Genomic DNA, 57,671 nt, shown 5'->3' on the forward strand with positions numbered 1-57,671 from the left:
CAGAAGTGAAACGCCGTAGCGCCGATGGTAGTGTGGGGTCTCCCCATGCGAGAGTAGGACACTGCCAGGCATCAAATAAACAAAAGAGGCTACCCTAACGGGTGGCCTTTTTTGTTTGTCTCGTTTGGGTGGTGTGCGACTCGAGCATGCATGCGACAAACTGCGCCTGCGCTGGCCCCAGCGGGGTGAGTCTCATCCAGAAGATGAGACGAATACAGTGGACACTGCAGGCATCAAATCAAGCCAAGACCCCATGCCAAAAGCGTGGGGTTTTTGCTATGGAAAAAAGACAGACGCGAGGCGGATAAAAGTCATTGCCGCCCTCGAACCGAGCCTCCTGCGATTGCGGGGGGCTTTTTGCGTTTAAGGGCATGGGAACCCCCGGGAATGCCGGGCGTTGAAGGCGTATATGGCGATTTTCATTCCATAAGGGGCGGCTTATCCGGTAAATTGCGCCGCCGTTGACGTTTTCAGGCAGTAAATTCGCAGCATTTTCAGGCAGATACAGTCACTCACCGGGCTTATATTAGGTGGGGAATCAACTACCGTCCCAGTAACATTGATTTTTCCATCAACGCTGGCACCGAAGGATATTATTTAGAGAGATAGCACTGACCAGTAACGTTTTATTGAATATAGAAATATCCTTTAATAGTTTAAGGATGAGCATTCCGTAACGTTGAGTTTAATTCGCTGCCTGATAAACACCGTATCCGGCCATGGCACCAGCTACATCCCAGACGAAGTCTTTCCAGCTCCACCCTGTACCGCCCTGACGGCTATCGTAGAACTCTTTCCCCGCACCTATACCTATAGAGAACAATAAACCAAAGCTGCGACTGCGGGCGTCTGACCAATTCTGGTGCTCGCCATATGCCGTGCCTGCCGCGGCAAAAGCAGCGGAGGCGAAGAAGTGCTGAGCTTTGTCTTTCCCCGTCCAGCTATCGTTGGCCATGTGGGTGCAGGCAGTGCTCAGAAAGAATAGGGGGGCGATGACGGCCGAACGGAGATATGAACATCGCTCCATGGAGTATTCCTTTTGTAGATGAAATAAAAACCTGTCTTTAGATAAAGTAGCATGTCAATTCCATTACCGAAACCGATCAGAAACTGAATGAAGGGCAATAAGTTAGCTACTTTAGCCGCCAGATATAATCAGCCGCCTTTTGGAGACCATATTTACGGGTAAACTCCGAGCCTTAAAAATCAGCGTCTCTTTAGTATGTAAGATTTAAATCCGATGAAGCCAAAATATGTTGATGGCAAAGTCGTTAGCCATAACTTTAATTTGGCCAATAAAAAACCCGGCTATTAACCGGGTTGCGATCTGACCATCGAAATCTACAGGATGCGGCTGATTAGACGGTCGATACGAATTCGCCGTAAGCGACGAATCAGTTTCCTGACCTTCACCGGATATTGCTGAATATTTTCCAGCTCAAGGTAGTGGGAAACAACTTTGGTATGCGTACGGATGCATTCTAGCTCTTTCGCCCGCTGTTCGTGCATTTCATGCTTGGGATCGTGGATCAAAATGGCGTTTTCCAGATCCAGGCGCCAGGCGCGCGGGTTTAGGTTATTACCCGTAATCAGCTGCCAGGTATCGTCTACCCACATGCCTTTCAGATGATAAGTGTTATCGCCGTCTTTCCATAGTCGAACCACAAGCTGGCCGTTATCCACAAAGCGCTGTAAGCGACTGAGGAAGCGGCGCAGATTTATTTCATACAGATAAGGTAAAGCTCCGATGATCTTGAAAGGCTGATCTTCCGGAATATAGAAATCGTTTGCCGTTTTGTCCCCGACAATAATCTCAACCTGTTTTCCTTCGCGCAGCAAATAAATGATATTGCGTACCAGCAGTGCAGGCAGGTTGAAATAAGGAGTGCAGATAGTGAGCTTTTCGTCGGCAGAACACATCAGATGATGTATTGCTTTATTTAAAGGACTTTTCTTTCCCAGGCCAACCAACGGGGTCACGGCTAGTTCATCATTACTGCTTCGATCCGTAAATTCATAACCGACATCACGCAGGGATAAGCGGAATTGGCGGGTCTCGTTTTTTATTTCAGGGTTTTTTGGACGATCGCTACGATCTAAGCGCTGAACCGCACCGGCTCCCAGGATCTGTTGCTTGATGTATTCCGCCATTGCATTCGCCATAGCCGGATTTTTAATTAACTGGTAGCGATCGTAACGGTATTTATCGTGCTGATGCAGATAAACATCATTAATACTGGCACCGCTGTAAATGACTCTGTCATCAATAATAAAACCTTTCAGATGCAGAACACCCAAGGCTTCGCGAGTATTTACCGGTACGCCATACACTGGAACGGCAACGCCCGGATGCTTTGCCGCCATATCACAATACCAATCGGCGTTGGTATTAACTGCAGCAGCACCAATACGCCCGCGTTGGGCACGATGCCAGTCAACTAATACGCAAATTTCCAGCTCAGGCCGCTGTTGTTTCGCCTGATAAAGTGCCTGCATGACGTCCCGACCAGCATCATCTTGTTCCAGATACAGTGCGACCAAATAAATACGTTGGGTTGCCTGAGCAATTAATTCCAGCAGAGTTGCGCGGAAAACCTTCGGGCAGTAAAGCGTTTGGACATCATCAACTGACTGGGGGAGTTTGGGCAGTTGTGCAAGGTGTTGTTGATGTTTGCTACGTTTGAATTTTGACAACATCACAGTGCGCTTCTTCTCTCGTTATTTGATGGCAAAACCGCCATAGCTTAAGAATACTAATCCATAGAATCTGGCGATAATACCACTAGTTACCCGTGTTGTGCGTAAGTTTTGCCTGCGGGTTAGCTAATCGACCAGCTCTGTGGCCTCGGTCACCCTTATGTTCGTCATCTTTCACGCTGGCTGCTTGCTTCCAATCCAATGACTTCGCGGGTTAAGCTTCGGCAAATTTGTGCCGTTGCCGTTTGGCCACGGCGTGAAATTTATCGGGCATAAATGAGTCAATAAATCACAGTGTTAATTCGAGATTAACGATTCCGTCTTCCAACTGTACGTCAACGTTGAACCCCAACTTTTGTGCCAGTCCGATCATCCCGCGATTGTGCGGCATGGTAATGGCGGTTAAACGGGTTAAACCGTGGCCTCGGGTATAGTGAATCATTTTCTCCAATAGCCGACTGCCTAGCCCCAAACCTTTCAGGTCGGATCGAACCAGTACTGCGAACTCGGCGTCAATATTGTCTGGATCGCTTAAGGCGCGAGTGACACCAATGATTTCGCTGTTTCCATGTTGCTGACGCACAGCGACAAAAGCCATTTCTCGATCGTAGTCGATTTGCGTCATATTCGCCAAATCATCGTGATTGAACTCGTTTATCTCACTAAAATAGCGGTAATAAAGATCTTCTTTTGTCACCTTATCAATGAAGTCTTTCAGCAAAGGCTCGTCTTCTGGCAGGATTGGGCGGAACAGGCAGGAGGAACCGTCTTTTAGGTGCACCAGTTCTTCCAGTTCTTGCGGATAGGGGCGAATGGCCAGGCGAGTTTGCGGATCGCCGCTAATTGGCGCCAACTGCATAGAAACATCCAATAGCGTGAATTCACTGCCGGAGGCCAGCACCGGGTGAATATCCAGACGGGTTATCTCTGGGCAATCGAGTATCAGATTGGAAACCTGCACCAGCAGGTGGCTAAGGCCAGGAATATCCAAAGGTTGTAGCGCGCCCCGCCGGCGAATTTTTCCACCTTTTACCGCCTGTAAAATCAGATAGCGGGCCAGCGCCATATTCAGCGGCGGCAGAGCAACCGCCGCCTGTGTTTCCTGATGCCACTCCACGCCACCTTCTCCCAGCATAATCAGCGGGCCGAAAATGGCATCTTGCTCCACCACAATCCGCAGTTCCTGTGCACCAGCGCGGTGAGCCATGCTTTGTACCAGCAGGCCATGAATACGTGCCTGGGGATAAGTGCGCTTAACCCGATCGAGAATATCATCAGCGGCGCGCTGCACTTCTAGCGCGGTGCGCAGATAGAGCATTACCCCCTGAACCTCCGATTTGTGGGGAATATCCGGTGAGCGCAGTTTGATTGCTACCGGATAGCCAATTTGTTCAGCGATATGTACCGCTTCCACGCTGTCACTGGCAATCCAGGTTGGCAGGATGCTAAGACCGTAGGCTTGCAGAATTGGCTGCACTTCATGGGTATCCAATTGCGTAGTGCCTTCCGCCAGCGCCTGACGAATTAACTGATGCACGTGAGTGGTATTGGCTGTTAGTCCTACCGGTAGAGCGGGTGTTTCCTTTAATTGTTTCTGGTTACGGCGGTATTCCACCATATGCATAAAAGCGGTAATAGCACCCTCTGGGGTGCGATAAGTCGGTATTCCCGCTTCGGTAAACATTCGGCGTGCGTCCTGAGATGAATATTCGCCACACCAATTAGTTAGCAAGGTAATTCGTTTTCCGCGCGGGTGTTGCTGGATGGCCGAAATCAGCAGTTCGGCCGTTTTATTACCGGGAGCCGCCGCGCTAGGGGAGTGAATTAATAGCAGCGCATCATAATCTGTACTGTCTAATAACGGCCTGACCGCCGCCAGGTAGCGTTCAGCGCTGGCATCGTCCCGTAGGTCTATTGGGTTGCGGATGGTGACAAAAGGCGGTAGTGCCTCGCTTAGCACGCGATGAGTTTGTTCCGATAAGGTCGCCAGCTTGCCGTTACGGCTAATCAATTCGTCCAGTGCCATCGCCGCTGGCGCAGAGCCGTTGCTGACAATCAGTAGCTTTTCACCGCGTAGCGGGCGCATATGACTGAGCGTTTCGACCGCAGAGAATAATTCGTGCGTGTCTTGCACTCGCAATAAACCCGCTCGTTGGATTGCTGCGTCGTAGGCGGCGTCCAGCCCTTGCTGGCCATCGAGTAACTGCTGAGCGCGCTGAGTTCGACCACTTTTTACTACTAAAATGGGTTTATTACGCGAGGCGCTGCGAGAGGCGGATAAAAAGCGGCGGGCGTCGCTGATATGCTCGATATACAGCATGATGGCGCTGGTTTTGGCATCGCGAGACAGGAAATCGAGCAGATCATCCAAATCGATATCCAAACTGTCGCCCAGCGCAATAAAGTAGGAAAAACCGACTTCTCGCTGCTGCGCCCAGTCCAGCACCGTGTTGGCCACCGCCGCCGACTGGGAGATGAATGCCAGCTTGCCTTTTTGAATCGGAACTGGAGAAAAACTGGCGTTCAGTCCTTGCCACGGAGCCAGTAGCCCAAGGCTATTTGGCCCAAGTAACCGCATGTTATAGCGATGGGCACAGGCTTTTAACTCGGGGAATTGATCCGGCGGCGCGGACAGAATAATAACGGTTTTACAGCCGCGGGTGCCTAAGGCATCCAAAAGTGACAGATTACGGCTGGCATTGGTGCAGAGAATGGCTAAATCCGGCGTTAGCGGCAGGGACGCGATATCCGGATAGGCCAATACGCCGCTGACCGCTTTATAGCTTGGCGTGACCGGTAAAATTGGCCCATTAAACCCGCCGTCCAGCAGATTACGCATCATCAGGAAGCCCGCCCGCTCCGGTTTTTCAGAGGCACCGATAACCGCAATCGACTTGGGGCGTAACAGTGCTTCTAATCCTCGTTGGCTCATGGCGTCTCCTGTTAGTTAACCTGCTAAAGGTTGCCAGGAGACTTTAGTCGTTTTTTGGCAGAATTGCTGTGACCCGTGGCACTGGATGGTGAGGTTTGCCTGCTAAGTATTGCTGCCTGAAATAGTTAAAGTGTGCGCTCAGTCCTTCCGCCGCTTGCAAATCGCCAGCCTGCTCCAGCAAAGCGGCAGCAACTTCAACGGTGCAATGCTGTTCCGGTCGCTGGGCTTCGCGTAGCTGATAGTTTGAAGTCATGTTGACGTTAAGAGAAAGCATCGGTAATCCCGCAAGATATGGGCTTTTGCGAAACATTTTCTTTGCTTCTGTCCAAGTGCCGTCGAGCAGAATAAACAGCGGTGGCTTGCCGCCTGCAGGGATCTTATTAAGAACCTGTCGATCCGGTTCGGCGTAGGCTTCGGGAAACACGACATAAGGCTGGCGGGAAGGATCGGCAATGGCTGCTAGTAGCGCCGGGTCTACTTCAGTTCTGGCCCACAGGAAGGCCTGTGTGTTCGGCAGAATATCGGCGATTAAACGGCCGGTATTGCTGGGTTTAAGCGGCTCGGTGTCGAACATCACCAAACAAAAACGGCTGGTGGCCTGTAATGGTCTAATGGTGTCGCACAGACACAGACGCTCGGCCAGCAGGCAATTTTGACAGCGAATGGCGCGACAACCGCGGGCGCGGTAAGGGCGAGTCGAAGCGTCGAGGCGTTGTTTACGCAGGCGCAGAACGGCATTTTCAGTCATAACGGCGGCGGCAGATGGTGTATCAGTCACGACTGACTCCTGAGAAAAAGCGCTATTCTAATCAACCCTTGGGGACAGGGATAGAACAAACGCTCCGGCGGAGAAATTCTCGGCCGGAGCGGGGGAGTTAACCGCGATGATTCACTCGAAATGGGTTAAACTAACGCTAGGGTAAACTGATTACTGCGCCAATTGCTCATCCAGCCAGCCTTCAAAAGGGGCTTTAGGCAGCGCGCCGCTGAGCATATCGACCATTTTGCCTTTTTTATACAGCATAATGGTGGGAATGCTGCGAATGCGAAAACGCGTACTGAGAGCAGGTTCCGCTTCGGTATTGACTTTGACGAAGCGAATCTTGCCTGCGCGGTCATTCGCCACATCTTCAAAGATTGGCGCAAAGCTGCGACACGGCCCACACCAGGGCGCCCAAAAGTCGATAACAATCGGCAGGTCGTCCTGTAGCAGTTTATCCAGCGTTTCTGCGGTGGCGTTGCTCACTTCGCCGTCAAACAGCGAATGACCACAGCGGCCGCATTTAGCGCCATCATCAATACGTTCTTCCGGCAGGCGGTTGGTCGCCATACATGCTGTGCATACCGTATTCATAAATTAGCCTTAATTCTTGGGTAAAGAGAGCTGGAAACAACAGTATTAAGTGGTTTTAGCGTGGGAGAGCGCGACTCTGACCACGGTGTTGTTTCGTTTATGTTATCTATTATGATGACAAATGCTGTCATCGCCAAAAAGGTTTATTCGATGAATACGATAGTTGCCGGCTTTTAGCGCTCGCTTATGGCTTACCGGGCGGACATCAGGTAATCTTCGCGCCCTGCGCGTTGGTGGAGAAGACAATGAACGATTCATTTAGTGGCAAAAACGGCAAAGTTAAAGTGATGTACGTCCGTAGTGACGAGAGCAGCAGCGACGACCGTAACAAAAACAAGCGTCCGGCAGGCAAAGGCCGTCCGGATAACGCACGTCAGGGCGGTTCGCATCAGGGCAATCCACGTCAGGATGGCTCACGTCAGGACAATTCACGTCGTGGTGACTCTCGTCGTAGTGATTCAGGCCGTAATGAAAGCGATCGTCCTCGCCGTCCGGCCCGTTCTGAAGATCGCGGCCCGTACGACTCACCGTGGAAGACCGTTTCCCGTGCGCCGTCCGAAGAGCCAGAGTTTGACCACGGCGGCATCGGCGGTAAGAGCCATATCGATCCGGCACAGCTGCGTCGTCAGCGTGCGGAAGAAACCCGTGTGTATGGCGAAAATGCCTGTCAGGCGCTGTTTAACAGCCGTCCTGATGCCATTGTTCGCGCCTGGTTTGTGCAGTCCGTCACGCCGCGATTCCGCGAAGCGTTGAAATGGATGGCGGCAAACCGTAAGGCTTATCACGTGGTTGATGAAGAAGAACTGGCGAAGGCCTCCGGCACCGAGCATCACGGTGGCGTATGCTTCCTGATTAAGAAACGTCAGGGTCTGGACGCGGAAACTTATCTGCAACAGGCTCCGCAACAAGATTGCGTATTGGCGCTGGAAGAAGTGGGTAACCCGCACAATCTGGGCGCAATTATGCGTACTTGTGCGCATTTCGGTATTAACGGCGTATTGCTGCAAGATCCGGCAATGTTGGAATCCGGTGCGGCAGTACGTACCGCAGAAGGCGGCGCGGAACACATCAAAGCGATTAACGCCGATGATTTCCTCTCCGTATTGGATACCTTCCGTAACGCGGGCTACACCATTGTGACCACTTCCAGCCATAAAGGGACGACTCTGGCGAAAGCCGAGCTGCCTGCCAAAATGGTATTGGTGTTAGGTCAGGAAAGTGATGGTCTGACGGACAGCGCGTGGCAGCAGGGCGATCTCAGCGTTTCTATCGGCGGGACTGGCCGGGTAGAAAGCCTGAATGTTTCCGTTGCGACCGGTATTTTACTGGCGGAATGGTGGCGTCAGAACAGCGGCGAATAAGCCATTGAGCTTTGCGTAGCACGCACAGCCAGTGATTTTGTCGCGTTGATTCAGCGGGTTTAACCCGGTAATCCAGTCAGGCTCAAACTATGTTTGGGCCTGATTTGTTTGTAACGTAATATGTTAAATATTTGATTTTTTCAGTATCAGTATCATCCTGTTTTCATTTATTTCCCCGTAAAATCCAACGGACTCTGTTTTTATTCACATGACTATTAATTGATAAATAAGCGAGATGGTTAATTTGTTTTGTTGTTAATCCTATTACCTATATTAAAAGCACGATAAATATTTTGTGTGATAATTTAATGATTAATTTGCTAATAATTAATTAATCCGCATTTAATTAAAATCAATAAAATAAATTAATTCGATAAAAACAGCTAAATTAGAAATAATAGCTATAATTATTTTTTATGATATAAATCGCTGCTTATGTAATTAGATTGATTAATATATGTAATTTCATGCGAGAATTTAAATTAAATACTTTTAAAAACAAGGCGCTATTGTTTCTATAGTGTTGGCGCAATGATGTCGAAACTCGCTATCAGCGCACTCTATATCACCAAAATAATGTATTTCCCGATTTGAATCATCCCAATTTAATTTATTTGAATGTGAGGAAGAGCTTCATGGAAAGGCGTGCATTTCTGAAAGGAGCGGCAGCTCTGGGTTTAACGGCCGGAGCTGCGTCGGTCAATGCGGTAGAAAATGCGTCATTACCGCTGACGGATGATGTTGAAGGGGCATTAGCCCGTTTCCGTAAAACGGTTCCAGCCAATTTTAATTCCGATTATGTTGAGAATGCGGTTATACCTTTCTTTCTGAGTCGTTTCTATGACGGTGAAAAACCGATGTTGCCGATGATTGGCCTGAGTCTCAGCAAGAAAAATGCGCTGCCCTATGATCTGTGGGGATTGCTGTATAAGGATTGGAAACCGACGCCATCCGAAGGAGAAACCGTATTTTTGCAAGGGCTGGATGAGCGCGGAGAACATAATATGCGTAAGCGCATATATTATTCCGCGGTGACGCCCGATTTATATCAGCCAATGTATCAGGAAAAAATCGCGGCATTTTTCGATCTGTTAATGGAACCGCAATTTGCGGATAAACCTTTTATGCGTCACTACGCGGATCATTATGTCGACGTATATTGGGATCTGCATTTAGGCGTTAAAGGGCAGGCGGTACCGCAAAAGGTTCGTGAAGTCGGTGAATCTTTTAATGCTGTGCTGGCCTATCGCGATCCTCTTCAACCCATTGTCTACGAACATTATATGAGGGTTCGCAGCAATATTGATTATCTTAAACAATGGATTGATGAGCGCGTGGATGATATTCGAACCGGACGCGTTGCCGAACCGCAAAAAACGCTGGCCTGGTATTGGCTAAAAAACTCCGAAAATAACGATAATTTCAGCAAGAAAGATATCGTTTTTGAGTGTTTCCATAACTTTGTTGCTTTCAATCAATGGGGCAAAACGCTGTATGGCATCATGATGAATCTCAGCGAAAATAATGGCGATCCGGCGGTAAAAGCCGCCTTCAAGAAAACCATGAGCGGAGATTATCAGAATGCCAAAGACGCGGCCTACACGCCGTTGGATCTATTGGTTATGGAGTTATTCCGCACTATTTCGCCAAACGCCCGCAGTGTTTCCGTTGCAGAGGATGTGCAGCATAAAGTGTATGGCGAGCGTTTTGGCCTGCCGTTGAAGCGCCATAGCTATATCAACACGCCTCATACCAGCAGTAACTTCAATCCGGTTCACTGGGCGCAGCCGGAGAAATTTGATCCTGAACGTTATCTCAAGGTGCCGACCAGCGCGGAAATCACCGAAGAAGAATGCAAGCGTATCGGTTTGGCTCGCTGCCCGTTCGATATTACCTCAATGCCGGTAAACGATGGCCGCAATATGGCAGTGACCAACAGCGGATTTGGGACGGTATTTAGCGTCATTGATGATAAAAAACAACCGGTATGTGATTACGCCGGTTTTGCTCCCTTTGGTTTCAGCTATCGCCGTTGTCCGGGAGAGCAGTTTACTATTCAGGTTATGGGCGAATTTTTGACCAAAGTCTGGCGGGATAAAATTACCTTCCATAAACTGGCGTTGGTTAAGCCCGAGAGAGTGCCGATCAGTCCGCGAACGGTGATCGATGACAATATCAGTTTCAGAAGATAGCTATAGATACTCGTGATGTTACTGGCAAAAAAATGCCGCTCGTTGATAAACGAGCGGCATGAGAATCCTGAATCAGCCTGATTTAGTGGGCACCACCGCCACCGCCACCGGAGGTAAACGGAGGACGGGCAAACCACACTAACACCAGTAATAGCAGGAACACCCCAGCCGACAGCCAGAAAATCTCATTAGCCGAAATTATCAGCCCCTGATTGGTAATTTCCCGTGCCAGATAGGCCGAGGCCTGCTGGTGGTTCATGCCTAACTTCTCCAATTCCTGATAGGTCTGCACCGAATTCGGGTTATACGGATTCACAAACTCCGTTAACTGGGAATGGTGCAGAGACTCGCGCTGACTCCAGAGCGTGGTGGTGATTGAGGTACCAATCGATCCCGCCAGCGTTCGTAAAAAGTTAGACAAACTGGACGCGGCCGCCATTCTTTCCGGCGCTAAACCGGACAGGGTAATCGTGGTCAGTGGCATAAAGAAGCAGGCAATAGCGAAACCTTGCACAAACTGCGGCCACGCTGACGCGCCAAAATCCATTCCCGGCTCGAATGTATATGCCCGCCAGTAGAAACAAACTGCATACATAATGAAGCTGAATGTCACTAGCTGGCGCATATCGATACGATGAGAAAAACGCCCGATAATCGGCGACAGTATCACTGGCAAAATCCCGACCGGAGCCGATGCTAATCCAGCCCAGGTAGCGGTATAGCCATAGACTTCTTGCAGTAACTGTGGCAGCAGTACAATAGCGCCGAAGTACAACATATAGGCCAGGCTGATACACAGACAGCCAATAGTAAAGTTACGCGATTTAAACAGCGAGAGGTCGATAACCGGATGATCGTCGGTCAACTCCCAGACAATTAAGAAGGAAATCGCCACCACCGCGACGGCTGCCAAGACAATAATTTCGGTGGAGTTAAACCAATCCAGCTCTTTGCCCTGATCCAGCATGATCTGCAAGGCTCCGATCCCGACCACCAATAGCACCAATCCGATAGTATCGATCGGTTTGATTTCGGTTTTGGTTTCCCGCCCTTTCAGGGTTTGCATCGCGACCAGAATCACCACGATCCCAATTGGGATGTTGATGAAGAAGATCCAGCCCCAGTGATAGTTATCGCTGATATAACCGCCCAGAATCGGGCCAAATATCGGGGCGACCACGATGGTCATCGACCATAGTGCCAGAGCCATTCCTCGCTTGGCGGGGGGATAGTTATTCAGTAGCAAACTCTGCGACAGCGGGATCAACGGGCCGGCAACCAGCCCCTGAATCACGCGGAAGAAGATCAGCATACCTAAACTATTGGAAACGCCGCATAGCCAGGAGGCTAGCGCGAATAGCGCGGTTGACCACAGAAATAAGCGAACCTCACCAATTCGTTTCGCCAGCCAGCCGGTGATGGGGATCGAGATCGCGTTCGCCACACCAAACGAGGTGATAACCCAGGTGCCCTGTGAGTTCGAGGATCCCAGATCGCCTGCTATGGTCGGTATTGCCACGTTAGCAATGGTGGAATCCAGCACCTGCATGAAGGTCGCCAGCGAGAGCGCGACCGTCATCCAGGCGAGTCTGGAGCCCTCTAGGGGTTTTTGAGCCACATTAGCCTCCGGCGGGCTTAACTGGCATTCGCCTGGATCACATCGGCAATCATTTGATTAACCGGTGCCAGATCCAGAGAAAGCGCATTACTTTCGAAGGCGGGTTTTTTACGTACGCTTTCGGCCAGAACCAATCCATCCTGATTAGCCGTATCGACCCGAACGACGGAAGACAAACCGATACGCAACGGGTGCTCTGCTAGCTGTTTGGCATCCAGCTCGATACGCACCGGCAGGCGCTGTACCACTTTGATCCAGTTACCGGTGGCGTTTTGCGCTGGCAGTAAAGAGAAGGCGCTGCCTGTCCCCATATCCAGACCGACCACTTTGCCCTGATAAACCACATCGTCGCCGTAGAAATCAGTGACTACGGTAGCCGGTTGGCCGATACGCATATTAGCCAATTGGGTTTCTTTGAAGTTGGCGTCGATCCACAGCTCATTGGCGGGAACCACGGCCATCAGCGGCGTACCGCTGGCGATCTCAGCGCCAACTTGCACGCTGCGACGGGAAACGTAACCGGTGATCGGGCTGACAATTTTGGTGCGCTGCAACGCTAACCAAGCGTCACGCATTTGCGCGGCGGCCTGCTCGATAGCCGGTTGTTTCTCCAGCGGCGTATTTAAAACCATGGCCTGATTGGCGTTAAATTGCTGTACCGCTACGTCGAGCGTCGCTTTGGCCGCTTCTACCGCATCGCGGGCGTGTTGCAATTCTTCTCGACCAATCGCATCTGCCGCGCCCAGCACTTCACGACGTTTAAGATCGCTTTGAGCTTTTTTCAGTTCGGTTTTTCTTAACTCGATATTGGCCTGATACTGCTTGCCGTTAATCACGAGCTGGTGGGTTTGACGCACGCTGTTCGCCAGCGCGGTTTGTGCTCTGGCAAAAGCCTGCTCAGCATCGGTGGTATCAAGAGTGACCAGTACATCGCCGCTTTTTACCAAATCGGTATTTTCGAAGTTAACGCTAACAACGCTGCCGGGCACCTGGGACATAATCTGTACCTGATTACCGGAAATATAGGCATTATCCGTTTCCTGATGGTGACGCAGCACCAGGAACCAGTAAACCAGATAAGCTACCCCAATAATGATAAAAATAACCGTCAAGAGAATCAGTATATTCTTGCGCTGCTTCTTTTTATTTTGCGGTTGTGGCGGGGTTTGAATTTCCTCGCTTGCGCTCATGGTGTTCTCCACGCTTTATATTATTTTGTTGTATGAGCCATCGCTGTCGGAGCTTGATAGCCGCCGCCCAGTGAACGGATCAGTCCGATCTTCGCCTGCAATAAGTTATTGCTGGCGCTAAGTTCTGCCTGTTGTTGTTGCAAGAATTGTGACTGGCTGGTCAATAGTTCGCCGCGTCCGATAATCCCGGCTTGATAGCGAGCATTGGCAACGCGATACACCTGTTCCATCGCGGCGGAGGCTGAAGCGGCTTGTTGTAACTGCTGCTGGCTGCTCTGCTGGATGGTAATGGCGTCCGCCGTTTCCTGTACCGCATTTAAAATAGTTTGGTTATAGGCTTCGACAGCTTCGTCGTATAAAGCCGATTCTTCACCGAGTTTGCTGCGTAGCGCGCCTGCGTGGAATATCGGTAGGGAAATTGCCGGAGCAAAGTTCCATGCCTGACTGGCGGCTTCGAGCAGATTCGGGTTAGTCCCCTGGAAATTGGTGGTGGAGAAACCGGCAAAGCCGGTGATTGATAAGCTTGGATAAAACTCTTTTTTCGCCGCCTGTACTCGCTGATCGTAAGATTCGACCAACAAACGTTGAGCGGTGATATCCGGCCGTTGACCCAGTAAATCGGTAGTCAGCTCTGCGGGAGGAGATAAGCGATTAATATCCGGAAGGTTCACCTGACGTAGGTTTTGCGTTGCGCTCGGTCCTTGCCCGGTCAGGGCGGCCAATTGATGTTTTAATTGCTCGCTCTGCGCGGTTAGCTGGATTATTTGCTGTTTTACGCCGTCAGACTGCGCCTGAGTCTGCTGCGGAACTTCAACGCCGTAGATACCCGCCTGATATTGTTTCTGATGTAACGCCACCCGACGCTGATTGTTTTCCACTTCCTGCTGCAATAGCTTTTGCAGCGCCAGATGGCTTTGGAGCTGGTAATAAACCGAAGCTACTGAGCTGGTTAGCGTTAGCGTGGCCTGTTGCTGCTCTGCCCGGGCAGCATCGACCTGTGCTTTAGCCGCGTTGACCCGATTGCGGAATTTCCCCCACCAGTCAAACTCGTAGCTCATGTTTAGCCCCAGCGTATTCGCTGTTTCATACAGAGGCTTGTTTGGATAAGCCTGCAAAAATGGCTGAAGCGTATTTTGCGATATTTTTTGTCGGTTGCTGCTGCCGTACAGGTCCAGATTTGGCCCGTTGGCAGCATCTGCCTGCCCCATCACGCTTTGTGCCTCACGTACCCGCGCCGCCGCCTGTTTCAGCGACGGTGAGGTTTGCAGGCTTTGTGTCATTAATGCATCAAGCTGGGGATCGTCCAGAACCCGCCACCACTGAGAGCTTATCGCCAGCGAACTGGTTTTCGGTTGCGCCAATTGCAGTTGCTGGTTATCCATCATACGAGACTGAGGCGCAATATTATCGCTTGAGGCACAGCCCGCCAGTAGTAAAACGGCGAACAAAGGCGTGACCCTCCAGCTATGTGGGGATGGCATAGTTATGTTACCTGGACAGAGATGTAAGGATTACAATTCTGGCACTTCCATTTGATCCAGACGGGTTAATAGCTTACGAGTCAGCTTTTCAAGCTGTTGCTGCTCGTCAGCATCCAGTGTTGACCAGAGGAAATGCAGACATTTATGTTGCGGCGGCAGGAGTTGGTTTAGAAACTCTTCACCGGCCTTGGTTAAATGCAGATGAAGGCAACGGCGATCGTTATGGCTTTCGCGCCGTTCGATCCAACCTTTTTTCTCCAGCTCATCAGCAATGCGGGTCGCGTTGGTACGAGACGATCCTAATGCTGCGCTCAGTTCTGAAGGCTGAATGCTGTGGCTTTCCTGAGCATCCAAAGTAATTAATGCCATGAACAGGGTTTCGTTAATCCCTTGAGCTTTCAACATCTTATTGCGATTTTCGAGCAACTTGCTATGCATATGCATGCACAGGCGGGTCAGCAGAATTTCCTGGTAAGGGAAGTCCTTCTGACGTTTAGCACGAAAATTAAGCATTTGTTCAATGGGAGTAAACGAGCTTTCCATGATAAAGAGCCTCATTAATTTCAGATGATACAGTAACGATAGTTACTAATAATGTAAACGCTATAATACGGTAAAACTTTAGCAATTAGTGTTATTTCACCGAGGTATAGCGTTGATTAATGCCAAGGATAGTAGGGATATCGCGGAATTGCCCACGTTTTGAATGCGTTATCCCATCATTAGCAATTTGAAGGTTATTCCGTAGCTCAGAGCGCCAAATAAAGTAGCGAAAATGATGCTCTTGGTTTTATAGAAATAGGCGCAGATCACGATAAATCCGACCAAAGTAGGGATGAGTTTGTGCGCGTCACGCACAATTTCCGGCACGCTGGAAACCACCAGTAGGGCGCAAATCGAAGCAATTCCGATACTATCCAGCAGGAGCGAAATTTTCCCGCGTTGCAGACCGGCCTGCTTGCGCGCTGGGCCCAGCCGTAGCGGGAGATAACGGAATAAATAGTTCACCAGCCCGACCACCACGCCGATTACGATGACATCCGTATTCATAGCTGTTGCTCCTTAGCCTGTTTTTCTGCCGCATTTGAATCTGTTAAAGACGCAGCGGGAGGCTGAATTAACGCCGCCAGGCAGCCACCGCAGATACCAGCCAGAATCGCCACCGGAATAGAGAATACGAGTGCTCCCAGCAATGCGCCGCCTAGCGAAGCCACCACCGTCAGGCTGTATTGGCGTTTAAAGGAGGCGAGCAGAAAACTCAAAAATAGCGCTGGCAGCATAAAGGACAGTGAGGCTTCAACTGCCGGATAGTTATCTAACGGTCCGTTGCCAAATACGGCACCTACCGCTGTGCCCACCACCCAGGACAGCCAGGAGGTGAATGAGATGCCCAGCATCCAGTTTTCACTCCAGCGGCGCTGATCTTTCATCAGTTTAGCGGTAGCGGCAGCGAAGACTTCATCGGTTAATCCGAAGGCCCACAGGGCGGTTTTCTTACCGGATAGACGCGCCACAATGCGGTGTTTTAACGCGGGGCCATACAGAATATGGCGGACATCCATTGCCATTACCGTTAGGGCGGAAACCCATAGGGACATTCCCGCGCTCAATAATGCGGTAATCACGAATTGGCTGGCACCGGCATAAATAATGCAGGAAAAGAAAATGCTTTCCAGAGGAGTAAACCCCAGCTTAACTGCGCTTAATCCAAAGGCAAAAGCTACGGGGAGATAACCGATCACGATAGGAAGGCTATCGGTCACACCTTCACGAAAACGGGCGATGGGTTGATCGGGGGAAAGGGAGTGAGTTATTGGCTTTGGCATGATGGTAGCTACGGGTCGGCTCGGTTAAAGGGTAGAAAGCAAATTTAAACATTTGGTAACATTACCAGAGTGTTAATACTCTTTGTACCCCATATCCAAAATTTATATCTCAATTTACTATTTGCAAGCTAATCATTTAATTTTTTTAAATTAGCTCACTGGATGATCGGCCGCAGGGTCAAATTTCTTACCCATTAACCACACCACAATATTGAGCAGACACAATCCGCAGCCGGCAATGGCAACGCCGTACCAGCCCGCATGTTGATAGGCAGCGGCAGAAACCAGCGAGCCCAATGCGCCGCCGATAAAGTAAATGGTCATATAACCTGCGGTTAAGCGGTTCCGCGCTTCAGGCATCATACGGTAAATCACGCTTTGGTTAGTGACATGCACCGCCTGCACCGCCAGATCCAAAATGACGACGCCAATGATTAGCGCGATTAACGAATATTGCCCCAAAGCGATGGGGATCCATGACAGCAGCAGCAGGCCCAGACCGGCGCTGGTGGTTAGTCGCGCTTTACCTTTATCCGCCAAACGACCCGCTTTGTTTGCCATCAGAGCGCCAGCGGCGCCCACCAGACCGAATAGACCGATGGTACCTTCGGAATAACCGAAAGGAGGTGAGGCCAACAAAAAGGCCATTGAAGTCCATAACACGCTGAAATTAGCGAAAGACAAGGCTCCCAGCATAGCGCGAGTGCGTAATACCGGCGTACCGAAATACAGCGCAAAAATAGAACTTAGCAATTGCCCGTAGTTCAGACCGGCCTTTTGTTTATAACGCGGTAGGTAGCGCCACAGCACCAGCGCCATCACCGCCATTAGCACGCTGGCAACCCAGAAAATAGTTCGCCAGCCACCGAGGGAAGCCAGTGCGCCAGCCACGGTTCGCGCCAGTAGAATACCCAGCAATAGGCCACTCATGATGGTGCCGACGACCTGACCGCGCTTCTCCGGTTTGGCCAGGGTTGCAGCCAGGGGAACCAGTAACTGCGCGACCACCGAGAACAAACCGGTCAGCGCGGTGCCCACGATCATCATGGTCAGGTTTTGCGACATCGCCGTAATCAGCATGCCGCCAGCGGCTAACAGCGTCATGCCGACGATCAGACCGCGGCGCTCAAACATATCTCCCAACGGCACTAAAAACATCAGCCCAACGGCATAGCCCAATTGAGCTGCGGTAACGATAAATCCAGCCTGATTGACCGAAAGATTAAATGCCTGAGCAATGGTTTCCAGCAACGGTTGAGCGTAATAGTTACTGGCGACCGCCAGACCGGTAGCGATAGACATCAGTACGATCAACGCAGGGCTTAGCCCGGCATGTTCAGTTGTTTGGTTCATGAATAATTCTGCTTAAGATGATGAGGGCGACAGTATTGGATAAATTTAAACGATAAACCAATGTATAATTTTCATCTGATTAATCTCATTTCGAGATAGATAAATGAACCTGAAGCAGATTCGTTATGCACTGGCGGTGGCAGAAACCCAAAGTTTTACTCAGGCGGCGCAACGTTGTCATACGGTGCAATCGGCGCTGAGCCACCAGATTGCTCGTCTGGAGCAAGAGTTGGGTTGCCAGCTGTTTGAACGTACTTCGCGGCGGGTCAGCTTAACCGACGCCGGACAGGCTTTTATTCTGCCCGCTCAACGCTTGTTGGCGGAGCAGCAAAGCCTGATCAATGAAGTTAATGCCGCCAGCGGTAACGTGACCGGTACTTTGACTCTCGGCACTATTTCAACGCTAAATGCCTTTGATCTGACGGAAAAGATTGGAGAATTTAATCGCTGTTATCCGGCGGTGAATATTCGGCTGTATGTTGGAATGAGTGAAACTTTGCTTGAAGACACCCGACAGCAGAAAACCGATGTGTCTTTTGTCGGCATCTGGCCGGGGGATAAAAATACGTTGCCGCTTTCTCATTGTAAGCTAACGGATGAGCCTCTGGTGGCGCTGGTGGCACCGGATCATGTTTTAGCCGGTAAGGCCAGCGTAGACCTGCAAACATTGGCTGCTGTCCCGCTGGTGGATTTCTACAGCGGTACGGGGGCGAGACGTCAAACCGATCGCGCTTTTCAGACCGCGGGTATCAAGCGCCACGTCAATTTCGAGATTGATCATATTGAATGGCTGGAAAATCTGGTGCGACGTGGGCTGGCGGCGGGGATCGTTCCTGTCTCGACCGCTCAGCGGCTAATTTCTCTGGTGTCTATCCCGATCGACGATGGGCCGCGGCGTCAGGTTTATTGCATCTGGCATACGCCGCTTAGCGCTGCCGCCGAACGTTTCCTGCATTTTAGCGGGTTTACCGGACAGGGTATCGCCAGCGCTGAGTAAATCTGGAAAGTCCGTAAGATGAGCGGTTAGATTGCCAGATAAAAAAACAGGCATCGAAAGGCGCCTGTCTGGTTTACGTCAGCGGAGGAGGTTTATTGCGCGGTTTTGTTATTGGCAGCTTCAGCGGCGGTTTTTACCCAGCCGTCAAAGGTTGCCTGATGCGCGGCTATCCAGCCATTCACATGGCGCTCAATATTCGCATCCGATGATTCACCGGCGTGCATTCTCATATTCTGCGCATTCACGTCACTAATCGGTAGTTTCATGATAGAGAACAGTTTGGCGGCAGCCGGATTCGCTTCCGCCCATTTCTTATTGGCGACGATGTGCATCACGCTTGGCGGAAAACCGTAGTTGGCACCGTTAGCCAGTTGGGTATCGATGCTTTTATCCGGCAGGGAGGAGAACGGTACTTGCAGCCAGATTACGTCACGACCCGGAACCAGCACATCGCTAACCCAGTAAGGCGTCCAGGTGTAATACAAAATTGGCTTGCCTTCTTTGTAACGGGTAATGGTATCGGCAATCATTGCCGCATAGTTGCCCTGATTATGGGTGACGGTATTACTCAACCCATAAGCATCAATCTGATGATTAATTGGTGCTTCACAACCCCAACCCGGATTACAGCCAGTCAGATCGGCTTTGCCATCGTTGTTGGCGTCAAACAGCTTGGCAATCTTCGGATCTTTAAGCTGTTCAATATTGGTAATGTGGTATTTATCCGCAGTTTTCTTATCGATCAAATAGCCCTGCGCCAAGCCTTCAATATAATTGCCCTGACGATAGAATTTGGCATCGCCACCCGCCGCTTTATATTGGTCGTCATGCAGCGGCTCCCAGTTTACCGCCAGAAAAGTCGCATCACCGGCAGCGATAGTGGCATAAGCCACGTTGTAATCAACTTCCTTGGTCGGTTGAACGTCGTAGCCGAGTTTTTCCAGCGCTTTATTCACCAGCGCGGTCTGGAAGGTTTCTTCGGAAATGGTGCTTTGAATGGGTAAAACGGTCACGCCTTTGCCCGGTAATTCAGCGGCGGATAATTGAGAGCTAACCAGCGTAGTGAGAGCCAGTGCCCAGATGCCTGTGGTGCGCATGAGTTGTTCCTTCTTAGTCTTGCCCTTCATCTTTCACGCCGCAGCGGTACTGGCTGCAACCTGAAATCTATCGGGCATGAGTAAAATTGATGACTTATTAAGCCCATTTTAGGGAGAGCGCAGCGATGGGATCGAATTGGCGTCAGCCACCTGAACGCCTTTGGCGTGGTAGAACCAAGAATCTCGCTTGAATCCCGTTCCCTGTACTGCGCCGCGATTTTGGCTATCCATAGGGTATTTATATGATTTGTTTTTAACGCTGCCGCTGGGACGATTGCCATTGCGGCAGCGTTAAGAACGCAGGCTATCAGCCCTTGTAACAAGCTGTTATCACGCTTTTTTGATAAAAGGTTTGGCGATCAGACCCAGCGGGCCAGTGGTGTACCAGCGGCCAACGCCTTTGCTACGGCGATCTCGGCCCAGAGATTGAGTTAGGCGGTCGAGGATAATCGCCAGAATAACAATCCCCACGCCACCGACGGCAGCTAATCCCATATCCAGACGGCCAATACCACGCAGTACCATTTGACCTAAACCACCGACCGCAATCATCGAGGCAATCACCACCATAGACAGCGCCAGCATCAGAGTCTGGTTAACGCCGGCCATAATGGTCGGCATCGCCAGCGGCAATTGCACCTTAAACAGCAACTGGCGTGGATTGGCACCAAAGGATTCTGCGGCCTCGATTAGATCTTCCGGCACCTGTTTGATACCTAAAATAGTCAATCGCACTATGGGTGGCAGAGCAAAGATAATGGTGACGACCACGCCCGGCACGTTACCGATACCGAACAGCATCACGATTGGAACCAGATAGACAAACGCTGGTGTAGTCTGCATCGCATCCAATAATGGCCTGATAATTCTGGCGGCGTTATTACTGCGTGCCAGCCAGATCCCGAGGGGCAGCCCGATCAAAATACAGAAGAACAGCGAAGTCAGAACCAGCGCCAACGTAACCATCGCCTGTGACCATGCGCCGATGGCACCGATAGCAATCAGAGACACCAGCGTTGCGACGCCCATCCCCAAGGTAGAAAACTGCCATGCAATCAGAGCGAAAACCAGAATCGCAACCGGCGCTGGCATTCCCAGCAACATGTGCTGAAAACCGCTCAGGATAAAATCAACCGGAACCCGAATGCCCTGAAATACCGGGCGGAAGTGAGTCACAACCCAGTCAATACCCTGTGTAACCCACGAGTCCAGCGGCACCCACGTGTTGTGGAATGGGTCCATCAGGCTAAAATGCTCGGGAGCGACAGCAGGCGCGCTGTTTAACCAGTCTGCGCCTGTTTGTGCGGTTTGGTTGGTTGCTTCCTGAGCCGCCGCGCTGCCCTGAGCCATGCTGGCGCCCCAAGGATCTGCCGCAGCAGAAAGTACCTGCGGCGCAGCATCGGTAGCGGTGGTCGACGCCTGTTGAGCAACATCAGCCGCCGTCTCCCACGGATTATTGATAACCTGCTCGTTAACCTGTGTTGTATTACTCATTTGGCGTCTCCTTATCTAAGGCTTGCAGCAGCATGGCCTTGGAAATAATACCGATATAGTTGTTGTCCTCGCCCACCACCGGAACGGCGCAAGGGGCTTGAGCAACAAGTGAAATCAACTCATTGAGCGGCATATCAGCCGGAACCGGCGCTGGCTCAGCCAATAAGGCATGATCGAGCGGCTGGTTTTCTGAAAGAGCCTGTTTCAATGAATCTATCGATACCACGCCGATAAATTTTTGCCCGCGTTCCAACACATAGCCGTAATCGCGGTCTTCATCCTGAAGTAGTTTTAACGCTGAACGGGGGCCAAATCCTGGAGTCTTGCGGATTAAGGCCACCGGACGACGACGAGCAATATCTTTTGCGCTAAATACGTGACTAATATCAACGCCACGGAAGAAGGTTCTTACATATTCATTTGCCGGATTATTCAATATTTCATCCGGTGTACCGACCTGAACGACTTCCCCGCCTTGCATAATGGCAATACGGTCGCCAATACGCATGGCTTCGTCTAAATCATGGGAAATAAAAACGATGGTACGTTGATGCTTGGCCTGCAATTTCACCAACTCATCCTGCATCTCAGTACGAATTAATGGATCTAGCGCTGAGAAGGCCTCATCCATCAATAATATGTCCGGATTGTTTGCCATTGCTCGCGCTAAACCAACGCGTTGACGCATACCGCCAGAAAGTTCATCGGGATATGAATAAGCATAATTATCCAGACTGACCTGACGTAACGCCTCTAATGCTTTTTCATGGCGTTCTTTTAGCGGGACTCCGGCTAATTCCATACCAAAGGCTGTATTATCTAACACATTCAGATGAGGCATTAAGGCAAATGACTGGAATACCATACTGATTTTATTTCGCCGAACGGTCCGTAATGCACTGTCAGATATTTTGGCAATATCTTCACCATCAATAAGGACTTCGCCGCGAGTAGGTTCTATCAGACGATTGAGAAGGCGTACCAGGGTGGATTTACCGGAACCCGATAACCCCATGATGACGAATATCTCGCCTTCTTCAATGGCCAGACTGGCATCTTTGACGCCAACGGACAAACCGGTTTTACTAAATATCTGGTCTTTATTCATGCCAGATTCAATCAATTTAAAGGCCCGATCCGGGTGCTCACCAAATATCTTATATAAATTTTTTACTTCGAGTTTAATTGCCATGCAGTGGGTATATTCCTCTGTCAATTCTTAGATTATATTTTTTCCTGATGCAAAAATAGAGCGCCATATACCCTAACATACTGAGAGTCTGAGGCAACCCTCAATATTCCGATAATTTATTTGATGTTGTTAATCATGACTTTATATATGAAGTGGCTCATTTGATTTAGATGCGTTAATACTGGGGTTGTTTGAGATGATATCGCAGGTAAATATAAGATATTTTTTATGCCAATAATGAGTGTGAAATGTTTTCTATAGAGATGATAATATGGCAATGTTTTTATCGCTGATATAGACAGATATTTGACAGATATATCAGAGGATATTGTCTTTGATGATAAACATATATTAGTGCGATTAATCTATGGATAATTGGCGTGGCGGAAATTGCTCTCATCCCTTTTGTGCTCTGGGTATAAGCCCAACGAGAATTTTCTTGGCAAGGCTGATTTTGACGTGATTTTTAGCTAAACAGACGGATCTGATAGGCAATTTTTATACTCATAGCGAAAGGAAATTTATCGGGGCAGGGTAGCGATCTGTTATTACCCCTCGCTACCCTCCAGACAGGGATCTCCCTGTTAGTCAGAAAGACCTTCAGCCGCGTTAATTTTCCGGGATCAAAAATCCCAATCTTCATCCTCTGTCGTTACCGCTTTTCCGATGACATAAGAGGAACCGGAGCCAGAGAAGAAATCGTGATTTTCATCAGCATTTGGCGATAATGCAGACAAAATGGCCGGGCTAACTTTGGCCTCGCTGGCTGGAAATAGCGCTTCGTAGCCCAGATTCATTAGCGCTTTATTAGCGTTATAGTGCAGGAATTTCTTCACATCCTCGCTCCAGCCCACGCAATCGTACAAATCTTCGGTGTAGCGCACTTCGTTATCGTATAAATCCTGTAGCAGATCGAAAGCGAAGTTTTTAATTTCCTGACGGCGAGCGGCATCGACCTTTTCCAACCCTTTCTGGAATTTGTAGCCAATATAGTAGCCGTGTACCGCCTCATCCCGAATAATCAGGCGGATCAGATCGGCGGTATTGGTCAGTTTGGCTCGGCTGGAAAAATACATCGGCAAATAAAAACCAGAATAGAATAGGAACGATTCCAGAAATACGCTTGCAACCTTCTTCTTCAGCGGATCCTCGTGGCGGTAATGGCTTAGGATAATCTGCGCTTTTTTCTGCAACGGACCATTCTCTTCACTCCAGCGATAAGCATCATCCACATCAGACGTCATGCACAGAGTTGAAAATATCGAACTGTAAGAACGAGCATGTACCGCTTCCATAAAGCTGATATTGGAAAATACCGCTTCTTCATGTGGGGTGATTGCATCCTGTAGTAGTGCGGGCGCCCCAACGGTATTCTGAATAGTATCCAGCAGCGTCAGGCCGGTGAATACGCGAATGGCCAACTGTTGCTCTTGGAGCGTTAGAGTTGCCCAAGAGGGAATATCATTCGACAGCGGAATTTTTTCCGGCAGCCAGAAATTGGAGGTCAGACGATTCCAGACCTCCAGATCTTTATCATCTTCTATTTTGTTCCAGTTGATGGCTTTCACGCGGGATAAAGGTTGCGTAGCGATCATATTCTTGATTCCTTTTATAACGGCGGCCTACAGTGAGCAGGAGACGCAGCCTTCAACTTCTGTACCTTCCAACGCCATTTGGCGCAGGCGAATGTAATAGATGGTTTTAATACCTTTCTTCCAAGCATAGATCTGGGCTTTATTAATATCCCGCGTGGTGGCGGTATCACGGAAAAATAGCGTTAGCGATAACCCCTGATCCACATGCTGTGTTGCTTGCGCATAGGTATCAATAATTTTTTCCGGCCCGATTTGATAGGCATCCTGATAATAATCGAGGTTGTCATTGGTCATATAAGGCGCAGGGTAATACACCCGGCCAATCTTGCCTTCTTTGCGTATTTCAATCCGCGATACAATTGGGTGAATGCTAGACGTAGCGTGATTGATATAAGAAATAGAACCAGTCGGTGGTACAGCCTGTAAATTCTGGTTATACAGCCCGTGCTCCATAACTGAATGGCGCAAAGCTGCCCAATCATGCTGGGTTGGAATAGGAATCCCTGCACTTGCAAACAATGCCTGCACGCGTGAAGTTTTTGGCTGCCAGCTTTGCTCAATGTATTTGGTGAAATAGCGGCCGGAAGCATACTGTGAATCATCAAAACCTTTAAAACAGCTGCCGCGTTCAATGGCTAATTGATTCGAGGCGCGAATCGCGTGATAGGCAACGGTATAGAAATAGATATTGGTGAAATCCAGTGCTTCTTCAGAACCGTAATAAATCTGTTCGCGAGCTAGATAACCGTGCAGATTCATTTGCCCTAAACCAATAGCGTGAGATTCCTGATTCCCTTTATCAATAGAAGAAACCGAACGAATATGACTCATATCGGAAACCGCAGTTAGCCCGCGGATGGCCGTTTCGATGGTTTGCGCGAAATTCTGCGAATCCATGGTATGAGCAATATTCAGCGAACCGAGATTACAAGAAATATCTTTGCCAACATGTTTGTAACTCAGATCTTCGTTATATTCCGTTGGCTGATTAACCTGCAAGATTTCAGAGCATAGGTTGCTCATGTTGATCCGGCCTTTGATCGGATTCGCTTTATTTACCGTGTCTTCAAACATGATGTAGGGATAACCGGATTCAAACTGAATTTCAGCCAGAATCTGGAAAAATTCACGGGCGCGGATTTTGCTTTTGCGAATACGTTTGTTATCCACCATCTCACGGTATTTCTCACTGACGCTGATTTCTGACATAGGAACGCCATAAACCTGTTCAACGTCATAAGGCGAGAACAAATACATTTCCTCGTTCTGCTTCGCCAATTCAAAAGTAATATCGGGAATCACTACGCCGAGAGACAGCGTTTTAATCCGCACTTTCTCATCGGCGTTCTCACGTTTGGTATCCAGAAAACGCAAAATATCCGGGTGATGGGCATGTAGATAAACAGCGCCAGCGCCCTGACGCGCACCTAATTGATTGGCATAAGAGAAAGCATCTTCCAGCATTTTCATAATAGGAATAACGCCAGAAGACTGATTTTCAATTCGTTTAATTGGCGCGCCCACTTCACGAATGTTGCTCATCAGGAAAGCAACGCCGCCGCCTCGTTTGGATAACTGTAAAGCCGAGTTTACCGCCCGCCCAATGGACTCCATATTATCCTCGATGCGCAGCAGGAAGCAGGAAACCAGTTCGCCCCGTTGTTTCTTGCCACAGTTGAGGAAGGTTGGTGTAGCAGGTTGAAAACGACCAGAAATCATTTCCTCTACCAGATTTCTCGCCAGTTTTTGATCGCCGGCGGCTAGTGTGAGCGCCACTATACAAATACGATCTTCATAACGTTCCAGATAGCGCTGGCCATCGAAGGTTTTTAGCGTATAGCTGGTGTAATACTTAAAAGCACCGAGGAAAGTCGGGAAGCGGAATTTTTTAGCATAGGCTTGCTGGAATAAGCTTTTAATAAAGCTGAAGTCATACTGTTCCAGCACTTCTTTTTCGTAATAGCCTTCTTCTATCAGATAATCGATTTTTTCCTGCAGACTATGGAAAAACACCGTGTTCTGATTAACGTGTTGCAGAAAATATTGGCGCGCAGCCAGACGATCTTTATCGAATTGAATTTGCCCATCCGCATCGTAAAGATTGAGCATGGCGTTCAGCGAGTGATAATCCAGTTCGCTGGTTAATGGGGCTGTCATTGTGAGTTCTGTCGTTGCCAAAATTCGGTTACTCCCTTACGAACATTTGCCACATCTTCATCAGTACCCAACAACTCAAAGCGGTACAGATAAGGGACCTGGCATTTGTGGGAGATAATCTCGCCGGCCAGGCAATAGGCATCGCCAAAATTAGTGTTTCCCGCGGCGATAACGCCGCGGATCAACGCGCGGTTATGCGGATCATTGAGGAAACGGATAACTTGAATCGGTACTGCACCGATCGAACTGCCGCCGCCATAGCTGGGCACCAGCAAAATGTAAGGTTGCTCAACCTTTAATTTTTCCCGTGCTCCGGCAATCGGAATGCGTATGGCCGGAAGCCCCAGTTTCTCCACAAATCGGTGGGAGTTCTCCGATGAGCTGGAGAAATAAACCAGCGGATTCATCATCGTCACCTCTGTCAGACCGCAACGTTTTGACTCAGGGCACTGATTTTATCCGGTCGAAAACCCGACCAATGATTGTCACCCGCCACAATGACCGGCACTTGCTGATAACCGAGGGATTTAATATGGTTGAGCGCCTGGGAATCATTCGTAAGATCAATGACCTGATAGTTAATTCCATGACGATCTAAGGCGCGATAGGTTGCATTGCACTGGACACAATCGGGCTTACTGTAAATAATAATGCTCATGATTCGCATTTACCTTTTGTTTTGAGGTAAGGCGGATAAGTCAGAAATGCGAAGAACGCTCGCGGCCTGACTCCCTCTTTATCCCCCCTGACAGTATTGCCCTGAGCGACAAACAAATACTATATGTAGAGTTTTATTATTTCAACCGCACTATATGTAGTTGTTTTGATGTTTTTGGAATGATTAGACAGCGAAGCGCCGCCAGCCTTGGGCTAGCGGCAAACTGGCGGGAATAAAAAATATTTTTCCAGTAAATGGTTGGAAAAAGGCTGAAAAAAGACTACTGGCGCAAGCTAACGGCCAGGCGGTTAAAGGCATTCATGATGCTAATAGTAAAGGTCAGATCTGAAATTTCTGTATCGCTAAAATATTTTTTCAATAAATCAAAAGCGTTGTCCGGCGCACCGGTTGTCGCGATATGGGTAACGGATTCAGCCCAGGCCAGTGCAGCGCGCTCGGCATCGTTATATGCTCCGCTGACCTGCCATCCGGCTAACATATCGATTTTACTTTGGCTGACACCGCTGTCGCGTAGGGCTTTCCCGTGCATATTCAGGCAGTAGGCACAGCCGTTGATTTGTGAAACTCGCATGAAAATCAGTTCAATCAGGGATTTGTCGAGAGAACTATTTTCCAGCGTCATCAAGGCATTCACGAGTGCTTGATAGGTGGAAGAGGACAGCTGAGAGTAATTAAGACGTTGTTCGATCATGGAAAGTACCTTCTACAAGTGCAGTGACGTTGAGAGCGACTCTACCAACCCCATGACCTATACTATAGTGGCATAACTTGATTTTTTTTATGGGTCATGATGATGAGTATTCCCGTTCAATTGCAGGTTGATCGTCAGCAAAATGAACCTGTTTTTCGCCAGATTTATCTGCGATTTAAAGAAGCCATAACGCAACGAATACTCTTGCCAGACACCCGAGTTCCGTCGGTTCGCGCTCTGGCCAGCGATCTGGGCGTAGCCAGAGGAACGGTAGAAAATGCCTATGCTCAATTGATTGCAGAGGGCTATTTACAAAGCCGAGGGCAATCAGGGACTTATGTATCAGACCAACTGCCAAGGGTGACCGCTCCAATCCCCGCCGAGCCGTCAAAACCGCGGCCAGCCGCTAACATCAACCACGCTTTTGCTCTGGAAACAGAAAGTCCGCTACCTTTTCAACTGGGGCTACCAGCCCTTGATGCCTTTCCCTATGGGCTGTGGGCGCGAATTGTTAATCGACAGGCTCATGCCGCGACTCGCGCTTCATTGGGGCATCCGCCAGCTACCGGACTCTCAGTTTTACGCGAGGCAATTGCCAGTTATCTCCAGCTTTCCCGCGGATTCCATTGCTTACCGGAACAGGTTTTTATCTGCTCCGGTTATCAGTCTCTGCTGGATTTGGCGATATCGACGCTGTTGCTTCCCGGGGATGCGGTTTGGCTGGAAGATCCGGGCTATCCGGTTACTCAGCAGTTATGCAGAGAGGCAAAGCTGCGCCACGAGCCGATTCCGATTGATGCGGAAGGGATGAATCTGGGTGCAGCTATAGCCAAAGTGCCTGATGCCAGAGCTGCTATTGTCACCCCGGCACATCAAAGTCCAACGGGCGTTGCCCTGAGTCTACCGCGCCGCTTGGCGCTATTGGAGTGGGCTGCTGAGCAGCAGAGCTGGATTGTAGAGGATGATTATGACAGTGAATTTCGCTATCAAGGTCGGCCACTACCGTCGCTAAAAAGTCTGGATCGTCAGGGGCGGGTGCTATACGCCGGGACATTTAGCAAAGTAATGTTTCCGGCATTACGTATAGCCTATTTGGTGGTGCCTAAGGAATTAGTTGATAAGTTCACTCAGCGTTGTCGATTGCGCGCCTGTACCGTGCCGGTGCTGATTCAATCCAGCGTGGCTGAATTTATTCGTCAAGGGCATTTTTACCGACATTTGAAACGAATGCGGCATTTGTATCCTGAACGGCGGGCATGGTTAGTGGCGGCTTTGGAGAGCCAGCTAGGTGATATTTTGCAGGTCGAAGAGCAGGCTGGCGGGATTCAGCTATTGGCACGTTTGGATAAGAATTACAGCGATCGGCTGGTGGCTACGCTGGCGCATCAGCAGGGATTGGCGATACAGGCACTTTCTGATTGGCAAATAGCTATTTCTGGTAGCAATGGATTACTGTTGGGCTTTACCAATTTGCAGTCAGCAGATGACGCGAAAAGGCAAGTATCTCGTTTGGCATCGATTATTCGGCTTATGGAGAGAGAATGATGCCTAAGATCGGATAAAACAATTCGACCCACGTCCAAAAGGCAGTGGGCCGAAAAAAGAGCTATCTGCTAGCCTGCGACTAACGACGCGACAATAATACGCCGAGCACGACACCGACTGCGGCACCAATACCAACGCCCTGCCAGGGTTTGTCACGAACGTAGCTGTCGGCGTTGCCCACGACGTCTCGTGCATGTTGGGTCAGTGAGGTGGAACCGCTAAAGCGCGCTCTGGCATCTCTCAGCACGCCTTCTGCATTTTGACGAACTTTTTCCAGCTCTTCTTTGGTTTTATCACCGGAAGAGCGCAGGACATCATCGAGAGTATCTGCCAGCAGATTTACATCTTGATCGATATTTCGTTCAACTTTCTCTGATTTCTTGAACATTATGCTCTCCGTTTTACTTAGTAGACATTAAGCATAGTATAACTTTGGCTAATAAAAGCCGCTTACAGAAGAATCCTAAGAGCTATATCAACAGCCGGCGGCAATAAAATCCCCGCTGGCACTAATAGGAATGACTGAGCTGAACAGTACCAAACCAAACAGTATTAATATAAATCCGCCTATTACCGTGGCAATTCGTGACGCATGAATCAGTTTCCCCGCCAGTAACTGACCGTGGCTAGAGATAAATTTTTCGCGGGCATGATAAACCAGCGTTGCGACGATCATTATTGATAGTGATGTGCCCAGCGCCATGCTCATTGCGGCAATAACACCCCAGGTAAACATGCCTACTGCATTCGCAAAAACTAAAATCAGGATGGCACCGCTACAGGGGCGAATGCCAATTGAGGCGATGACCCAAAGGTAATTTTTCCAATCTCCATTCAGTTCTTCTGCTAGTGGCATATGCTTATGGCCGCAGCCGCAGTCGACTTGCTGATGGGAAGAGGAGGACGCTATAGGCAATTTACTGATGCCTATAGCGGGAAGAGGAATTATTTGGTGAATGGCGAGGCGCTTTTCTTTCTTATAAAGGCGGAATAGGCTAATGCCTGAAGCGCGTAGCATTAAGACTACGCCGAACAACATAATAAAGACCGCACTGCCTTTCTCGACAAAATAGCGGCTGAGGCTCAAATCTCCCATTGAGAGATTAAAAAAGACTGCCAGAATCAGCACGAACAAAATAGCAACAACGCCTTGCATCATACTACCGAGGAAAGTGATTAAGCGGCTGGTGTTGGCTTTTTCGCGATTGGTAGACAAATAGGTCGTAATAACAAACTTGCCATGCCCAGGCCCGACGGCGTGTAAAAAACCGTAGGTAAAGCTAAACAGAACCAGCATCAGCCCGGCTCCGTTCTGATTATTTTGTTGCTGAAGCAGATACATCACTAGATAACGATGCATATATATCTGTAGGTTAATGCAATATTGAACAAAATCAGACCAATGCCAGATAAGGGTGGCTAATAGAGCTGTCATTAGCAGAGCGGTCAGCATAGCGCCGGCGACTGAGGTTCGCGTAAGTTTAATGTTCGCAATCATGATGGGGTGATCCCTGCTATTGATATCAACAGGTGGTAAATCCTGTTTTTCCCTTGCTCCGCCGCATTTTACCCAGAGGATACAGTGAGACGAGCTGCACTGAATTATTATTACTACATATAAGTTATGGCGGATAAATATTGTCGACGAATTTTGCTTTTGTAAAAGAATATATCGTCTGTTAGATGCTCGATGAAGCGTGAAAATCAGCATTAGTGCCAGGTTGTACATTTGGTTACTTAACGAAACCAATGACTCACGGAAAGGAAAAATAGCTTCCTCTATGATTCTTTCAACGGCCCGACAGGGCTTAGCGAAACAAACTCTGAGGAATTACAAATGAAAAAAGTATTAGCGCTGATCGTTGCTGCAACTATGGGTATGTCTTCTGTTGCTTTCGCTGCTGAAACAGCTGCTGCACCAGCGCCTGTTGCTACTGGTACCACCGCTGCGGCTCCTGCGGCAGAGAAAGCGGCTCCGGCCAAGGCAACCAGCCACAAAAAACATCAAGCGACCAAGAAAACCACTGAACAAAAAGCACAGGCCGCTAAAAAACATGAGAAAAAAGCACCGGCTCAGAAAGCACAGGCCGCTAAAAAACACGAGAAAAAAGCACCGGCTCAGAAAGCGCAGGCTGCTAAAAAACACGTAAAAAAAGCTCCGGCTCAGAAAGCACAAGCCGCGAAAAAACACCACAAATCAGCTAAGAAAGCCGCCGTTGCTCCAGCAGCAACTCCAGCAGCATAAGCACTTCTGATTACAGTTGTCTCCAGGTTTGCCAAACCTCAACACCCGGTTCTTCCGGGTGTTTTTCGTTTCTATCCGCTGGGAATGATTCAAATACCGAATAGGTTACCTGCTTTCCTTTGAGATCGTTACCGTCCGAATTTTCATCTCCCGCGGATATTATCCCGCCAAAGTCTCGTGTAAATGCCGCCACAGCAGTTTGCCGTCCGTTGTTTTATCGAAAATCGCCGTTGATAAACGACGATGTATCGGTTGATGAGGCATTTTTTGCTGTTCCAGATAACTGACCACTGCGCCTTGCGAGTTTTCCTGAATCAGTGTCATTTCGGAAAGACGAATAGTTAACCCCGGCTTAGCCGCAGACTGTGCCCGAAAAAAGTGGCATAGAGCGGAATAATCCAACGAGTGACCGGTCAGGGTGATCATGGTGTACTGGGGTGAAAAGTCCCCGAGTAAATGCTCACAAACCTCCGGGCAAGTATCGCTACCGCTAAACCACTGTTCGATAAGCTGGTGGGTGCTGCTGATGAGACCAAAATAGGGGTTGGCGTTATTCATATTGATTCCTGATTGATGAAGGCTTAACGATTGCGTAAATCACGTAAAATAGACGTATTAGTCATACGGCTGGATAGCCATAGGGGTAATAAAGCCGATGTTGCCGCGAGTAAAAAACACCAGTGAAAAGCCTGCGTTGCTGGCTGGCGTAGCGCGGGGTTATCCAGTGCGCCAACGCCTTTTAGCGCCAACATTAAATTGAGTAGCAGGCTAAGTAAGGCAACGCCAAAGCCGAAGCCCATTTGTCGATTGATGTTCCAAAGTGCGCTGGCATCGGCCAAATGACGTGTTTCTGTATGCAAAAAAGCGGTGCTTTGTGCGGTACAGCTGCACAAGCTGCCGCCAAACCCCATACAGGCAAAGGCGATGAACATCGATGGCAGTTGTTCCGCCTGAACGATGTTGGTTAGTAGTAACATACCAATCCCTTGTGTCAGACAACCGCAGATAAACAGTGGTCTTGGCCCGATTCGGTTAAAGATTTTTCCCGTTAAAGTAATGGCAATAAAAGCCGCAATGGACCAGGGAATCATCAGTAATCCAACCTGTGAGGCACTCATCCCCAATATATTTTGTAGGTACAGCATGGTAATCATGCTAACGCCGATGAAAATACCGGGAATAAACAGATAAACCAGCATTGAGATACGCATCAGCGGCTCTTTAATCAAACTCAAATTAAGAATTGGCTGAGAATGAGCCACACTGTGACGAATAAACCCCCTCAACATGATAAGGCCTAAAACCACTAATAGAGCGCCAGAAATTCCGTGTTCTGGTTCACTCAAACGGCTTAATCCCAGTAGTAATAGAATTAATACCGCCGAACCTGAACATAAACCTGCGATATCCAACGGCGATTGTTCGGTTTTCCTTTCCTCTGGTTTTAACCAGATAATGGAGAGAGTGAGTGCTAACAGCGCAAGGGGCAGATTAAGATAAAATATCCAACGCCAGCCTAAGGCATCGACAATCAAGCCGCCAACCGCCGGTGATAGCGCCGGAGCTAACAGGCCAACCAACATAATGACGGAAGAGAGACCGGCTCGTTCATCGGGACGATAATATTGATAAGTTAACGTCTGACCTATCGGAATTAATAAGCCTCCGCCAAATCCTTGTAATACTCGCCATACGATCAATAACTCGATAGAACCTGCGGTTCCGGCTGCGGCGGTAGCAAGTAAAAATAACAGTAAAGAAAGTAGGAAGGTACGCCGTGCACCTACCGTTTTGGTCAGCCAGGCGCTCAAGGGAATAACCAGAGTCAGCCCCAGAATATAGCCCGTGCTTACCCAGGCTAATTGACTGATACTGGCGTGCAAACTGCGGGCGATATCCGGATAAGCCACATTGGCGATAAACATGTTAATCAGATCAACAAAAAATCCGAGTAAATAGACGATTGCAACTTTAGTACGGTATGCCATTGGAGCCTCCGATTGAAGGCGGGGAGTGTATCTCCGAGGCTATGGCTGATAAATCCGCACAATGCGATTACACTGGTAAAAATTTTTTGACAATCTGGGCGGCAATGCATGGTCAGTTTGCATCGATTGGGTACTTTTGTTGCGGTAGTGAATGCGGGGTCATTCACTGCGGCGGCAGATATTTTAGGGCAGACGCGTGCGGTGGTGAGCTTCAATATCAAGCAATTAGAAGCTGAGCTTGGCGTTGCTTTACTGATTCGGACGACGCGTCGCCTGGCGGTGACGGAGGTAGGCGAACGTTTTTATCAGCATTGCCAGCGTTTGTTACAAGATGCTGAATTTGCAGTAGAAGATGCCCGACGCGGCCACGGTACTCTCAGCGGAACTTTACGTATTACTACTACGCCGGAATACGGTATTCGTACTTTGGTTCCTATTATGGCGGCCTTTATGCGCCAGCATCCGCATTTGACCATCCAGCATGCTTGTTCTTCGCAGCATGCCAATCTGATCTCTGAACGTTTTGATGTGGCTATTCGCCTTGGACAACTGGTTGATTCCAGCTATCGAGCCGCATTGATCGAAACATTCCCTATATTACCTGTGGCTTCACCGATGTATTTACGTAGTCACAAAATAAGTTGTTTAGAGGATTTGCGGCAGGCGCAGTGGGTTGCCCATAGCCGTCTTGCCACGCCGTTGACGTGGCAGGTACAAGGGCCGGATAACGGCTGGCAACTGTTGGATGTTACCGAGCAGCCTAAAGTTTTGGCCGATACCTCGGCTTCACTACAGGTATTTGCCCGAAAAGGTGCGGGCATCGCGTTGTTACCGGAATGGCTGGTGGCGGAGGATTTAGTCAGCGGGCTGTTGCAGCAGGTATTGCCTCAGTATCGTTTTCCGGAGCAGGGGGTTTATGCCCTGTATCCTAATACTCAGCATGTATCGGAAAAAGTCAGGGCATTTATCGATTTTCTTCGCCTTAGCGTGAAAATGAAGTCAGCTTAAAAGCCAAAAGTTTTACCAAGCATGAAACGTAGATCGCCACACAGTCATTGCCTTTGGCGCAGCAAAACCACTCTCCATGTAGACTATTCTGAAATAACCTGTTTGAGACAATAAATAGGTTATTTCCCTTATTTATTGCGGTAAGGTCGCTCCAATTGCTGTCGGAAGGAGGGATAATAAATGTATTTAAGACCAGATGAAGTGGCGAAAGTCCTGGAAAACTCTGGGTTTGAGCGAGATTATGTGGTCGAACAGGCCTATGGCTATCGAAAGGGCATTCACTATGTGTATGTTAATCGGGAAGCGCGCATGGGGAGAACTGCACTGGTTATCCATCCTGCGCTGAAAGATAGAAGTCTGCTGTTTGCCACGCCTACCGCTCCCATTCGTATCAGTGATAAGTACCATGAGTTTCCGCTCTATCTGGCGGGAGAGGCCGAAGAGCGTTATGGTATTTCTCACGGTTTCAGTTCGCGGGAATTACTGCAACGCTACCTGCATAGCATGTTCCAATAGCTTTATACTTCAATGACTTTTTTGCCCTAATCGGCAGAAATAGCCTCAAGCAAAAATCTGGCGCGCCGTATCCATCCAATCAATGCAATACGGCGTCTGATTCCTGGTTGAAATTCATATTGTAGGTGCGCCTGAATTGAGCCAGTTCGAAGGCGTCTATATCCAATTCAGCAAAATAGAACAAAGCGGCTTCTGTATGCTCTGAAGTTAGCGTTGGCGGAATATGCGCCCGCAGCAACGTATTGCGCCATTGCGCCACGTTTTCATCGGAAGCGTCTTTGATAAAAGTTTGATAAATAAAAATAAGATAGGCAGCTTTTCGCACATCCTCAGCATAACCATTGCTGATGGATCGGATAAACATTTGCGTTTGACGGTTTCCCATTTCTTGCAGCATCGATTCGATATAAATCGGTTTTATCTTCAACAAAGTAGCTAAAGTATCTACGGTTTTTCGTGTATCAGACGTTAAGACTCGGTAACCCACAATAAAAACTACAATGAGTACAGCAATGATTATCCATGTCATTATTATATCTTTCATCAACTTAGAATAATTAATCGAGTAGCATTCTCGTCGCAAATCTGACCTTTTGGCAAAGCTTAGCGATGTTCGCCGCCAAAATTTCCTTGAGATTGCTGCACAGAGTTCAAATGACGGTTAAAAGAAGCGGCGTCTTTGGCTAATGCATCGAGATGTGCGCCTAACATTTTGATTTGCTTTACTAGCTGATGTTGTTCCGGCAACGAATTAGCCTGGCTCAACTTTTTCCGCAGTAAATCATTTTGTGTTTTTAGGATTGCTTCACGGGCTTTTGACTGTTCCAAGGCGTGTTGCAACGCTTCATAGCTTTCCTGCCATACCTGATGCTGTTTCTCGAACGTTGACTGCAACTCATTCATTGCACTAAGAAACTTCACTTCCAGCTCGCGCATTGTCATTGTTTCTCCCTTGGCATATCCCGATTATCATTGGCAGTATAACTAAATCTCCCCTTAACCTCATCCGCTAGAATTTATCTCACCTTGCACTTAGCTGAATGGGTTACTCGAAACCAGCGAGTATAGATATTTATCATAAATCGGTGCTTTGGATGTGGTTTACTTTTTACCCATGGGTTATGCCTTTGGGAAATAAGTCTTGCTATAAAAAGGCTGCCGTGCGTTAATAAGCGCATCGGTTTGTAACACAGACCTATTTATGTAAGCCATTTAAGTAAAGCAGTTCCTAGTTAAAGCGATATTTTTAGACATCACTTCTCCGACGAATTTCCTTCTTTAGTGCCCCCATAAGTAATTACTGATAAGCAGACCTCTTTGCCATATGTTGGCTCAAAAAATAATGAAGGAAATACCCCTATGTCTACTAAAATGACTGGTTTAGTTAAATGGTTTGATGCTGGTAAAGGTTTTGGTTTTATTTCTCCTGCTGACGGCAGCAAAGATGTATTCGTACATTTTTCTGCAATCCAGAGCAGCGATTATAAAACTTTGGACGAAGGCCAGAACGTTGAGTTCAGCATCGAACAAGGCCAAAAAGGCCCTTCAGCGGTTAACGTTGTTGCGCTGTAAGTAAACCCAGCTTAGGCTGCGTTTATAGTTGGGAAATTGCGATAGCGATGATGGCCATGCCGGAGCAGACAATTTAGTTCTCGATGAGAATACCAACACCTTGAGACCTCGCTACGGCGGGGTTTTTTGTTTTATGGATATTAGTGATTACGTGTTACCCCGCCATATTTATCCTTTTCTGAATTCTTAGTGAAAAAACTCGATCTATATTGTGATTAGGATAAATGCATACTCAGTTATCTTTTTTATATTCAGACATTAGCCACGTTCGAAAAAGTAGAATATATTCGAAAGCGATTGTTTAATCGCCAGCGGGCTGCTTGGTATAAGTACAGTCTACGCACCTGCGGGTGCACGATTTTTACGTTATGGATATATCAACATTTTCACTGTGTAAGGGAGTAGGGCGTGAACTGGAATGAAATAGCAATATCAGCGGTAATAGGCGCTGTATTGGCAGGCGTGGCTTCGCTGTTAAAGAAAAATGGAAAGATAGGTAAGTTTTCTGGAGTTATGTTGGTTATCATCCCTATTATAATTGGTAATTTTGTTTATTATAAGTATATTAACCAGAATATCGATCGTGCTGAAGTGGAATATTCTCTAGGGAAATTTGCTGTTTACCAAACAATAAAGCAGCAAGACCCTACGCTATATACTAATCTGGTTAACCGTCTGGTTGCCTTAAAATCTGGCGGTAGCTCAGAACAAGACATTATTGATGAAATTAAGCAATCGGTCGCCTTGCTGACGGTAAGTAAAATTCAAAGCGCTCCGGATAAGAATGTTGTTGAATATATGAACATTATTCTGGATGAGCTTCATTTTTATCAGGAAAATGACAAAACTCATCAGCTTTGCTACAAAGCGCTTTATCCACAGGTTGAAGGCGGCGTTAATACGGTAAAAGAATTACCCGCCACTTTAGTACAACGCGATCTGGAAGCGTTGAACAACCTGTTTACAGCATCAACCGGAAAGCCAATAAAACCAGAGAATGAGCAATATAAAAGCCAGCTGGAAGCCATTGTGCAGAAATTGCATTAGAAATATGGTGATGATTTACTGATGCTGAGTAATCCGACCGCTGCCAATGTGGACCGTAAAAAGGTCTGCGATATGGCTGTTGAGCTATACGGCAATGTATTGCGATTGCCACAAAAAGAAGCTGGAACTATCATCAGAACGATGCTGGCAGGCGAATAGAACCGAGACAGTGAAACAGCCAATTGCTTTACAGACAGGTAACAAGCCATTGGCTGGGAATATCATTTTACGGGGTAGTTGACGAAAATTAATCGTGATATTTTTTAATTAAATAATTACGGTTAATCATAAAGTTAGAATGTTAATTATCACGTTATCTGATAAAGACTCCCCATACTGATTGAGATACAGATAATCTTAATCAGTATGGGGCTATATACCTCAATTTTTGATGTGAAACATACCTAATATCCATTTGATAATTTCTAATATTGATTTGTGAATTGTGAGATTATTCTGAATGCAAATCAATCATTTCAAGACAGATGTCTAATGTATTGCTTCTTGCCTAATGGCTAATAAAAGACATAAAACTATACCTTAATCCAAATTTATCGGTTTTACTGCTGATTAATTATTGAACTTATATCCGCTGAGTTAGTGTCACTATTTTTTAATAATTAAAATAATCACAATAAGACGTAACATTAATGTTATATTAATCTGGAAAAGTTGAAGTTTGACTGATTCCGTACTAATGCTGTGTATATTTTTTGTTATCTAAAATCATAGTGAGCAAAAATAGTTATTCATTTTGTCATTAGTGGAATTTAGCTTCACCACCAGGTCACAGACTTAAATTTTCACCTGCATAGATTAAAAAACAAACAAATAGAGATGTAATTCAATGAGAAAACTACTCGTCATAATTTTCTGTTTGAACTTGTTTGCCGTAACCAAACAAGCCGCAGCAGAAGATGGAAAAACCGTAGATGTTGTATTAATCGGCGGCGGTATCATGAGTGCAACGCTAGGCACCTATATTCAAGAGCTTGAGCCAACATGGTCAATCGATATGTTCGAGCGTTTGGATAGCGTAGCCAGCGAAAGCTCAAATGGCTGGAATAACGCCGGTACTGGCCACTCTGCATTAGCTGAAATGAACTACACGCCAGAAAAAGACGATGGTTCTATTGAAACAGCGAAAGCTATTGAGATTAATGAAGCTTTCCAGATTTCTCGTCAGTTCTGGGCCTATCAGGTAAAAAATAACGTCCTGCACGATCCCCGTTCATTTATTAATAGCGTTCCGCATATGAGTTTTGTATGGGGTGACGATAACGTTAATTTCCTACGCAAACGCCACGCAGCCTTACAGCAAAGTACGTTATTCCACGGTATGGAATATTCTGAAGATGCTGAGCAAATTAAAAAATGGATACCTTTGGTAATGGAAGGGCGCGATCCTAAACAAAAGATCGCCGCTACCCGGATGCCAATTGGTACCGATGTAAACTTTGGTGAGATTACTCATCAGTTAGTTGATGCATTGTCGAAAAGCGATAATTTCTCCCTAAGTCTGGGTCATGAAGTTCGTGATATTAAACGTAATGCGGATAAGACCTGGAGTGTTACCGTTGCCGATCTAAAAAATGATGGCAAAGAACGTACGGTGAAGGCCAAATTCGTCTTTATTGGTGCCGGTGGCGCATCATTGCCATTACTGCAAAAGTCAGAAATTCCGGAAGCAGATAATTACGGTGGTTTCCCGGTGGGCGGCGAATTCCTGGTTACCGATAATCCGGAAATTGTGCAGCGTCATTTAGCCAAGGTATACGGCAAAGCGGCTGTTGGTTCGCCTCCAATGTCTGTCCCGCATTTAGATACCCGTATGCTGGATGGTAAACGCGTGCTGCTGTTTGGACCCTTTGCTACTTTCTCCAGTAAATTCCTGAAAAATGGTTCTCTGTGGGATTTATTCGGTACTATGACCTTCTCTAATATCATGCCGATGACCCATGTAGGCATAGATAATTTCGACCTGGTTAAATACTTAATCAGCCAGGTAATGCTAAGTGATGAAGATCGTTTTGAAGCGCTGAAAGAATATTTCCCGGAAGCGAAGCAAGAAGATTGGAAACTGTGGATTGCCGGTCAACGCGTACAAATCATCAAAAAAGATGAAGAGAAAGGCGGCGTTCTGCGTCTGGGTACTGAAGTGGTCACCTCTCAGGATGGGACTATTGCCGCATTGCTGGGCGCATCACCGGGGGCTTCAACCGCTGCGCCAATTATGTTGCACCTGCTTGAAACCACCTTCAAAGATAAAGTGGCTTCTGAAGCGTGGCAGGCTAAATTAAAGCAAATTATTCCATCTTATGGCCAGAAATTGAATGGCAACGTGGAAATGACCAATGAAATTCTGGGCTATACCAGCACCGTATTGCAGTTGGATAATTTAGCGCCGCAGCCAGTGGTTGAAGCTGAAGTTAAAACCGAAATGAAACTGGAACCCGTGGCCGAAGCTGTCCACTGATTGGTTTTAAACGTACCAATGATGCTAGCCGGAGAGCGATCGTTTCTCCGGCTTTTTTATATCAAAAATAGGCTGATTCTTTTCCTTTTCATGCTGATTGAGGCGAGTTTCCCTCAGATATTCTGCGGATTAAATTTACCCAAGGCTACACAAAGCATAAACTGCGGTAAGAAAAAAATTGCATTGTTACGCGGTAAAATAAAATAATACTCACCGGTCATCTATCAATAGAAAGGAATCTTATGTCTGGTATTTTATTTAAAACTCTCTCGGTATTGTCCTTGAGTTTTCTCCCGCTGCAATCATTTGCGGATATTGCGGTAATCAAAAAAAACAATATCAAACCGGGCAATATAGAATATGCCAAGGTGCTGTACTCCGGCGATGTGACGGAAAATAAGACCGTAGAATTCATCTCTGTTCTCGATGAAATCAATGCTAATTACCCAAAACTGAAAAAAATCTATGTCTACATCAATAGTTATGGTGGTGATATGGACAGTGGCTATATGGCTTATGAGGCGATTAAAAGCTCACCGGTTCCGGTTACTACGGTGAATTTATCTATGGTCGGTTCCTCTGCAACCTTATTTTACTGCGCTGGTGCGGAACGTCTATCAATGAAAGGAGCTTCTTTCCTGCTGCACCCTGCCGCCGTGGCTAATGAAAACAGCAACTTCCTCAAGCCTGACGCACTAAAAAATATGCAAGAGGCGGTGAGTATATATAACAATATGTTCGATACGGTTTATAAAGAATGTACCACTTACACCGATGCTGAGCGGAAAAATATTCTTTATAGTGAAAATGGTCGCGCTTTGATCAATTCGGGCACCGCGATAGATAAAAAGATAGCTAACGGGCTTGCCAACGGATTTTCTGATGTTCAGATATCTTATTACATTACTGAAAAACCCAATCAGTAATAGTGCTTAAGGCTTCAATGATAAAAGAGAGCGCTATAGCTCTCTTTTATTTCCCTGCCGGGGTAGATTTGTCGCGAGAGTATTAGGGAAACGACCTCGATTTCAGCGTTGTATTATTTGGCTAATTCTCGTTGATAGCGTGGTACAGCATTCCCGACGCAATTTATAAACATAAAACCCGCCGATATCTGCACCAATGATATCCTCTAAGTATTGACTACTATATTCCAGCGCAGCCCCTGAACTCAGGCATAAATATCTTTCTCACTGCCAGTACTGGGGCGTTCCCCTGCCGAAGACCGTTTCTTAAATGCACTCTTAATGCATCCTCTTCGTTATAAAAAGAAGTGGCTACAGCCTGATAAGATAATAAGAGAACCAATCCCAATAATATATTTATTTTCTGAGATTTTCCCTCTGGAATATTATCCAAATATATAGGGTTTCTGCGTTCGGAATTTCTGGCCACTCCTTATTATCAGAGTGGCCTTTTGGCTTTAAAGGGCGTTTTTAACTAAAGAACCTGCGCCGATTTCTGCAATATTTCTCGCTCCGGTGAGCGTCATCGCTACGCGCATTTCTTTATCGAATAGCTCCAGCAAATTAGCGACACCGGCTTCACCGGCGGCAGCCAAAGCATAAACAAAAGCGCGGCCCAGCATCACGCTGTCAGCTCCCAGCGCAATCATTCGAACCACGTCCAGACCGCTGCGAATTCCCGAATCTGCGAATATTTTCAGATCGCCTTTTACCGCGTCAGCAATGGCTGGCAGAGCATGGGCGGTAGAAAGTACGCCGTCCAACTGGCGGCCACCATGGTTGGAAACCACGATACCATCGGCACCAAATCGAACCGCGTCTTTGGCATCCTCCGCATCGAGAATACCTTTAATAATCATAGGGCCTTGCCAGAATTCTCGAATCCACTCCAGATCTTTCCATGAAATTGAAGGATCGAAATTAGTCCCAATCCAGCCGATATAATCTTCCAGATTGGTCGGCGTACCGCGATAGGCCGATACGTTGCCCAAATCGTGCGGTTTGCCGCATATTCCGACGTCCCATGCCCATTGCGGATGAGTCATGGCCTGCAAAATACGGCGGGCTGCCGCATTTGGGCCGCTCATGCCGGAATGAGCATCGCGGTACCGCGAGCCAGGAACCGGCATATCTACGGTAAATACTAGCGTTTTCACTCCGGCAGCTTTGGCTCGTTCAAGCGCATTCCGCATAAAACCACGGTCTTTTAAGACGTAAAGCTGGAACCACATAGGCCGATCTATAGCCGGTGCCACTTCTTCTATCGGGCAAACCGAAACGGTGGATAGGGTAAATGGGATCCCTTTTTTAGCCGCCGCTCGTGCCGCCTGCACTTCGCCACGGCGTGCATACATGCCGGTTAAACCAACCGGTGCCAAAACAACCGGCATTGACAAAGTTTCATCGAATAATCTGGTTTCCAGACTCAGCTCGGACATGTTTTTTAACACGCGCTGCCGCAGTGCAATACCGGCTAAATCTTCGGTATTACGCCTTAACGTATGCTCCGCGTTGGCTCCACCGTCAATATAGTGGAACAGAAAAGGCGGAAGTTTAGCCTGTGCTGCGGCCCGGTAATCGGTTGAAGCGGAGATAATCATGATCTGTACCTTAGTTTGAAACGTTAACTTAATTTTTACTCTCAGGGAGCCAGAATCACTGCCATTCCTGCGGCTATCGCACCGTAAACCAGCATGGGCAGAAGCGTTTTTTTGATGATTTTCCCCTCGGCGTTACTGAGGCCTAAAATCGAACAAACGGCGATAATATTGTTCAGGCACACCATATTACCCATGGCTCCACCTACGGATTGTAGTGCCAGGGTTAGATTGACATTCAGCCCGCTGCTCAGCGCTATGGATTGCTGAATCCCGCCGAAAGTCAGGTTAGACACGGTGTTCGAACCGGAGAAAAACGAACCTAACGCCCCAAGGAATGAAGAGAACATGAGCCAACTCTCGCCGGTAATAGCTGCTAACTCTTTACCAATTAAAATGACGGGAGCGTTGTCACCGCCCAGCATCATCATATTGACCATTACCAGCGCACCGAACAGGGCAATAAACGGTTTGGATATCCGTGATGCGGTTTCGCTAAACATATGTTTAACCTGTGTGCCGCTCAGCCTAAATAGCGGAATACACAGCAGAACCACTAACAGGAAAGGTATCAGCGCCGGGACATACAGGGTTTTGTAACCCGCAGCTGCAGAGGTTCCCAGCACTTGTTGTAAGTTGATAATCAATGCCTTACTGATGCTTAGCTCACCTAGCCAGCCTAAGCTGCCTTGCCATAGCGTAGCCGTATTATTGAGTAACGCTTTTAGCCCTAGCTGATGAATGCGGGTGACAATCAAAATGGCAATGAGTAGCAAGGTCGGTGTCATGGCTTTGATCACCTGCAAGAAAGGAACTGCCGTTGCCGTATCTTTTCTATCCGTTCGGGTTAGCCCGATTCCCATACGTGCCAACAATACTGAAAGCGCTAGACCAATAGCTCCGCCTATCAATGCGGGGAATTCATAGTTAACTTGCGCTAGCAGTAGGTAGGGAAGAGTGCAGCTCAATACGCTGAGATAGATGAAAATCAGGTTGCCGCGAATTTGCTGCCAAGAAACGATAAAACGTAATGCCAGCAATGGGATGACAAAAGCGGCGACAAAATGAATCAGTGCGGTTTGACGGCCGATTTCCAGCAGGCTTTCATCGGAAAGACCGAGGTTAGCGAAGCCGAACCAGGTAGGCGTGCCGACGGCACCGAATGATACCGGCACCGAGTTCATAATCAGCGTCAATAAGGCTACGCGTAGAGGGTTGAATCCCAGCCCAACCAGTATTGGTGCCGCGATGGCAGCCGGTGTGCCAAATCCGCTGGCACCTTCAATCATGAATGCAAATGCCCAGCCGATAATCATCAGCTGAGCAACTGGGTTAGGGCTGATATTTTCCAGCCAGTTACGTACCACGTTTTCTGCGCCGCTAACCTGCATCAGCTTATTCAACAAAATTGCGCCAGCAATAATGGTGATAGGGGTAAATACGGAAACTAGCGCGGTAATAATATTGGCGTGCAGCAACAGCGGCGCGCTGTTGAACCAGAATAATTGCACGCAATAAACCACGACGGCGGTCAGTGGCAGAGCGATATAGGATGGGATTCCGTTACGCCTGGTCATCATCCAAATCAACAGAACGATTGGAGAAATACTAAAAAAAAGGGACATATCATCCTCAGGGTTATTATTTTTTTAGATGGATAGAGATGTAGCCAAAAGGTTAATTAGCTAAACATTATTATTCTAATCGCAACCTTTGCAGATGTACTACGCTGCATTTTCGCAACAATTAATTAGTGTGAAATTTAGGCATAATTCAACAATCCATTCAGGAAATTTATTTTCAAATAACTTTTAATAATCAGATTGTTAGATTGTTTGTTTTGTGTGAGGAATGTGTTGGTTCACATTAATTAGGCAGGATTAGGCCATAGACTATATCCAAAAATGGCCTAATCATCGGGGGGAATCTAGCGGGAAAATGGGGTAATCAGATGATATTTTCAAAAATAGTGGCTGATATTCTTATAGGAAGTAATGATATGCTCGATGAGCAGGCGGGTTTTCAACGGTAAATTACGGGTATAAGGATAAACTGCATAAACGCCCAAAACTTTACCGCAGTGGCCAGCCAGAATTTCGATCAATTTTCCGTCCTGAATATCTTCATACACCATACAACGCGGCACCATAGCAATGCCGTGACCACTGATAACGGCTTTTCGAATGGCTCTGGCATTATTTACTGACAGATTTCCATTCACCTGCATTTCATAGATTTCGCTGCTACCGGGTTGTTTCATTAACCAGTTGGCTGTACCACTTTCCTGATAGGTGTAAGTCAGACAATTATGATTAAGCAATTCCTTCGCCGAACGAGGTTCTGGATGCAGCTCCAAATAACCGGGTGAACAGACAATGACCCAGCGAGAATCGAGAATAGGACGCGCAATCAGGCTGGAGTCAGGCATGGTGCCGGTGCGAATAGCCAGATCGATACCTTCGTTGACCAGATCGACAAAGCGGTTTTCCAGCCGCATTTCAATCTTCAAATTAGGATGTTGGCTACAAAACTCGGCCACGCATTCGCTCAGCAGTAATTCTCCAGAAATAGTGGGTACTGACATACGAATAACGCCAGCTAACTCATCACTTTTTTCACTGACCGCATACAAAGCATCCTGAATTTTGGTGCTGATTTCGCGTGCATGGCGATACAACACCTGACCATTTTCGGTAAGTCGCAGGCTGCGCGTGGTGCGATAAAGCAGGCGGGCACCTAAAGATTTCTCCAGACGGCCGATACGTTTACTGACCACGGAACTGGTGATACCGGCGGCTTCGGCTGCTTTACTAAACGAACCGCAATCGACAATTAATACAAAAAGAATCAGATCGTTGGCATATTCGTGAGTGGGTAACATAGCGTCCTATTCTTCTTTGGCTCCACTGATTGACACAGTGTAAGACCTCTTGGTCAGGAAGCAATATGCATTGGTTATTTGGTTGAGGTGATAGGTAAAGCCTGTGGTGTTCAATATCTGTATGATTTTATTAAACCAGGTGTGTAAGAAAAATAATGGTAATAATCTTTTAAATTACATTCAACAAACTTAGGCTGGTCATAGTAATTACATTGCTATTTTTTATTTCTTAACCGAAAGCATATAAGCCATAATTTAACTTTACTCGCTTTAAATATCATATTAACTTACTCCACCTATGATGTTAATCATTAGGATAATTTCCATGTGAGAATTAAAAAATCATATCTGTAATGAGCATTTCCATCTTCAAGCAGTTTTCTCGTGAGAAAACAAGCATATCTCTGGTTGAGTTCTTGGTTATATCCTTTGTAATAACAGGAGTGAGGCTGTATTTTTTTTTCGTGTTATCGGAAAATAATAAAGCATCGAGAAAATTTTTATGTTGGATTTCTTTCACAATCAGATCTTTATTGATGTCATCATGTTTTAATCCAGTCGTCTTTTTCATATCATGAATAAAGGTTCTAGCACTGTCATCAGCAACATTAATTGTCTGGCGGCCTGAAGCCGTAATTCCAGATAGCTGTAACCCCCCCCCAAGGGCCAAATTTAGCGATATAGGTAATCTTCTTGTTCAATCTGGCCAGTCTGGCGGTGGGATCATCGGCTGGTCGATATTTTTATACCTTATTGATTTATGGCTTATATAGAATAGAACCGCATGACCTCCGACAAATCGGGATAATTGAGACCTATCACTAATATTATCTGATGGCGAACACCGCGTAGCGAACAGAGAGGAGGGGACTAAATTCTGTTTTTGGCGAAAATAAGCGTCAAATGATACTTTTTTCGCCGGGTTTTGGGTTGTCTGAATTGTATTAAAACTGCCGTCACAGCCGTGACTATCGCCGGACAGTGGAATAAAAACGTTCCCGCTGCCTAAACATCGAGTGATCTACTGTCTGTATTATTCAATTCTGACTCGGAAATAATATATTGGATTAGCTGATGTAAATTAGTTATTTTCTGAGATGTCAATAATTCGGGTTTTAACTCAATATTATAATCTTTTTGTATATTGAATTGAAACTCTACAAAATCGAGGCTATCAAAGCCAAGTTGCCTGAAATCAGCATTCGGAGTAATTTGATCTTCCTCCAGATCTTTCATGGTAAGAATCCAATCTTTCATCGTTTCAAAAACCTGATTTTCATTAAACATAGCTTGTCCTTTTAATGGTTTATAATTTAAGTGTTATTATTTAGACTGAATTTGAATTCCTATATCTGACTGCATAACAAATTGTCCATTGATAATGACTTTAAGTTGAAATAAAGAAGAAATAATATTTTGAGAAGAGCTAATCATAATCGGTTGACATAATCTAAATCGAATGTTGAGAGAGGAATCCAGGCCAGATATTTTCACTTTAAAGAAGTCGGGTGCAACCAAAACCCTATGGGTGGTTTGTAATACTCTCAGTTCAGCGAATAGATCGCTTTGCTGCTTTATTTGTGGGTTATTAAGTAAATGGCAAATGTTAACAAACAGAAATTCACTCTGCGAAAAACGAGTGAAAACAAGAGAGTCCATAAAAAGCCACGCAGAGTCGAAATAGGGGTATGTGGTTTCGAATAATGCTTTTTTCTCCTCATATAGCGAGTGTTCAATGAGAACATCTTCTGGGGAATATTCTGTGATTTTCTCCATGGGATGCGTTTTATACCGGCTGCCCGTAATAGCTTCACAAGATCTATCTTCAGAGAATAAGAGAAAGTAATCACGCTGATTTTTCTTTTTTATTGCCAATTCATAATGAAGTTTTTGTAATACCGGTGAACGGAATAAAGTTTTTATCGCAACCCAATCTTGGTTCGGTTGTATATCATCTAGGCTTAAACGATGTTGGATATGCATTAAAGCTAACATTCCATGGGCGACAATATTCGCAGAACCCATTGCCTGAGCGTGAGATAAGCTAAAGTGAATAGGATTATAGTCACCTGAATAATCGGCCCAGTCTGCAATAGCTTGTTCATCGAAGTAGAGCTTCATATCAACGGAACCTCTCAATGACTAGCACGGCATTGGCCCCGCCAAAACCGAAACTTAGGTTTAGTGTTGTATCCACGGGACTGTTCTTTTTATGCGTCAGCGGTAAGTAATTCAGATCGCATAAGGGATCGGGCTCGATTAAATTGACTGTGGCTGGCAATATCTCGGTTTCAATCGCTTTCAGGCAGATAATTGACTCAAAGCTACCTGCGGCTGAAATCAAATGGCCTGAGTAACCTTTCGTACTGGAAATAGGGATATCGTAAGCGGCCTGTTTAAATACGGCTTTAATCGTATTGGATTCATTGAGGTCATTTAGCTGTGTTGAGGTTCCGTGGGCATTAATATAGTTAATCTCGGTTGGCGATCGGCCAGCTTGCTGTAATGCAAATAACATTGAATCAATTCGTGCTTGCATGTCTGTAGCCGGGGAGGTGTAATCCGTGGCATCGGAAAAATTGCCGTAACCCGTAATTTCGCCGAGAATTTTAGCCCCACGGTTTTGAGCATGTTCCAATTCTTCCAGGCAAAGCACTGCTGCCCCTTCGGCCAGTACAAAACCCGAACGACGACGATCAAATGGGCAGCAGGCACGACGAATATCGCTCTGCTCTCTGCTAAGCGCATTCAGTGCATCAATATTCCAAATATTTGTTTCATGACGTAATGTTTCTGAACCGCCAGCGAGCATCATTTGAGCGCGTCCCTGGCGGATTGCTTCATAGGCTTCGCCTATTGCAATAGAACCAGTGGCGCAGGCTGCACTTATCGTATTTTGATAACCCCGCATATTCCACATTAACGTACAGGCCGCGGTGGCAATACTGGGCATTGAGATCAGCGTGCCTAATGGATTACCAAAGCCCGTATCACGATAACTATCGCGTAGAATATATGCTTCATCTAACCCGCCCCAACCGGTGCCAATGATGGCTCCGCATTCGCGAGCCGCGTAGTATTCGGCTATGGCTTCAGGTTGTTTAAACGCCATAAGAATTGCTTCATAGGCTGCAACCAATGCATTTTTGGCAAAAACAGGCAGTGCGCGGGAAATACGTTTAGGAATAAAACCATAGCGTTCATTATATTCAGGTAAAAATGCAAAGAATTTAGCTTTAATTAACGGATTCTTAAATGCGTAGGGTTTATAGCCTAAATTCCCGTTCATAATAGATGACCATACGGTTGCGCTATTTTCCCCCAAAGAAGTTAAAGCCCCATAACCGGTTACCACTACTCTCCTTTTGTTCATGCCAATACCTCTAATTAATATATTAGGCGGAAATGGATATATGCCTTGAAATAATCAAGGCATAAAATAACCACTATCGGTTGCTAATAACCACATCTTGATTATTTATTGTACGAAGGGAGAATTGATGCAGATTACCAAAGTTATCAATAATATCAACAGATACCTGGCCATTAATAATAATGTTCTGGTTGTTCCTATTATTGTAATAGTTAATTGCACGAATATCGCCATGTCCATGACGTAAATTAACTAATGCAGAAGAGTTATCGGATCTTATCTCATTAACACGAAGGCTTGTTCTATTTCTAGCCATCCAGCCGCTGGTATAACGGCCCGAATCGAAGAATATCCTCAAGTTATTACGTAAAGTAGTATTACCAGAATTAAACGCTGTATCCGAATGGACCCTGACTCCTGAAGGTAATGTCCAATAATACACATCGACCTGCGCCCAATGCCCTTTAGAATCACTACGTGAATGGCCAATATCAACATCTCTATTTAGCGCAGAGGCGAGAATTCTTAATGGTGGCACGGGAAGGAGAGAAATAGAGCTCGAAAAAACCATACCATCAGCATTAAAACTAGTCGTAATAACCCGGCGTTGAAGTTGATTATTGGCGTCACGGAACTGGATAGTCACTGCAGCCATAAATATTCTTGTTTCTACCCGTTGATTTGATCGCAAATACCGGAATATACGCGTGGCACCTGCGAAAGGTTCGGGGCCAGATCGTTCGGTATTATTATCGATTTCTCTATCCATCTCTTCGTACGAAAGTCCTCTTATACCTTGCGAATAGCCGTTGGGAGCCTGATCAACATCCCAACCGACTGGCAGGTTGTCCCGATTAATTTCGCGAACGGTGACGCTCCTTTTTTCTTCATCATTGAGATCGACATTATTCCAACCGCTCCCGCTGAATTCCTGTTTTTGAATCGTGATCAAAACTGGCATTTGTTGACGACCGTTAGCATAAAACTGATTACTGCCGGGTAAAGTGATCGTAAACTGACTAATATTCACATTATTCATTTTAAACCCCGATATTAATCTTTGAAAACTGAGAAGCCATAAAATGGCGGTGAGATTTCCTTTATCATGTCGACTTTAACTCTGTCCGTTAATTTTTGGTCGGCATTGAATACTTGATGCTCAATAAAATTACTGAACTGACTATCTGACTCAAAAAAATACTGATTAGCGCTAGGGTAATTTTCAAAATAAACTTTAACTGCTAACTGCAGCATTTTTGCAAACTCTATATTTTCATAATTGAATCTGCTTTTATCTAATACGCAGATCTCAGCGAAGCCTTCTTCCGGGGTGGTTCCTCCAAACCAAATAGAAATAAATCTATGATCTATTTTAGGTATGAAATAATATCCATCCCCATCAGTTGAAAAATTATCATTAAAAAATACTTCTTCTCTGAAGTGTGAAGGATAAACAAATTCAATAATAATTTTATCGCCATTGACCATTATCGGGACGCATTCTCTACCACTAGATAAAGCATGCACCTGTCCATGCCAATTAGAGTTATCGGCTGCTCTGAAAATGGAATTAATAATGTTCTTATCAATAAATCTCATAGATACTCCTGATAATAAATTAAATATAAGCCTATATTATAAAAATACAGGCTGACTGGATAAGCTAATCATGCATAAATAAAAGTGATGCCAATAATCAATATGGAGATATAAAAATAGAATATCTAGGTGCTGCATTGTTTTAGCTTGGGAGATAACAAATTAAACTTATATAGAATAAACCTCTTCAATAGCCGAAGCTCGGATTCGGCCTACGTGGTTATCAAATTCAGTATAATATTCATGTGCGCTGGCCAGCGATCCTTGCATAGTATCAATTGCGGGTAAAAACGGATTACTTCGTACTTCGGCATTTAAATTACTCGATGAAGAAGGTGAGGTTGTTGCCAGGTCGTGTGAAGTATTGGCAATATCGAAAATTGTAAGAGGGATAGAAGCGACGCCTGCTACGGTTCCTACGACTCTAGCGAATAATCCTAATGAACTATCGTAATTAGCTAATGCTTTTAAACCTTCGAAAAGTCCCATGCGGGCGGCAACTGAAGTAGATGAAATTCCTGAAAATGTGATGCGTTCGGCGCCGCTACCTGTGGAGAAAAGAATGGTAGGCGAACGAGCGGTCTGGTAGGTGCTTCGCACCGTTGCTCCCGCTGAACCTAAGCCAGAAACAAAAGATAGCACGCCAAATGTTAGCGATGCGATGCTTAGGCGTTGTATTGTGTCACTTCGATCCCATCCGGCACGAGCATCGACTTCTTCCATTGCCGCCGCTGCAATTGCCAGGGTGCTGCTGACTATTCCTAATGCGCCGCCAGTCACGCCAAGAACCGTGGCTACGGTTGCCCCTGCTGCCGCAAAGCCGACCAAAGCATAACCAAAAGTCAGAACGGTAAGTGCAGTACCGATGCCAATTAATAGCCAGGTTAGCCATCTCGGCATTTGAATCAGTCCACTGGGATCTCTGAAATTGATGGGATCGCCGTTGCAATAACCGTAACTATTAATACCTGCTGCACTGAATGGACTTAATGGGTCAGGTGAAAGGAAAATCATTAGCTCCGGACTATAAACTCTTCGTCCATTGCCCAAATGATAGAGTTGAGTCATTGGATCCAGCTTTTCGCCATTGAACGCCGGGCGACTCTGCTCTAGCAATGAAATATCCAGATTATCTGAATCAATTATCGCCATGCCGTAAGGGGAATAATGGGTCTGTTTAATATCATTACTCTGCCCGAGAGCCCCTCGAATACTGGCGGCGCTGTCGCTAATATATAATTCAGTGCCTTGAGTACTGGTCGTGCGCGCCAGCACATTTTCTTCCTGCCTGACAAAACGAGACGTGTTATTTCCCTGGCTGGCGCCAATAATTCTATTCTCGCTATAATGGAATGCTACTGTCGTATTAGCGTTGGCGCTTTGTTTTATTTGACGCCCCTCAGCGTCATAGTGATAGCGAGAAATATGACTTTCATTTTCAGTAACATTAATTAAACGCTCTAGTTCATCATAATGATAATTTCTTTTACCATCGCTGAGTAAATTACCGGAAGCATCATAGTTTAGGTGTAGTACTTTTGATGGATTGGTATGGCGTATTTCAGTTAGCTGAGTGGGGTCGCGTCCCTGAAAACTACGGGTAGAAATATCCTCAGTACCATCTGTAAATTGGCTGATAACCTGCGTTATATTATTTAACGCGTCATAGGTAAAGGCCTGATATTGAAGACTACGCCCATTTTGATCTTTAGAATATTCAGGGCCGCTGCATGAATAGGTGACTAATCTGCGGTAGGCATCATAAAGGTAAGTCTCACCAATAATAGCGATACCTTGGGCGTTTGTGAGCATCTTGGAAGCAATCAGGCCATTTTGGTGATAGGTGGTAGTTATGGTTTGTAGCAATGCGCCATTGTGTTCGATACGTCGGATAGATTCTCGCCCAGCCTCGTCATAAGTCACCCCCGTTATAACATTGCCCTGCTGAGCAGAGGTATCCACGCGGCTAATTCGACTAAAACGGTCATAATGTGTTGTAAGATGTACCGAACCTACGCTGGCTTTTTCAATTCGACCTGCGGTGTCATAACTGCGCATTTCTTTATCTCGCAGAGCCGAATCAGCGGTAATTAAGCGACCGGCAGGAGAATATTGATAGTTATTGGCGTGGCTTTGATTATCGAATAACTGTGTATCTTTATTGAGATGGCCGTACGTATCGAAATGTAATTCGCGCTTAAATTCGTTATTACTGGTGTGAATCAAATTGCCAGTCACTCGATCAAAATCAAATTCACTCGTCGTTACGCTGCCGAGTTTAACTTGTTCTAAAGAAAGGAGCTGCGCATTATATTGGAAATTCTGAATGATACCGCGTGGTGAACGAGCCGAATTCGGTTGAGTCGAACCATTAAGATATGACCAGGTTGATTCTCCTGCGTTGCCTCTGGATTGTTTCGTTAATCTGCCAACGCCATCATAGGCGCGGCTACCAACTAAGATCCCATCTACTTTTATCGCGGTTTTAAGTGCTTCAATTGAATGAGAAACAAATTCGGTTTCGATTACTTTCGCTGAGGTTGCATCGGCAGGTATGTAACTTTCTCGTACCAAACGGTCAAAAGCGTCATAACTGAAATGAGTTCGGTGGCCATCGATATCGACTTCAGAAATACAGCGACCAAATCCATCAAAAGTGCGGTTGAAGTGATCAACAATGCCGCCAACGCTATCAATTTGTTGGATTCGAGTGGCTTTATCGAAGGCATTAAAATAAGTTCGCGTATAGTGAGTGCCTTCTATACCTTCAGTGCGCACTCGTTGAATCGGATCGTAAGCATTCACGATTACGCTGCCGTCTGGGCGTATAGTTCTTTCTAGCTCCCCCCAACCGTCGTAAGAATAAACTGAATTTAATGCTAACTCCTGTCCGCTAATATGATCATAGGCTGTTTCTGAAATTAGCTGACCCAATCTATTGTAGGAGCGGCGGCGCAGTAATAGTTCTCCGTTACTTTTTATGACGCTGCTAGACAGATTACGGCCAAAACCGTCATAACGCGTAATATATCGCTCACCTTTTGCATCATTTATCACCATATTTGCCAGCGCGCCGGAAATGGAAAAATGATATTCATAATGCCGACGAGCTTGATTTTGTGTATTAGGCGAGGCTATTTCAGTGACGAGTTTTTCATTAATATCGTATTCAAAAACCAGCTTAACTGCGTCTTCTTTTTGAACCTCGGTCACTAGGTGGTTGATAAGAGATATCGTCCGGTTAGATGTCAAAAATGTAGCATCATACCCAACAATTTTTCGGCTTTCAGTTAAACGATCAAGGTTGGTTGTATAGCTAAATTGTGTGCGAGTCGTATGGCTATTTAAAGTTGCCGCAGATTCCTGGATTCTTCCATGCAAAGCAATATTGGAGAAGTTCTGGAGGTAGGTTAAACGGGACGTAAGATTCCCATTGGTCGCACTTGAAGCGTGCAATACATAATTGGCATTTCTACGGAAGTTGGCTATTTGTATATAAGTATGCTGGGTGACTCTTGTAGATTCATTGCCTGAAGAGGGAAATATTCTTTCTTCTCTTTTAAATCGGGTAAATAAACCGTGTGGCTCCGGTGGACATAGCCCTGCAATGCCGCCAACCGGGAAGTAATCAGATTCATAGCGAATACCAGAGGCTTCTGTCCGAGATAACTCATTACCAAAATCATCAGAGATCATTCTGATAGATTCTTCACGATTACTTGAGCTATTTCGTATTTCAAATCGCGTGAGAATTTCTTTTGGTAATTGCAGATTGGCCGGTTGATCCGTAAACATCACCCCAGTTATATCATTGTAAGTATATCGACGAATCAGCCTCCTACCCTGTTTTTCGGTCGTTTCGAGCGTTTTAAGATGGAATCGATTAAAGGTAATTTCTCTAGATTGCAGCACGCTATTGTTACTGTCGAGTATCTGCTCAGTAGTTGAGTAATTGTATTCGCTTCTGACTAAATACAGATTGTCTTGCCCTTGCGCAAACCCGCCGCTGAAGGGAAAACCGGTGAAATTATGAGTGCTAAAAGTGAACTGCCGTGTCATATCAGCAGTACCGCCATTCGCGCGATGAGTTATCTGAATGACATTAGGAATAAATGTGTTATTAGCATACGCATGCCCGTTCTCCCGATAGGTGATAACGTCTTCTCCGCCCATAGGATTGCTTAAATTGTTAATAGCAATGAGGCCATTTCTAAACGTTTGATAGCGATATGTGTAGGCCGGAAGAGTATTTGGATTAGGCGGTAAAACATTTCTGTCGATTGGGATCGTTGCTCGAGTTAAGTGGCCATTCGTATGCGAAAAATAAGTACGAGCGACCCGATTGTTATCTTTCAAACTGTCGGAAATACTGATTCTTCCAGTGTTGTATTCTATTGATAATATTTCTCTACCGCTTTCTTCATTTACTATTTTTGACAGGAAACCCATGTTGTTATATTGGAATGAAATGTGCTCGCCATTTTCAAATATTATTTGCGCTATTTTAAATGAGTCTGATGGTCGCGGTCGGCGTAAAACATCAATCATGCCGTCTTTATAAATAACATGGAGAGTATTAGCATCATGTCTTCTTACGGCTATGTCTTTCAGTTTACGATCTCTGATTCTCATATATGAATTGATGGGAGGCAGTGCATCGGTAAGGAAACTTTCGCCGCTTAATAGCCTTAAGCGAGATGTAGTGCTATCAAATTCAGTATTACTGATTGACCAACCGAGCCCATAGCCGGAGTCGGTTGTGTCCAACATAGAAAAGAAAATTTTTATATCACGACTGTTTTCTACAGGGCCTTCAGGGTAAATCGTTGCTAAACGGATAATACTACCATATTGACCAGTACGCTCATCGACATCCGCACTGAGGTAAGAGCTGAAGTTGAAGGCATTAGAATATACTTGCATATTGATTTCCTTTAAATAATTTTTGCGATGTGATTTATTTAAATACAATTAACAAAGTATTTTTTTGACATGCTTGAGTGTATTTAAACAAGCGTGATGACATTATAATTGAATGGCCGATGGGGCTATAGGATATAAAATGAAAAATTAAATTTTAATTACAGTTTAGGGTTAATTAATTTCTTCAATAAAGGAATAAAAAAGAGAATTGCGAACTTCGCCATTTTCTTCCTCTATCAAAGTCTTGAATTTTTTCTGTTGCTGAGAATTTAAAGAAGATAATTTATTATTTGACTGATGGTTATTTTTATTGAGATGCGACACTGCCTGAGAACACATTGGCAAACACATTACGCTATCAATAACCGCTTCACTGATATTGGGGAATCCGCCGGCAAAACGAACCAGATGACTAATGCCAGGATTACGCTCAACTTTTGAAGGAGTATGTATCTCTGGGTTGAAATAGATAAACATGTAGCCGGGGAATAGCGGTTCTATAACTTGCCTGATCTGCCCTGGCCGATCGGCTCGAGAACGATATGTCCGTAATATTGGGCTAAAAACCATGATATTCAAACGCTCTAAAGCTATTTGCGCATGTAGTAGATTTTTTTTTCCGGGTTTATGACAAGTGAGATACCAACGTTCCATTATTTGGCCCTCTGGCAAGAGGTTTATTAACGAAAGATGCGGTATGCCGGGCCAAGCTCCGCCAAAATCGTACCCAAAGGATAGAATTTGACAGTTTTATCTATGACGAAGCTCAAATTAATCGCCACTGCAGACTGCATCTAGACTAGATAGCATTCATAAAGTGCGAGGTATAACTATCATGAGAAATACTTTAGTAAAAGCAAATTATTTCTACAACCTAGTAAACAAACTTTTACAAAAGCTATGAATGAATCGGATTTTTCTGCAATAAAATAGCTAATTTACACTGCCTATCTCACCGTTTAATTCTGTATATATAACTTTAGAATCATATGTATCTCCTTGTTTCGGTTACTGCTATAGGGTTTGAAGCCTATGTGTGAAATTATGGCTATAATGACCATGATATTATGGTGCTGACTTAGCAAACGCATCTGTTATATTCAATTTTATGAAAGTATTCTGTATGGATAATGTTAAGTCTGGCGATAAATCTCAGAGAGTAAGTAGGCAATAAAAATCGCGATTATAAAACACTATAAAATTTATTTTTTAACAAAAAATCCGATAGGTATATTTGTAAAAAATTATATCGAAACTAAGAAGAACTCCACTTTTCCATTTAAAATAAATGATATTTTATGTTTGAAGGCTATTTCATCTAAATTATTAGCCTTATAAAAAGGCTTGTGATAAATAACGATTTAAGTTCTATTTTGTGCCTAAACCCCGGCTTCGGCCTCGCGTGGTAATGATCTGTTCGTCGTAAAAACGCTTCTTCATGGGCATGTCCTCACGTTACTGAGGAAGACATTACTAACATCACGGTGTATTCATCGCGGCGAGCAGGTCAAAATGGTGTGCGCGTCTGTTGTGAGCGAAAAGCCGATGTTTTACTTGGAAAAAATAGCATGGAGTGTCGAGATTACCCGTTGCGACTCAAGAGTTGCGGACATCGCAGTGTTCCTAGGAAAAACTTCAAGCAGATTCTAAATCTTATCGTTTGCAACCTGCGGCCAAATTCATCAAATTAAGCCAGTACGCCCCTTCAACTCTTAATTATGGAAGATAGACATGATGCATAAAACCCTTTCCTGTGCGCTGCTGCTCGTCGCGTCAGGTTCCGTGTTTGCAACGCCTCAAACAGAAAAGAAATTGAGTGGAATTGTTAATAACGTTGTTATTCCTTTGATGAAGGAACAGGCCATTCCTGGCATGGCGGTGGCGGTGATCTATCAGGGCCAACCTTACTATTTTACTTGGGGAATGGCTGATATCGCAGGCAAACAGCCTGTCACGCAGCAGACGTTATTCGAACTCGGTTCCGTGAGCAAAACCTTCACCGGCGTACTGGGTGGAGATGCCATTGCAC

51 protein-coding genes (1 of these 51 running past the window's edge) are annotated in these 57,671 nt (G+C 46.3%); 13 read left to right on the forward strand and 38 right to left on the reverse strand.

The window, feature by feature from the left end; translation table 11 throughout:
• Positions 1-685 precede the first annotated feature (685 nt).
• The 5 genes from DBA33_RS16435 to trxC all read right to left on the reverse strand — a co-directional run bounded on the left by DBA33_RS16435 (position 686) and on the right by trxC (position 6,983).
• A complete protein-coding gene (locus DBA33_RS16435) occupies positions 686-1,027 on the reverse strand; it encodes a YfiM family lipoprotein (RefSeq protein WP_064516666.1) in 342 nt (113 codons plus the stop codon).
• Between the two features lie 314 nt (positions 1,028-1,341).
• A complete protein-coding gene (gene pssA, locus DBA33_RS16440; RefSeq protein WP_064516668.1) occupies positions 1,342-2,697 on the reverse strand; it encodes a CDP-diacylglycerol--serine O-phosphatidyltransferase in 1,356 nt (451 codons plus the stop codon).
• A 289-nt stretch (positions 2,698-2,986) separates the two neighbouring features.
• Complete coding sequence (locus tag DBA33_RS16445) at positions 2,987-5,629, reverse strand: bifunctional acetate--CoA ligase family protein/GNAT family N-acetyltransferase (RefSeq protein WP_120806835.1); 2,643 nt, start codon at positions 5,627-5,629, stop codon at positions 2,987-2,989.
• Positions 5,630-5,672: 43 nt separating this feature from the next.
• Complete coding sequence (locus DBA33_RS16450; RefSeq protein WP_064518468.1) at positions 5,673-6,377, reverse strand: tRNA-uridine aminocarboxypropyltransferase; 705 nt, start codon at positions 6,375-6,377, stop codon at positions 5,673-5,675.
• Between the two features lie 180 nt (positions 6,378-6,557).
• On the reverse strand, positions 6,558-6,983 hold the full coding sequence (gene trxC, locus DBA33_RS16455) for a thioredoxin TrxC (RefSeq protein ID WP_120806836.1): 426 nt from the start codon (positions 6,981-6,983) through the stop codon (positions 6,558-6,560).
• 245 nt (positions 6,984-7,228) lie between these two features.
• Between trxC and DBA33_RS16460 the strand changes: the two genes are divergently transcribed.
• Positions 7,229-8,344, forward strand: coding sequence for a tRNA/rRNA methyltransferase (locus DBA33_RS16460; protein ID WP_064516674.1), 1,116 nt, complete (start codon positions 7,229-7,231; stop codon positions 8,342-8,344).
• 635 nt (positions 8,345-8,979) lie between these two features.
• Entirely contained in the window at positions 8,980-10,536 is a 1,557-nt protein-coding gene (locus DBA33_RS16465; RefSeq protein WP_084414342.1) for a twin-arginine translocation signal domain-containing protein, read from the forward strand.
• Positions 10,537-10,618: 82 nt separating this feature from the next.
• Here DBA33_RS16465 and emrB read toward each other — a convergent pair whose 3' ends face one another.
• From emrB to DBA33_RS16500, 7 genes are all read right to left on the reverse strand, one after another.
• On the reverse strand, positions 10,619-12,154 hold the full coding sequence (gene emrB, locus DBA33_RS16470; protein WP_064516676.1) for a multidrug efflux MFS transporter permease subunit EmrB: 1,536 nt from the start codon (positions 12,152-12,154) through the stop codon (positions 10,619-10,621).
• 17 nt (positions 12,155-12,171) lie between these two features.
• Positions 12,172-13,344 (reverse strand): multidrug efflux MFS transporter periplasmic adaptor subunit EmrA, encoded by a 1,173-nt coding sequence (emrA, locus tag DBA33_RS16475; protein ID WP_064516678.1) that lies wholly within the window; start codon positions 13,342-13,344, stop codon positions 12,172-12,174.
• A 20-nt stretch (positions 13,345-13,364) separates the two neighbouring features.
• Positions 13,365-14,825, reverse strand: coding sequence for an efflux transporter outer membrane subunit (locus tag DBA33_RS16480; protein ID WP_064516680.1), 1,461 nt, complete (start codon positions 14,823-14,825; stop codon positions 13,365-13,367).
• A gap of 30 nt (positions 14,826-14,855) precedes the next feature.
• Positions 14,856-15,368, reverse strand: a complete 513-nt coding sequence (mprA, locus tag DBA33_RS16485; RefSeq protein ID WP_049601928.1) for a transcriptional repressor MprA — start codon at positions 15,366-15,368, stop codon at positions 14,856-14,858.
• 168 nt (positions 15,369-15,536) lie between these two features.
• A complete protein-coding gene (ygaH, locus tag DBA33_RS16490) occupies positions 15,537-15,875 on the reverse strand; it encodes an L-valine transporter subunit YgaH (protein WP_064516682.1) in 339 nt (112 codons plus the stop codon).
• On the reverse strand, positions 15,872-16,651 hold the full coding sequence (locus DBA33_RS16495) for an AzlC family ABC transporter permease (RefSeq protein WP_064516684.1): 780 nt from the start codon (positions 16,649-16,651) through the stop codon (positions 15,872-15,874). The genes ygaH and DBA33_RS16495 overlap by 4 nt, the downstream gene beginning before the upstream one ends.
• A gap of 150 nt (positions 16,652-16,801) precedes the next feature.
• On the reverse strand, positions 16,802-18,004 hold the full coding sequence (locus tag DBA33_RS16500) for an MFS transporter (protein ID WP_064516686.1): 1,203 nt from the start codon (positions 18,002-18,004) through the stop codon (positions 16,802-16,804).
• Positions 18,005-18,107: 103 nt separating this feature from the next.
• Between DBA33_RS16500 and DBA33_RS16505 the strand changes: the two genes are divergently transcribed.
• Positions 18,108-19,001 (forward strand): LysR family transcriptional regulator, encoded by an 894-nt coding sequence (locus tag DBA33_RS16505; protein ID WP_064516687.1) that lies wholly within the window; start codon positions 18,108-18,110, stop codon positions 18,999-19,001.
• 92 nt (positions 19,002-19,093) lie between these two features.
• On the opposite strand, the gene proX is transcribed toward DBA33_RS16505, so the two are convergent.
• The 9 genes from proX to DBA33_RS16545 form a co-directional block, all read right to left on the reverse strand.
• Positions 19,094-20,098, reverse strand: coding sequence for a glycine betaine/L-proline ABC transporter substrate-binding protein ProX (gene proX, locus DBA33_RS16510; RefSeq protein ID WP_064516689.1), 1,005 nt, complete (start codon positions 20,096-20,098; stop codon positions 19,094-19,096).
• Between the two features lie 108 nt (positions 20,099-20,206).
• Positions 20,207-20,329 (reverse strand): hypothetical protein, encoded by a 123-nt coding sequence (locus DBA33_RS21180; protein WP_256966726.1) that lies wholly within the window; start codon positions 20,327-20,329, stop codon positions 20,207-20,209.
• Positions 20,330-20,428: 99 nt separating this feature from the next.
• On the reverse strand, positions 20,429-21,592 hold the full coding sequence (gene proW, locus DBA33_RS16515) for a glycine betaine/L-proline ABC transporter permease ProW (RefSeq protein WP_064516691.1): 1,164 nt from the start codon (positions 21,590-21,592) through the stop codon (positions 20,429-20,431).
• Complete coding sequence (gene proV / locus DBA33_RS16520) at positions 21,585-22,784, reverse strand: glycine betaine/L-proline ABC transporter ATP-binding protein ProV (RefSeq protein ID WP_049601949.1); 1,200 nt, start codon at positions 22,782-22,784, stop codon at positions 21,585-21,587. The genes proW and proV overlap by 8 nt, the downstream gene beginning before the upstream one ends.
• 623 nt (positions 22,785-23,407) lie before the next feature.
• Complete coding sequence (gene nrdF / locus DBA33_RS16525) at positions 23,408-24,379, reverse strand: class 1b ribonucleoside-diphosphate reductase subunit beta (protein ID WP_064516692.1); 972 nt, start codon at positions 24,377-24,379, stop codon at positions 23,408-23,410.
• Between the two features lie 27 nt (positions 24,380-24,406).
• Positions 24,407-26,557, reverse strand: coding sequence for a class 1b ribonucleoside-diphosphate reductase subunit alpha (nrdE, locus tag DBA33_RS16530; protein ID WP_064516694.1), 2,151 nt, complete (start codon positions 26,555-26,557; stop codon positions 24,407-24,409).
• Positions 26,533-26,943, reverse strand: coding sequence for a class Ib ribonucleoside-diphosphate reductase assembly flavoprotein NrdI (gene nrdI / locus DBA33_RS16535; RefSeq protein WP_064516696.1), 411 nt, complete (start codon positions 26,941-26,943; stop codon positions 26,533-26,535). The genes nrdE and nrdI overlap by 25 nt, the downstream gene beginning before the upstream one ends.
• Positions 26,944-26,957: 14 nt before the next feature.
• Positions 26,958-27,194, reverse strand: a complete 237-nt coding sequence (gene nrdH / locus DBA33_RS16540) for a glutaredoxin-like protein NrdH (protein ID WP_064516697.1) — start codon at positions 27,192-27,194, stop codon at positions 26,958-26,960.
• Positions 27,195-27,474: 280 nt separating this feature from the next.
• Entirely contained in the window at positions 27,475-27,906 is a 432-nt protein-coding gene (locus DBA33_RS16545) for a carboxymuconolactone decarboxylase family protein (RefSeq protein ID WP_120806838.1), read from the reverse strand.
• A gap of 102 nt (positions 27,907-28,008) precedes the next feature.
• Between DBA33_RS16545 and DBA33_RS16550 the strand changes: the two genes are divergently transcribed.
• Positions 28,009-29,451, forward strand: coding sequence for a PLP-dependent aminotransferase family protein (locus DBA33_RS16550; protein ID WP_240442716.1), 1,443 nt, complete (start codon positions 28,009-28,011; stop codon positions 29,449-29,451).
• A 79-nt stretch (positions 29,452-29,530) separates the two neighbouring features.
• Here the strand turns inward: DBA33_RS16550 and DBA33_RS16555 are convergent, their stop codons facing one another.
• Both DBA33_RS16555 and DBA33_RS16560 read right to left on the reverse strand, forming a co-directional pair.
• Positions 29,531-29,839 (reverse strand): YqjD family protein, encoded by a 309-nt coding sequence (locus DBA33_RS16555; protein WP_064516703.1) that lies wholly within the window; start codon positions 29,837-29,839, stop codon positions 29,531-29,533.
• A gap of 87 nt (positions 29,840-29,926) precedes the next feature.
• Positions 29,927-30,949 carry a nickel transporter gene (locus tag DBA33_RS16560; RefSeq protein WP_064516705.1) on the reverse strand — a complete coding sequence of 341 codons (1,023 nt, stop codon included), beginning with the start codon at positions 30,947-30,949 and terminating at the stop codon, positions 29,927-29,929.
• A 339-nt stretch (positions 30,950-31,288) separates the two neighbouring features.
• On the opposite strand from DBA33_RS16560, the gene asr reads away from it, so the two are divergent.
• Positions 31,289-31,696 carry an acid resistance repetitive basic protein Asr gene (asr, locus tag DBA33_RS16565; RefSeq protein WP_064516708.1) on the forward strand — a complete coding sequence of 136 codons (408 nt, stop codon included), beginning with the start codon at positions 31,289-31,291 and terminating at the stop codon, positions 31,694-31,696.
• Positions 31,697-31,855: 159 nt separating this feature from the next.
• Here asr and DBA33_RS16570 read toward each other — a convergent pair whose 3' ends face one another.
• A complete protein-coding gene (locus tag DBA33_RS16570) occupies positions 31,856-32,254 on the reverse strand; it encodes a hypothetical protein (protein ID WP_064516710.1) in 399 nt (132 codons plus the stop codon).
• Positions 32,255-32,277: 23 nt separating this feature from the next.
• Positions 32,278-33,684 carry a DHA2 family efflux MFS transporter permease subunit gene (locus DBA33_RS16575; RefSeq protein ID WP_064516712.1) on the reverse strand — a complete coding sequence of 469 codons (1,407 nt, stop codon included), beginning with the start codon at positions 33,682-33,684 and terminating at the stop codon, positions 32,278-32,280.
• A 108-nt stretch (positions 33,685-33,792) separates the two neighbouring features.
• On the opposite strand from DBA33_RS16575, the gene DBA33_RS16580 reads away from it, so the two are divergent.
• The gene (locus tag DBA33_RS16580) at positions 33,793-34,692 is read left to right on the forward strand and encodes a LysR family transcriptional regulator (protein WP_064516714.1); all 900 of its coding nucleotides are present in this window, start codon (positions 33,793-33,795) and stop codon (positions 34,690-34,692) included.
• 180 nt (positions 34,693-34,872) lie between these two features.
• Positions 34,873-35,208, forward strand: a complete 336-nt coding sequence (locus DBA33_RS16585) for a DUF2002 family protein (RefSeq protein ID WP_049601980.1) — start codon at positions 34,873-34,875, stop codon at positions 35,206-35,208.
• A 79-nt stretch (positions 35,209-35,287) separates the two neighbouring features.
• Here DBA33_RS16585 and DBA33_RS16590 read toward each other — a convergent pair whose 3' ends face one another.
• Both DBA33_RS16590 and DBA33_RS16595 read right to left on the reverse strand, forming a co-directional pair.
• Positions 35,288-35,737 (reverse strand): DUF1198 domain-containing protein, encoded by a 450-nt coding sequence (locus DBA33_RS16590; RefSeq protein WP_049601985.1) that lies wholly within the window; start codon positions 35,735-35,737, stop codon positions 35,288-35,290.
• Between the two features lie 74 nt (positions 35,738-35,811).
• The gene (locus DBA33_RS16595; RefSeq protein ID WP_162975229.1) at positions 35,812-36,150 is read right to left on the reverse strand and encodes an MbeD/MobD family mobilization/exclusion protein; all 339 of its coding nucleotides are present in this window, start codon (positions 36,148-36,150) and stop codon (positions 35,812-35,814) included.
• A gap of 417 nt (positions 36,151-36,567) precedes the next feature.
• On the opposite strand from DBA33_RS16595, the gene DBA33_RS16600 reads away from it, so the two are divergent.
• The 5 genes from DBA33_RS16600 (at position 36,568) to DBA33_RS16620 (ending at position 41,229) form a co-directional block, all read left to right on the forward strand.
• Positions 36,568-36,780: a cold-shock protein gene (locus DBA33_RS16600; protein ID WP_049601991.1), complete on the forward strand. Its 213-nt coding sequence runs from the start codon at positions 36,568-36,570 to the stop codon at positions 36,778-36,780.
• Between the two features lie 408 nt (positions 36,781-37,188).
• The gene (locus DBA33_RS16605; RefSeq protein WP_240442717.1) at positions 37,189-37,827 is read left to right on the forward strand and encodes a DNA gyrase; all 639 of its coding nucleotides are present in this window, start codon (positions 37,189-37,191) and stop codon (positions 37,825-37,827) included.
• Positions 37,828-37,848: 21 nt separating this feature from the next.
• Positions 37,849-37,986, forward strand: a complete 138-nt coding sequence (locus tag DBA33_RS20995; protein WP_240442718.1) for a hypothetical protein — start codon at positions 37,849-37,851, stop codon at positions 37,984-37,986.
• A 688-nt stretch (positions 37,987-38,674) separates the two neighbouring features.
• Positions 38,675-40,303 (forward strand): malate dehydrogenase (quinone), encoded by a 1,629-nt coding sequence (mqo, locus tag DBA33_RS16610; protein WP_064516719.1) that lies wholly within the window; start codon positions 38,675-38,677, stop codon positions 40,301-40,303.
• Positions 40,304-40,545: 242 nt separating this feature from the next.
• Complete coding sequence (locus DBA33_RS16620) at positions 40,546-41,229, forward strand: ATP-dependent Clp protease proteolytic subunit (RefSeq protein WP_064516723.1); 684 nt, start codon at positions 40,546-40,548, stop codon at positions 41,227-41,229.
• A gap of 497 nt (positions 41,230-41,726) precedes the next feature.
• Here the strand turns inward: DBA33_RS16620 and lldD are convergent, their stop codons facing one another.
• The 11 genes from lldD to DBA33_RS16675 all read right to left on the reverse strand — a co-directional run bounded on the left by lldD (position 41,727) and on the right by DBA33_RS16675 (position 56,296).
• Complete coding sequence (lldD, locus tag DBA33_RS16625) at positions 41,727-42,869, reverse strand: FMN-dependent L-lactate dehydrogenase LldD (protein WP_064516725.1); 1,143 nt, start codon at positions 42,867-42,869, stop codon at positions 41,727-41,729.
• Positions 42,870-42,910: 41 nt separating this feature from the next.
• Positions 42,911-44,491, reverse strand: coding sequence for an L-lactate permease (locus DBA33_RS16630; protein WP_064516727.1), 1,581 nt, complete (start codon positions 44,489-44,491; stop codon positions 42,911-42,913).
• 335 nt (positions 44,492-44,826) lie between these two features.
• Positions 44,827-45,747, reverse strand: coding sequence for a LysR family transcriptional regulator (locus DBA33_RS16635; RefSeq protein WP_064516729.1), 921 nt, complete (start codon positions 45,745-45,747; stop codon positions 44,827-44,829).
• A 334-nt stretch (positions 45,748-46,081) separates the two neighbouring features.
• Positions 46,082-46,417 (reverse strand): 2OG-Fe dioxygenase family protein, encoded by a 336-nt coding sequence (locus DBA33_RS16640; protein WP_162975230.1) that lies wholly within the window; start codon positions 46,415-46,417, stop codon positions 46,082-46,084.
• Positions 46,418-46,752: 335 nt separating this feature from the next.
• Positions 46,753-47,034 (reverse strand): phosphopantetheine-binding protein, encoded by a 282-nt coding sequence (locus DBA33_RS16645; protein WP_064516733.1) that lies wholly within the window; start codon positions 47,032-47,034, stop codon positions 46,753-46,755.
• A 36-nt stretch (positions 47,035-47,070) separates the two neighbouring features.
• Positions 47,071-47,868: a MaoC/PaaZ C-terminal domain-containing protein gene (locus tag DBA33_RS16650; protein WP_064516735.1), complete on the reverse strand. Its 798-nt coding sequence runs from the start codon at positions 47,866-47,868 to the stop codon at positions 47,071-47,073.
• 1 nt (position 47,869) lies between these two features.
• Positions 47,870-49,120, reverse strand: a complete 1,251-nt coding sequence (locus tag DBA33_RS16655; RefSeq protein WP_064516737.1) for a beta-ketoacyl-[acyl-carrier-protein] synthase family protein — start codon at positions 49,118-49,120, stop codon at positions 47,870-47,872.
• Positions 49,121-49,193: 73 nt separating this feature from the next.
• Positions 49,194-50,159: a hypothetical protein gene (locus DBA33_RS16660; protein WP_064516739.1), complete on the reverse strand. Its 966-nt coding sequence runs from the start codon at positions 50,157-50,159 to the stop codon at positions 49,194-49,196.
• A gap of 14 nt (positions 50,160-50,173) precedes the next feature.
• Positions 50,174-50,719, reverse strand: a complete 546-nt coding sequence (locus DBA33_RS16665) for a hypothetical protein (RefSeq protein ID WP_064516741.1) — start codon at positions 50,717-50,719, stop codon at positions 50,174-50,176.
• A 168-nt stretch (positions 50,720-50,887) separates the two neighbouring features.
• Positions 50,888-55,642 carry an RHS repeat-associated core domain-containing protein gene (locus DBA33_RS16670; RefSeq protein ID WP_120806841.1) on the reverse strand — a complete coding sequence of 1,585 codons (4,755 nt, stop codon included), beginning with the start codon at positions 55,640-55,642 and terminating at the stop codon, positions 50,888-50,890.
• A 171-nt stretch (positions 55,643-55,813) separates the two neighbouring features.
• Positions 55,814-56,296 carry a transcription termination/antitermination NusG family protein gene (locus DBA33_RS16675; protein WP_120806842.1) on the reverse strand — a complete coding sequence of 161 codons (483 nt, stop codon included), beginning with the start codon at positions 56,294-56,296 and terminating at the stop codon, positions 55,814-55,816.
• A gap of 1,077 nt (positions 56,297-57,373) precedes the next feature.
• Here DBA33_RS16675 and blaYRC point away from each other — a divergent pair.
• On the forward strand, positions 57,374-57,671 hold the start of the coding sequence (blaYRC, locus tag DBA33_RS16680) for a YRC family class C beta-lactamase (RefSeq protein ID WP_120806843.1). Its footprint extends 848 nt past the window's final position; 298 of the gene's 1,146 nt are visible here — the first part of the coding sequence; the start codon lies at positions 57,374-57,376; its stop codon lies off the right edge, out of view.

Origin of the sequence: Yersinia sp. IP36721 (assembly GCF_003634395.1) — a bacterium.
Classification (GTDB): Bacteria; Pseudomonadota; Gammaproteobacteria; order Enterobacterales; family Enterobacteriaceae; genus Yersinia; species Yersinia entomophaga.

Bases quoted from the DNA above. Each gene is read 5' to 3' on its own strand.
- DBA33_RS16435 (WP_064516666.1), bottom strand. From the start codon at position 1,027: ATGGAGCGATGTTCATATCTCCGTTCGGCCGTCATCGCCCCCCTATTC.
- pssA (WP_064516668.1), bottom strand. From the start codon at position 2,697: ATGTTGTCAAAATTCAAACGTAGCAAACATCAACAACACCTTGCACAA.
- DBA33_RS16445 (WP_120806835.1), bottom strand. From the start codon at position 5,629: ATGAGCCAACGAGGATTAGAAGCACTGTTACGCCCCAAGTCGATTGCG.
- DBA33_RS16450 (WP_064518468.1), bottom strand. From the start codon at position 6,377: ATGACTGAAAATGCCGTTCTGCGCCTGCGTAAACAACGCCTCGACGCT.
- trxC (WP_120806836.1), bottom strand. From the start codon at position 6,983: ATGAATACGGTATGCACAGCATGTATGGCGACCAACCGCCTGCCGGAA.
- DBA33_RS16460 (WP_064516674.1), top strand. From the start codon at position 7,229: ATGAACGATTCATTTAGTGGCAAAAACGGCAAAGTTAAAGTGATGTAC.
- DBA33_RS16465 (WP_084414342.1), top strand. From the start codon at position 8,980: ATGGAAAGGCGTGCATTTCTGAAAGGAGCGGCAGCTCTGGGTTTAACG.
- emrA (WP_064516678.1), bottom strand. From the start codon at position 13,344: ATGAGCGCAAGCGAGGAAATTCAAACCCCGCCACAACCGCAAAATAAA.
- DBA33_RS16480 (WP_064516680.1), bottom strand. From the start codon at position 14,825: ATGCCATCCCCACATAGCTGGAGGGTCACGCCTTTGTTCGCCGTTTTA.
- mprA (WP_049601928.1), bottom strand. From the start codon at position 15,368: ATGGAAAGCTCGTTTACTCCCATTGAACAAATGCTTAATTTTCGTGCT.
- ygaH (WP_064516682.1), bottom strand. From the start codon at position 15,875: ATGAATACGGATGTCATCGTAATCGGCGTGGTGGTCGGGCTGGTGAAC.
- DBA33_RS16495 (WP_064516684.1), bottom strand. From the start codon at position 16,651: ATGCCAAAGCCAATAACTCACTCCCTTTCCCCCGATCAACCCATCGCC.
- DBA33_RS16500 (WP_064516686.1), bottom strand. From the start codon at position 18,004: ATGAACCAAACAACTGAACATGCCGGGCTAAGCCCTGCGTTGATCGTA.
- DBA33_RS16505 (WP_064516687.1), top strand. From the start codon at position 18,108: ATGAACCTGAAGCAGATTCGTTATGCACTGGCGGTGGCAGAAACCCAA.
- proX (WP_064516689.1), bottom strand. From the start codon at position 20,098: ATGCGCACCACAGGCATCTGGGCACTGGCTCTCACTACGCTGGTTAGC.
- DBA33_RS21180 (WP_256966726.1), bottom strand. From the start codon at position 20,329: ATGGATAGCCAAAATCGCGGCGCAGTACAGGGAACGGGATTCAAGCGA.
- proW (WP_064516691.1), bottom strand. From the start codon at position 21,592: ATGAGTAATACAACACAGGTTAACGAGCAGGTTATCAATAATCCGTGG.
- proV (WP_049601949.1), bottom strand. From the start codon at position 22,784: ATGGCAATTAAACTCGAAGTAAAAAATTTATATAAGATATTTGGTGAG.
- nrdF (WP_064516692.1), bottom strand. From the start codon at position 24,379: ATGATCGCTACGCAACCTTTATCCCGCGTGAAAGCCATCAACTGGAAC.
- nrdI (WP_064516696.1), bottom strand. From the start codon at position 26,943: ATGAATCCGCTGGTTTATTTCTCCAGCTCATCGGAGAACTCCCACCGA.
- nrdH (WP_064516697.1), bottom strand. From the start codon at position 27,194: ATGAGCATTATTATTTACAGTAAGCCCGATTGTGTCCAGTGCAATGCA.
- DBA33_RS16545 (WP_120806838.1), bottom strand. From the start codon at position 27,906: ATGATCGAACAACGTCTTAATTACTCTCAGCTGTCCTCTTCCACCTAT.
- DBA33_RS16550 (WP_240442716.1), top strand. From the start codon at position 28,009: ATGAGTATTCCCGTTCAATTGCAGGTTGATCGTCAGCAAAATGAACCT.
- DBA33_RS16555 (WP_064516703.1), bottom strand. From the start codon at position 29,839: ATGTTCAAGAAATCAGAGAAAGTTGAACGAAATATCGATCAAGATGTA.
- DBA33_RS16560 (WP_064516705.1), bottom strand. From the start codon at position 30,949: ATGATTGCGAACATTAAACTTACGCGAACCTCAGTCGCCGGCGCTATG.
- asr (WP_064516708.1), top strand. From the start codon at position 31,289: ATGAAAAAAGTATTAGCGCTGATCGTTGCTGCAACTATGGGTATGTCT.
- DBA33_RS16570 (WP_064516710.1), bottom strand. From the start codon at position 32,254: ATGAATAACGCCAACCCCTATTTTGGTCTCATCAGCAGCACCCACCAG.
- DBA33_RS16575 (WP_064516712.1), bottom strand. From the start codon at position 33,684: ATGGCATACCGTACTAAAGTTGCAATCGTCTATTTACTCGGATTTTTT.
- DBA33_RS16580 (WP_064516714.1), top strand. From the start codon at position 33,793: ATGGTCAGTTTGCATCGATTGGGTACTTTTGTTGCGGTAGTGAATGCG.
- DBA33_RS16585 (WP_049601980.1), top strand. From the start codon at position 34,873: ATGTATTTAAGACCAGATGAAGTGGCGAAAGTCCTGGAAAACTCTGGG.
- DBA33_RS16590 (WP_049601985.1), bottom strand. From the start codon at position 35,737: ATGACATGGATAATCATTGCTGTACTCATTGTAGTTTTTATTGTGGGT.
- DBA33_RS16595 (WP_162975229.1), bottom strand. From the start codon at position 36,150: ATGACAATGCGCGAGCTGGAAGTGAAGTTTCTTAGTGCAATGAATGAG.
- DBA33_RS16600 (WP_049601991.1), top strand. From the start codon at position 36,568: ATGTCTACTAAAATGACTGGTTTAGTTAAATGGTTTGATGCTGGTAAA.
- DBA33_RS20995 (WP_240442718.1), top strand. From the start codon at position 37,849: ATGCTGAGTAATCCGACCGCTGCCAATGTGGACCGTAAAAAGGTCTGC.
- mqo (WP_064516719.1), top strand. From the start codon at position 38,675: ATGAGAAAACTACTCGTCATAATTTTCTGTTTGAACTTGTTTGCCGTA.
- DBA33_RS16620 (WP_064516723.1), top strand. From the start codon at position 40,546: ATGTCTGGTATTTTATTTAAAACTCTCTCGGTATTGTCCTTGAGTTTT.
- lldD (WP_064516725.1), bottom strand. From the start codon at position 42,869: ATGATTATCTCCGCTTCAACCGATTACCGGGCCGCAGCACAGGCTAAA.
- DBA33_RS16630 (WP_064516727.1), bottom strand. From the start codon at position 44,491: ATGTCCCTTTTTTTTAGTATTTCTCCAATCGTTCTGTTGATTTGGATG.
- DBA33_RS16635 (WP_064516729.1), bottom strand. From the start codon at position 45,747: ATGTTACCCACTCACGAATATGCCAACGATCTGATTCTTTTTGTATTA.
- DBA33_RS16645 (WP_064516733.1), bottom strand. From the start codon at position 47,034: ATGTTTAATGAAAATCAGGTTTTTGAAACGATGAAAGATTGGATTCTT.
- DBA33_RS16650 (WP_064516735.1), bottom strand. From the start codon at position 47,868: ATGAAGCTCTACTTCGATGAACAAGCTATTGCAGACTGGGCCGATTAT.
- DBA33_RS16655 (WP_064516737.1), bottom strand. From the start codon at position 49,120: ATGAACAAAAGGAGAGTAGTGGTAACCGGTTATGGGGCTTTAACTTCT.
- DBA33_RS16660 (WP_064516739.1), bottom strand. From the start codon at position 50,159: ATGAATAATGTGAATATTAGTCAGTTTACGATCACTTTACCCGGCAGT.
- DBA33_RS16665 (WP_064516741.1), bottom strand. From the start codon at position 50,719: ATGAGATTTATTGATAAGAACATTATTAATTCCATTTTCAGAGCAGCC.
- DBA33_RS16670 (WP_120806841.1), bottom strand. From the start codon at position 55,642: ATGCAAGTATATTCTAATGCCTTCAACTTCAGCTCTTACCTCAGTGCG.
- DBA33_RS16675 (WP_120806842.1), bottom strand. From the start codon at position 56,296: ATGGAACGTTGGTATCTCACTTGTCATAAACCCGGAAAAAAAAATCTA.